The sequence below is a fragment of the Mesorhizobium mediterraneum genome, from assembly GCF_002284565.1.
Classification (GTDB): Bacteria; Pseudomonadota; Alphaproteobacteria; order Rhizobiales; family Rhizobiaceae; genus Mesorhizobium; species Mesorhizobium mediterraneum.
On the sequence record NZ_NPKI01000012.1, the window covers coordinates 228,452 to 269,395 of the forward strand.

General features: G+C 63.3%; 40 protein-coding genes (1 of these 40 running past the window's edge). 22 read left to right on the forward strand and 18 right to left on the reverse strand.

Features of this window, described 5'->3' with window-relative positions; translation table 11 throughout:
• Positions 1-318: the start of a hypothetical protein gene (locus CIT25_RS09030; protein WP_095484195.1), read on the reverse strand. It extends 828 nt beyond the left edge of the window; 318 of the gene's 1,146 nt are visible here — the first part of the coding sequence; its start codon is at positions 316-318; its stop codon lies off the left edge, out of view.
• A 35-nt stretch (positions 319-353) separates the two neighbouring features.
• Positions 354-1,442, reverse strand: a complete 1,089-nt coding sequence (locus tag CIT25_RS09035; RefSeq protein ID WP_095484196.1) for a hypothetical protein — start codon at positions 1,440-1,442, stop codon at positions 354-356.
• A gap of 263 nt (positions 1,443-1,705) precedes the next feature.
• On the opposite strand from CIT25_RS09035, the gene CIT25_RS09040 reads away from it, so the two are divergent.
• Complete coding sequence (locus CIT25_RS09040) at positions 1,706-3,016, forward strand: Mur ligase family protein (protein ID WP_126105240.1); 1,311 nt, start codon at positions 1,706-1,708, stop codon at positions 3,014-3,016.
• On the opposite strand, the gene CIT25_RS09045 is transcribed toward CIT25_RS09040, so the two are convergent.
• From CIT25_RS09045 to CIT25_RS09060, 4 genes are all read right to left on the reverse strand, one after another.
• On the reverse strand, positions 2,985-4,352 hold the full coding sequence (locus CIT25_RS09045; protein ID WP_095484260.1) for a Mur ligase family protein: 1,368 nt from the start codon (positions 4,350-4,352) through the stop codon (positions 2,985-2,987). The two genes, CIT25_RS09040 and CIT25_RS09045, sit on opposite strands and share 32 nt — an antisense overlap.
• A gap of 188 nt (positions 4,353-4,540) precedes the next feature.
• On the reverse strand, positions 4,541-5,731 hold the full coding sequence (locus CIT25_RS09050) for a glycosyltransferase family 4 protein (RefSeq protein ID WP_095484198.1): 1,191 nt from the start codon (positions 5,729-5,731) through the stop codon (positions 4,541-4,543).
• Positions 5,732-5,822: 91 nt separating this feature from the next.
• Positions 5,823-6,428: a thymidine kinase gene (locus tag CIT25_RS09055; protein ID WP_095484199.1), complete on the reverse strand. Its 606-nt coding sequence runs from the start codon at positions 6,426-6,428 to the stop codon at positions 5,823-5,825.
• Positions 6,429-6,474: 46 nt separating this feature from the next.
• Entirely contained in the window at positions 6,475-6,672 is a 198-nt protein-coding gene (locus CIT25_RS09060) for a hypothetical protein (RefSeq protein WP_095484200.1), read from the reverse strand.
• Positions 6,673-6,695: 23 nt separating this feature from the next.
• On the opposite strand from CIT25_RS09060, the gene CIT25_RS09065 reads away from it, so the two are divergent.
• The 3 genes from CIT25_RS09065 (at position 6,696) to choV (ending at position 9,787) form a co-directional block, all read left to right on the forward strand.
• Complete coding sequence (locus tag CIT25_RS09065) at positions 6,696-7,631, forward strand: choline ABC transporter substrate-binding protein (protein ID WP_095484201.1); 936 nt, start codon at positions 6,696-6,698, stop codon at positions 7,629-7,631.
• Between the two features lie 123 nt (positions 7,632-7,754).
• Positions 7,755-8,609 (forward strand): choline ABC transporter permease subunit, encoded by an 855-nt coding sequence (gene choW, locus CIT25_RS09070; RefSeq protein ID WP_095484202.1) that lies wholly within the window; start codon positions 7,755-7,757, stop codon positions 8,607-8,609.
• Positions 8,606-9,787 (forward strand): choline ABC transporter ATP-binding protein, encoded by a 1,182-nt coding sequence (gene choV, locus CIT25_RS09075; RefSeq protein WP_095484203.1) that lies wholly within the window; start codon positions 8,606-8,608, stop codon positions 9,785-9,787. The genes choW and choV overlap by 4 nt, the downstream gene beginning before the upstream one ends.
• 213 nt (positions 9,788-10,000) lie before the next feature.
• Here choV and CIT25_RS09080 read toward each other — a convergent pair whose 3' ends face one another.
• Positions 10,001-11,407, reverse strand: a complete 1,407-nt coding sequence (locus CIT25_RS09080) for an ATP-binding protein (RefSeq protein WP_095484204.1) — start codon at positions 11,405-11,407, stop codon at positions 10,001-10,003.
• Positions 11,404-12,120 (reverse strand): response regulator, encoded by a 717-nt coding sequence (locus CIT25_RS09085; protein ID WP_095484205.1) that lies wholly within the window; start codon positions 12,118-12,120, stop codon positions 11,404-11,406. Before CIT25_RS09085 ends, CIT25_RS09080 begins: the two co-directional genes overlap by 4 nt.
• Before the next feature lie 237 nt (positions 12,121-12,357).
• Between CIT25_RS09085 and CIT25_RS09090 the strand changes: the two genes are divergently transcribed.
• From CIT25_RS09090 to clpS, 3 genes are all read left to right on the forward strand, one after another.
• Positions 12,358-12,687 carry a hypothetical protein gene (locus CIT25_RS09090; RefSeq protein ID WP_095484206.1) on the forward strand — a complete coding sequence of 110 codons (330 nt, stop codon included), beginning with the start codon at positions 12,358-12,360 and terminating at the stop codon, positions 12,685-12,687.
• Positions 12,688-12,723: 36 nt separating this feature from the next.
• Entirely contained in the window at positions 12,724-12,939 is a 216-nt protein-coding gene (locus tag CIT25_RS09095) for a hypothetical protein (RefSeq protein WP_095484207.1), read from the forward strand.
• Between the two features lie 289 nt (positions 12,940-13,228).
• A complete protein-coding gene (gene clpS, locus CIT25_RS09100) occupies positions 13,229-13,534 on the forward strand; it encodes an ATP-dependent Clp protease adapter ClpS (RefSeq protein ID WP_095484208.1) in 306 nt (101 codons plus the stop codon).
• A 175-nt stretch (positions 13,535-13,709) separates the two neighbouring features.
• On the opposite strand, the gene CIT25_RS09105 is transcribed toward clpS, so the two are convergent.
• From CIT25_RS09105 to CIT25_RS09120, 4 genes are read right to left on the reverse strand one after another with little or no spacing between them, the layout of a single operon-like run.
• Complete coding sequence (locus CIT25_RS09105; RefSeq protein ID WP_095484209.1) at positions 13,710-15,809, reverse strand: hypothetical protein; 2,100 nt, start codon at positions 15,807-15,809, stop codon at positions 13,710-13,712.
• 3 nt (positions 15,810-15,812) lie between these two features.
• Positions 15,813-18,638 (reverse strand): DUF4159 domain-containing protein, encoded by a 2,826-nt coding sequence (locus CIT25_RS09110; RefSeq protein WP_095484210.1) that lies wholly within the window; start codon positions 18,636-18,638, stop codon positions 15,813-15,815.
• Positions 18,635-19,549 carry a DUF58 domain-containing protein gene (locus tag CIT25_RS09115; protein ID WP_095484211.1) on the reverse strand — a complete coding sequence of 305 codons (915 nt, stop codon included), beginning with the start codon at positions 19,547-19,549 and terminating at the stop codon, positions 18,635-18,637. The genes CIT25_RS09110 and CIT25_RS09115 overlap by 4 nt, the downstream gene beginning before the upstream one ends.
• Positions 19,549-20,553 (reverse strand): AAA family ATPase, encoded by a 1,005-nt coding sequence (locus CIT25_RS09120; RefSeq protein ID WP_095484212.1) that lies wholly within the window; start codon positions 20,551-20,553, stop codon positions 19,549-19,551. Before CIT25_RS09120 ends, CIT25_RS09115 begins: the two co-directional genes overlap by 1 nt.
• A gap of 146 nt (positions 20,554-20,699) precedes the next feature.
• Between CIT25_RS09120 and CIT25_RS09125 the strand changes: the two genes are divergently transcribed.
• From CIT25_RS09125 to CIT25_RS09135, 3 genes are read left to right on the forward strand one after another with little or no spacing between them, the layout of a single operon-like run.
• Positions 20,700-21,329, forward strand: coding sequence for a DUF1285 domain-containing protein (locus CIT25_RS09125; protein WP_095484213.1), 630 nt, complete (start codon positions 20,700-20,702; stop codon positions 21,327-21,329).
• 14 nt (positions 21,330-21,343) lie between these two features.
• Entirely contained in the window at positions 21,344-21,976 is a 633-nt protein-coding gene (locus CIT25_RS09130; protein ID WP_095484261.1) for a CoA pyrophosphatase, read from the forward strand.
• 8 nt (positions 21,977-21,984) lie between these two features.
• Positions 21,985-23,241, forward strand: coding sequence for a CCA tRNA nucleotidyltransferase (locus CIT25_RS09135; protein WP_095484262.1), 1,257 nt, complete (start codon positions 21,985-21,987; stop codon positions 23,239-23,241).
• A 151-nt stretch (positions 23,242-23,392) separates the two neighbouring features.
• On the opposite strand, the gene CIT25_RS09140 is transcribed toward CIT25_RS09135, so the two are convergent.
• From CIT25_RS09140 to hemF, 3 genes are all read right to left on the reverse strand, one after another.
• Positions 23,393-23,578 carry a DUF1059 domain-containing protein gene (locus tag CIT25_RS09140; RefSeq protein ID WP_023799945.1) on the reverse strand — a complete coding sequence of 62 codons (186 nt, stop codon included), beginning with the start codon at positions 23,576-23,578 and terminating at the stop codon, positions 23,393-23,395.
• Between the two features lie 377 nt (positions 23,579-23,955).
• The gene (locus CIT25_RS09145; protein WP_095484214.1) at positions 23,956-24,216 is read right to left on the reverse strand and encodes a DUF1344 domain-containing protein; all 261 of its coding nucleotides are present in this window, start codon (positions 24,214-24,216) and stop codon (positions 23,956-23,958) included.
• Positions 24,217-24,465: 249 nt separating this feature from the next.
• Positions 24,466-25,380, reverse strand: a complete 915-nt coding sequence (gene hemF, locus CIT25_RS09150) for an oxygen-dependent coproporphyrinogen oxidase (protein WP_095484215.1) — start codon at positions 25,378-25,380, stop codon at positions 24,466-24,468.
• A gap of 106 nt (positions 25,381-25,486) precedes the next feature.
• On the opposite strand from hemF, the gene CIT25_RS09155 reads away from it, so the two are divergent.
• On the forward strand, positions 25,487-25,744 hold the full coding sequence (locus tag CIT25_RS09155) for a hypothetical protein (RefSeq protein ID WP_006202578.1): 258 nt from the start codon (positions 25,487-25,489) through the stop codon (positions 25,742-25,744).
• Between the two features lie 140 nt (positions 25,745-25,884).
• Here the strand turns inward: CIT25_RS09155 and soxR are convergent, their stop codons facing one another.
• Together soxR and CIT25_RS09165 are read right to left on the reverse strand one after the other, a co-directional pair.
• Positions 25,885-26,331 (reverse strand): redox-sensitive transcriptional activator SoxR, encoded by a 447-nt coding sequence (soxR, locus tag CIT25_RS09160; protein WP_095484216.1) that lies wholly within the window; start codon positions 26,329-26,331, stop codon positions 25,885-25,887.
• A 168-nt stretch (positions 26,332-26,499) separates the two neighbouring features.
• The gene (locus CIT25_RS09165; RefSeq protein WP_095484217.1) at positions 26,500-26,958 is read right to left on the reverse strand and encodes a tRNA (cytidine(34)-2'-O)-methyltransferase; all 459 of its coding nucleotides are present in this window, start codon (positions 26,956-26,958) and stop codon (positions 26,500-26,502) included.
• Between the two features lie 859 nt (positions 26,959-27,817).
• On the opposite strand from CIT25_RS09165, the gene CIT25_RS09175 reads away from it, so the two are divergent.
• From CIT25_RS09175 to CIT25_RS09205, 7 genes are all read left to right on the forward strand, one after another.
• A complete protein-coding gene (locus tag CIT25_RS09175) occupies positions 27,818-29,692 on the forward strand; it encodes an ABC transporter ATP-binding protein (RefSeq protein WP_095484218.1) in 1,875 nt (624 codons plus the stop codon).
• 10 nt (positions 29,693-29,702) lie between these two features.
• Positions 29,703-31,586 carry an ABC transporter ATP-binding protein gene (locus CIT25_RS09180; RefSeq protein WP_095484219.1) on the forward strand — a complete coding sequence of 628 codons (1,884 nt, stop codon included), beginning with the start codon at positions 29,703-29,705 and terminating at the stop codon, positions 31,584-31,586.
• A 33-nt stretch (positions 31,587-31,619) separates the two neighbouring features.
• Entirely contained in the window at positions 31,620-31,934 is a 315-nt protein-coding gene (locus CIT25_RS09185; RefSeq protein WP_095484264.1) for a DUF6665 family protein, read from the forward strand.
• A 409-nt stretch (positions 31,935-32,343) separates the two neighbouring features.
• Positions 32,344-34,071 (forward strand): adenylate/guanylate cyclase domain-containing protein, encoded by a 1,728-nt coding sequence (locus CIT25_RS09190; protein WP_095484220.1) that lies wholly within the window; start codon positions 32,344-32,346, stop codon positions 34,069-34,071.
• Between the two features lie 115 nt (positions 34,072-34,186).
• Positions 34,187-34,606: a GNAT family N-acetyltransferase gene (locus CIT25_RS09195; protein WP_245329798.1), complete on the forward strand. Its 420-nt coding sequence runs from the start codon at positions 34,187-34,189 to the stop codon at positions 34,604-34,606.
• 5 nt (positions 34,607-34,611) lie between these two features.
• A complete protein-coding gene (locus tag CIT25_RS09200) occupies positions 34,612-35,043 on the forward strand; it encodes a VOC family protein (protein ID WP_245329799.1) in 432 nt (143 codons plus the stop codon).
• A gap of 335 nt (positions 35,044-35,378) precedes the next feature.
• The gene (locus CIT25_RS09205) at positions 35,379-36,191 is read left to right on the forward strand and encodes a methyltransferase domain-containing protein (protein WP_095484222.1); all 813 of its coding nucleotides are present in this window, start codon (positions 35,379-35,381) and stop codon (positions 36,189-36,191) included.
• Between the two features lie 287 nt (positions 36,192-36,478).
• Here CIT25_RS09205 and CIT25_RS09210 read toward each other — a convergent pair whose 3' ends face one another.
• The gene (locus CIT25_RS09210; protein ID WP_095484265.1) at positions 36,479-36,835 is read right to left on the reverse strand and encodes a cupin domain-containing protein; all 357 of its coding nucleotides are present in this window, start codon (positions 36,833-36,835) and stop codon (positions 36,479-36,481) included.
• Positions 36,836-37,136: 301 nt separating this feature from the next.
• Here CIT25_RS09210 and petA point away from each other — a divergent pair, with 301 nt between their 5' ends.
• The 4 genes from petA (at position 37,137) to CIT25_RS09230 (ending at position 40,836) form a co-directional block, all read left to right on the forward strand.
• The gene (gene petA, locus CIT25_RS09215; RefSeq protein WP_095484223.1) at positions 37,137-37,697 is read left to right on the forward strand and encodes a ubiquinol-cytochrome c reductase iron-sulfur subunit; all 561 of its coding nucleotides are present in this window, start codon (positions 37,137-37,139) and stop codon (positions 37,695-37,697) included.
• 17 nt (positions 37,698-37,714) lie between these two features.
• The gene (locus CIT25_RS09220) at positions 37,715-39,019 is read left to right on the forward strand and encodes a cytochrome b (protein ID WP_095484224.1); all 1,305 of its coding nucleotides are present in this window, start codon (positions 37,715-37,717) and stop codon (positions 39,017-39,019) included.
• An 89-nt stretch (positions 39,020-39,108) separates the two neighbouring features.
• Positions 39,109-39,981, forward strand: coding sequence for a cytochrome c1 (locus tag CIT25_RS09225; protein WP_095484225.1), 873 nt, complete (start codon positions 39,109-39,111; stop codon positions 39,979-39,981).
• A 309-nt stretch (positions 39,982-40,290) separates the two neighbouring features.
• Positions 40,291-40,836 (forward strand): adenine phosphoribosyltransferase, encoded by a 546-nt coding sequence (locus tag CIT25_RS09230; protein ID WP_095484226.1) that lies wholly within the window; start codon positions 40,291-40,293, stop codon positions 40,834-40,836.
• The last annotated feature ends 108 nt before the right edge of the window (positions 40,837-40,944 follow it).

Genomic DNA, 40,944 nt, shown 5'->3' on the forward strand with positions numbered 1-40,944 from the left:
GCGCAACTCGTCGGCCAGCGGTATGTTGGCGAGACGCGTATCGGCCTGGCGGCGGTCGTTCTCCAGTTCGAGCAGGTTCTGGAAAACCGGAAAGCCGCTTTCGGCGCGCGAAATGCGGAACGTCTCCATGAAACCCAGCCGGTTGCGCCAGCAGGCAAAGGAGTTGTCGAGCCGCGCAATATATTCGGCGACGATCTTGGCGACGATGCCGTGCCGGTAGAGCGGCGAGCGATCGTCGCGCATGAACACTTCGAGGCCGCTGAGCGCTGCCGTGATCGCCGAGAAATAACGCGTTGCCGCTTCGTTTTCGGGGGTCATGCAGCCAGCCCTTGGGAGGTATGCGAGCGCAGCAATTACGACTGCACGTAGTTTGCCGCATTGTGCTTCTTCAGCACGTCGTCGAAGCGGCGGGCAAAGGCATCGTCGGCCAGCTTCTTGCGGCGCTGGATGTCGGCGGTCGCCACCATGTTCTTCTCGTGCATTTCGAGGAGATCGCCAATGTGCTTCTGCGAGGCAGCACCAATGCCGGCCATGGTCTCTTCGGCGGTGTTGTCGACCTGACTGCCCAGCGTGTTGATCTTGTGGGCGACGTCCTGCTGGGCGGCGGTCTTCAGCGAGTCTTCCAGCGCCTTGTAGAGCACGATGCGCTGCTCGGTATCGATGGTCAGCTTGTTGATCAGCGTCGACTGTGCCGCGATCTGGTTGTTGAGCGAATCGACGAAGGTCTGGAACATCGAGGTGTAGCGTTCCAGCGTCTGGCTTTCGGCCAGCAGCTCCTGCTCCTTGGCCTGCTTTTCGTTGTATTCCGTGGCCAGTTTCGAACGCTCGCCTTCAAGCTGCGTGCGCTCCTTCTGGCTGGTCGAGGCGGCGATCTTGTTCTCGATGTCGAGCAGCATCGGGTTGAGCTCTTCGATGCGCTTCTGCACGGTCTCGAGATTGGACATGGTTGTCTTGCGGCGTTCGATCACCTGCGACAGGCTGGCCTCGGAGGTCTTGTAGCGCTGGTCGAGAACCTGCTTCTGCGCCTTGAGGATGCCGACGATGGTATCGGATTTCGCCAGCAGCTCCTGCAGATTGCCGGCCAGCGACATGTTGCGGACACGGTCGGTGCGCATGCGCTGCTTGCTCTGACTGGAAAATATGCCGAGGAAGCTTTCCCAGCCGGTGTAGTTCTTCATGCTCTCGAATTCGGCACCGAAGACGTTGGTGGCGTCCTCCAGCCCGATGATCAGGTCGGCGATGTTGCCTTCCATCACCTTCTGCTGCTTCAGCACATCCTCGATGCGGGCGTTCTCGAGGTCGAAATTGGCGTCGCCGATCTTCTTGTCGGTCTTGGCGAGCGTGTCGAGCACCGTGCCGGACTGCTCGATTTTCGTGCGCATGTCCTGCACGACCTGCTTTGTCTTGGCAATTTCGGCATCGAAATTCTGCAATGTCGCCATAGGGGCCTCCCGCTTCGGCATCTGTTTCGTGTCGCGAACCGCCGCGAATATATGTGTGGCATGGGGGGAAGGGAAGGTGGAAGATTAGCAGGCCGATAAAGGATGGCGCCGAAGCCTGAAACAAAAAACCCGCCTCGCGGCGGGTGGTTGGCGCAATCAGCACCATGCCCAAATCAATAGCATATCTGCCGTCACAAAGCAACCAATCGCGTTTCTTCACGGTCGACAGGCTGCCACTGGACATTTGGTCAGCCGACGCGACAATGGCGCATGGAATCTGGCTGGGCGGCGCCTTGAACTTCGGCAATGGACTGAAACAATTCCGGCGGCGGCTGCGCGCGCAAGTGCGTGGCCTGATGCGGTCAAGGATGCCGGTCGCCATGATCACCGGTTCCGTCGGCAAGAGCACGACGAGCCGGATGCTGGCACGTATTCTCGAATGTCAGGGGCATGTCGTCGGCCTGACGACGACCGACGGCATTTATGTCGGCAGACAGATGATCCAGAGTGGCGACCGCGCTGGCTACAGCGGCGCGCGCACTGTGCTCGCCAGGCCCGACGTGACCGCCGCGGTTCTGGAGACGGCGCGCGGCGGCCTTAACCGGCGAGGGCTTTATCTCGGACGCTGCGACGTGGCGGCACTGCTCAACGTGCAGGACGAGCAGATCGGCATGGACGGCATCGAAACCGTTGCCGATATGGCCAGGCTGAAACGCAAGGTGACAGACGCCGCTCGGCGCGTCGTGCTTGGTGCTGATGACCCGTCGTGCCGTTTGCTGGCGGAGCAATATCGCCCGGGCCGGGTCACGCTGTTCGGCTTCGAGACACAAGACGATCTGGTCAGGCGTCACATTGCTGGAGGTCACGTCGCTTTCGTGGTCGAACATGAAGCGGGCCGCGAATGGATCGTTCGCCGCCAGGGCGACGCACGCCATTTGGTCGTCGACGCCTGGCAACTGCCTTCCTCGATGAACGGAGCCCTGCGCCACAACATAGCCAACGCAATGGCTGCGGCCGCACTTGCCGACGCCCTCGGCGTCCCTTTGGCCGTCATTGCCGAGGCGCTGCTTTCGCTATCGAATTCGGCAGAAGATTTGCCCAGCCGGTTCAACATTTTTGACCAGTATCCGTTCCGGATCGTGGTTGACCGGGCCAACAGTCCGCCCGCCACGCGGGCTTTGGTTGCGGCAGTGGCCCGAATCCCGGTTTCGGGCCGGCGTCTTTGCATGGTCAGCTGCTGGGGCAATCGCCCAGGGTTCAACTACGAACGGGTCGCCGCTGCGATCACGCCGGGATTCGACATTTTCATATGCTACGAAGAGCCGATCTTCCGGCGCGGACGGCCGCCAGCCAAGATTGTCGAGTTGCTCAAGGCAGGTCTGATGAACTGCGGCGTGGCGGAAACCCGGATCCACAACGCCGGCAGTTACGAGGAAGGGCTGCGGCTGGCGGCCAGCCTCGCCACGGCGGACGATCTCCTGCTGGTGCTCGGCGCGCATGTCGGCGACATCAAGCCGGTCATGGACGACGTCTTCGGCCCAGTCAGGTTGAAGGACGACGCGGGAAGGGCGTGAAGCGCCGCCAGAGGCTCGCGCGTTTTCGTACCGCGCGCAGTTCATCTTTCTCGGCTGCGCGTATCTCCCGATGTTGCTCGAATGGAATCAGGTATTTCCCGCACTCCAGACAGCTTCTGGGATATCCGCAAACCGGCTCCCAGCAGCGAACATCGTGGTCTGCGGCAAGGGCTATGCGTTCGAGATGCAGATTGCGTGAGCCTTTGACCAGAATGACTTCGTCCGGCCGTTGCGTGGCCCTGACGTGCTCGGCGACTTGGCGGACCGAGCGCATTTCGAGGAAGCGGCCACTGTCGCGATCCTCTTGTGCCGCACCGGAGCGATGGGCATGCTCGCCGACGAAGACAATCTGGTCGCAAACGGCGCGCGCGCCGCGATAGGCGCTGCCATAGGCCTTTGCCGGCTTGCCGGCATAGTCGGCGATCTGACCAAGCACCACGCGCTTGTAGCCGGCATCGGCACGGCCAAGCATGTCGAAAGCCAGCCCGAGCGAATGAAATGGCGTCTTCGCCGTGTCGACGAAGAACGTCGGCCCGCCACGCACTTGCCATACGCCGCACCGGGTCGGCATCGGCTCGAAGGTAGAGACCCTTTCGGCGATAATCCTGGCATCGACCCCGAGCTCAAGCGCCGCCGCAGCCGCTGCCGCCACGGCAAGCCAGAAATGTTCGGCGATGAGGCGTGTCCTGAGCGCAAGTGCGCCGCCTGGCCAGTGTATCGTCATGCTCAGTCGCTGGGGATAGGCGGCATGAATGTCGCATGCGCGGTATCGGGCGCGCTCCGAGCGGCCGAAGGTCACGGACGGCGCAACGGTGTTCAGTGCCATCGCCGCGATAAGATCATCGTCGACGTTCAGGATGGCGAGGCCGTCCGGTGCCAGCGACTCGACCAGCGCCTGTTTCTCTGCGGCGACAGCAGCTCTGCCGCCGAATGCCGAGTGGTGCTCGTCGGCAATCAGCGTCATGATGGCGATGTCGGGTTTCAGAACCGAAGCCATCCGCGCCATGTCCCCCTTGGCCATGACCCCTAGTTCCATCACCGCATAGGCTGAATTTCGCGGCAAGCGCCAAAGCTTTTCGATCAGCCGGTTGAATGTGTTGCTCACCGTCAATTTGTGGACGGAACCGCTGCCTTCAAGGATATGAGCCAGAAGCTCCGCCGTCGTGGTCTTGGCCGAACTGCCGGTGATGCCGATCACGGTGGCTTTCGTTCGTCGACGGCGCAAGCGCGCCATCGCTACGCGATATTTGCCCTTCAGTCGCCGCAAATTGGATCGCAAAGGTCCGGCGCGGTCGAGACCGAGCAGGCGTTTTGCTCGTGCGGAAAGTTGCTCCATCTTGTCGACGCTTCCCCCCTGCGGCCCGGCGGGACGACCGGACAGGCGTTCATCTTCTACCTTGTCCACAGCCCGTTGCAACGTTGCGCCAGAGGGAGTCTGCACCGGCGTTGCCAATGTGAGGTTATGGCTTGGCGGCCGGCCTTCACAAACGCCGCATGATGGCGGGATTGCGGAAGGGCCGATGCTCAATCCGGCAGCCGCGCCGACAGGTCGTCGACGGCCTGCAGAATCGTCCGTTCGATCGCCGCGAAGGAATGCCTGTCGCGCGCGAACGCCCGCCCCGCGTCGGCGATCTTAGCGGCCGTTTGCGGCTCTGCGGCGAAGGTCACGATTTTCGCGGCAAGCTCGCCGGCATCGCTGCCGGACAGAAAGTGCGTGCCTGCTTCCAGGCCGAGCCCCTCGACAGCCTTTTTCGTGGCGCAGACGACCAGTCCGGCGGCCATCGCCTCCAGCACCTTGATGCGGGTTCCGCCGCCGAACCTGAGCGGGATCGGCGCATAGCCGGCGGCGGCCAGCAGGTCCGGCAGACGCGGCGGGTTTTCGACGAGATTGAGCCCGTGCGTTGCGCAGTAGTGGCGCACGATTTCGCGCGGGTTCTTGCCGGCGACGGTGATCGACCAGTCGCGGCCGGACGCCGCAAGGCGCGGCACCATCTTGCGGCCGATCTGCTTGACCGCGTCGATGTTGGGGAAGTAGCCGAGGTGGCCGATGAAACAGAGGCGGATTTCCTGGTATCGCCGGGCGGCAATCGGCAGGGAAAGCACGGCCTCGTCGGGGATGGGATTGGCGATCACCTTGACGAAGTCAGGGGCAGGGGCCGGTCCCAGTGCCAGCGTCGCCCGGTCCGCTTCGGAGCAGACCCAGACCTGGTCGGCCGTCTTCGCGGCCAGGATATCGGCTTCGCGTGCCTGGGCAATCTTGGCCCGATGCTCGCGAAAACGCCGCAGACGCTGCCACAAGGACAGCGCGCCGATGCGGTCCGCCAGCGTGCGCGAATCGATGTTGTGCAGGTCGACGACGGTCCGACCGCCATGCTCCGGGGCCAACGCCAGCAATTGCGAAAGTGCGATGTCTTCGACCACGACGAGGTCGGGCGCAAAATTTTTCCAGATCGCGGCCGCTTCGGCCAGTTCGTCGGCCGGGATCAAATGCACGGTCGGATGCGCGCTGCGCTTCTGCCAGGGGCCGCGACCGCGGGCCGCCTCGATGATCCGGTGCCGGATGTTGGGCGGCGGGGACGGCGCCGGCCCGCCAGTGAAGCTCACGGTCAGAACTTCGCCGAGCGCGGTGAGCGCCCGCGCATTGGCGGCGTTCCTGATTTCGGCGCCCGAAACCGGTGGATACGGACAGTCGACCGTGAATTGCAGAATTTTCATTTTGGCCCCCGCCTGGATCGTAGCTGGGCACCGATGAAAGCGAAATAGCGCTGGTCAGGCTCAATGCATGTCGCACAAAAGCATGTGCGCTTTAGGTGAAGCCGATGAAATCGTCGGGCGAGGCGCGGCCCATTTCCTCTTCCCAATGGCGGCGGCAGAGCGAGACATAGACATCCTTGCCGATCGCCACCTGTTCGCCCTGTCTCGCCACCTTGCCGTCGGCGCCAAGGCGCACGACCATCGTCGCCTTGCGGCCGCAGCGGCAGATGGTGCGCACCTCGCGCAATTCGTCTGATATCGCCAGAAGCGCACGCGAGCCGGAAAACAGCTTGCCCTGGAAATCCGTGCGCAGGCCGTAGCACATCACCGGGATGTCCAGCCGGTCGGCGATGCGGGCGAGCTGCCATGCTTGCTCCTCCTCGAGGAACTGTGCCTCGTCGACGAAGACGCAATGCACCGTCGTATGGTCGTGATGCTCGGCGACCCGGGCGAACAAATCGTCGCCGTCGCGGAACATCTCGGCTTCCGTCTCAAGGCCGATGCGCGACGAGATCAGCCCGGTATCGCCCTTGCGGTAGTGGCCGGCGACGAACAGCATCGTCGTCATGCCGCGCTCGCGGTAATTGTAGGAAGCCTGCAGCAGCATCGTCGTCTTGCCGGCATTCATCGTCGCATAGTGGAAGTACAGCTTGGCCATGCCGCCCTTTTAAGCCGAGTTCGCATGGCGCGGGGAGGGGGCGTCCTCACATTCCACCGGAAAGGCGCATTTCATCGGAAAAGCGGCTGGCCAGCAGAAAAGCGGCTGGAGCAGCAGGCAGCGTGTCGCTGATCGGCCAGTCCGCGCCGTTGATCGCGATTGCCTTATTGCTTGAAACCGCACCAGAATGGTGTTTGGCTGACGAAACAAAGCGGAGATAAAAACCGTAACTTCGCTTCGCCAAAGAATCGAAATGGGAGAATTTTTATGTCGCGTCTCAATTCCTTCGTCGCCGGCCTCGGCCTGGCGGCTTTCCTGTCCACCAGTGCAGCTTTCGCCGCCGATCCGGAAAGCTGTAAGACGGTGCGTCTCTCCGATGTCGGCTGGACCGATATCCAGGCGACGACCGGCGTCGCCTCGGTGCTGCTCACCGCGCTCGGCTACGAGCCGGAAGTGATCCAGCTTTCGGTGCCGGTGACCTACGCGTCGCTGAAGAACAAGGACCTCGACGTCTTCCTCGGCAACTGGATGCCGTCGATGACCGCCGACATCAAGGAGTACACCGCCGACGGCTCGGTCGAGACCGTCAGCGAAAACCTCAGCGGCGCCGGTTACGGCATCGTCGTGCCGACCTATGTGGCGGACGCCGGCGTCAAGACGCTGACCGACCTCGGCAAGTTCAAGGACAAGTTCGACGGCAAGATCTATGGCATCGAGGCCGGCAATGACGGCAACCGCATCATCCTCGACATGATCAAGGACCCGGCGACCAATCTCGAAGGTTTCGAACTGGTCGAATCCTCCGAGGCCGGCATGCTCACCCAGGCCGAGCAGTCGATGAAGAACAACGAATGGATCGCCTTCCTCGGCTGGACGCCGCATCCGGTGATGGGCGCCATGAAACTCGCCTATCTCGACGGCATGGGCGACAGCGGCTTCGGCGCCGCCACCGTGCATACCAACGTGCGCAAGGGCTACATGACCGAATGCCCGAATGTCGGCAAGTTCATCGCCAATCTGAAGTTCAATCTGGACATGGAAGGCGAGATGATGGACGCGATCCTGAAGGGCGGCGACGCCAATACGGTCGCGACCGACTGGCTGAAGAAGCACCCGGATGCGGTCACCCCCTGGCTTGCCGGCGTGACCACTTTCGACGGCGGCGATGCGGCGGCGGCGGTCAAGACCGCGCTCGGAAGCTGAGCCGATAACCTTGAATTCGGGATAATTGGAACGAGGGCAGCCACGTAGAAAAGGCTGCCCTTTTTCATATCCTGTGACAAGATGACCGTCCGGCAAGGACGGCGCCGACAGAAGAGGGGCTAGATGGATCCGATCTCCAAATTCCTGGTCAGCTACAAGATTCCGATAGGCGCTTGGGGAAAGGCCTTTTTCACCTTCCTCACCGACAATTTCAACACCGTCCTCAGGGCCTTTTCCAACGGTCTCAATTTCCTGCTCGATGGGATGGTCGACGGACTTCTTCTGTTGCCGCCCGTCCTGCTCATCGCCTTGATCGCTTTGCTCGCCTATGTCCTGCAGCGCTCGAAGGGCCTGGCGCTCGCCGTCTTCATCGGATTGCTGTTCATCCTCAACCAGAACCTCTGGAAGCAGACGGTGGAGACGCTGGTGCTGGTGGTTGCCGCCGCCGCCGCCTCGATGGCAATCGGCGTGCCGCTCGGCATCTGGGCCGCGCACAAGCCGAAGGTCTACCGCATCATGCTGCCGGTGCTCGACCTGATGCAGACGCTGCCGACCTTCGTCTACCTGATCCCGGTGCTGACCTTGTTCGGGCTCGGCAACGCGCCCGGCCTGATCGTCACCATCATCTTCGTCATCCCGACCTCGGTCCGTCTCACCCATCTCGGTGTCGTCTCGGTGCCGAAATCGATCATCGAGGCCGGCGAGGCCTTCGGCGCCACCAGGCGCCAACTGCTCTGGAAGGTCGAGCTGCCTTCGGCCCTGCCCACCATCATGGCCGGCTTGACCCAGTCGATCATGCTGTCGCTGTCGATGGTGGTGTTCGCGGCCCTTATCGGCGCCGGCGGCCTCGGCACCGAGATCAACCGGGCGCTCGGCTCGCGAAGGATCGACCTCGGGCTCGAGGCCGGCCTCGCCATCGTCGTGCTGGCCATCGTGCTCGACCGGATGACCCGCATTGGCGTTGGAGGCAAGAAATGACCGTCGCCGTCGATTTCAGGAATGTCGATATCGTCTTCGGCAGCGACCAGGCCGGCTCGCTGGCGCTCATCGACAGCGGCGCCACCCGCGCCGAGATCCTCGAAAAGACCGGCAATGTGCTGGGCTGCGCCGGGGCAAGCCTCACCGTGCATGAAGGCGAGATTTCCGTGCTCATGGGCCTGTCCGGCTCCGGCAAGTCGACGCTGCTGCGCGCCGTCAATCGGCTGAACGTCGTTTCGCGCGGCCAGGTTCTGGTCAAGGACGGCGACAAGACGGTCGATGTCGTCACCTGCGACGAGGCTACCCTGCGGCGGCTGCGACAGAAGCAGGTGGCGATGGTGTTCCAGCAGTTCGGCTTGCTGCCGTGGCGCACGGTGGAGGAGAATGTCGGCCTCGGCCTCGAGCTCGCCGGCGTGCCCGAAGCCGAGCGCAAGGAGCGCGTGCATCGCCAGCTCAAACTGGTCAATCTCGACCAGTGGTCGAAGAAATACGCGCATGAGCTTTCCGGCGGCATGCAGCAGCGGGTTGGCCTCGCGCGCGCGTTCGCCACCGAAGCGCCGATCCTGTTGATGGACGAGCCGTTCTCGGCACTCGACCCGCTGATCCGGACCAAGTTGCAGGACGAGTTGCTGCAGCTTCAGGCCGAGCTGAAGAAGACCATCATCTTCGTCAGCCACGACCTCGAGGAGGCGCTGAAGATCGGCAGCCACATCACCATCATGGAAGGCGGGCGCATCGTGCAGACGGGCGCGCCGGAAGACATCGTGCTGCGCCCCGCCAACGACTATGTCCGCGACTTCATCGCCAATGTGAATCCGCTCTCGGTGCTGACCGCCTGGAACGTGATGCGCGACCGCCGCGACCTCGACCACGGCGAGGACGGCTGGGTGTGGCTCGACCGCCGCAAGACGACGCGTTTCAAGATCGACGAGCACGGGCTGGTGGCGGCGGCCGAGCGCGACGGCAAGCCGGCGTTCTGGGTGTCCTGCGCCGATGTCGAGGCGCAGCCGGAGGAGACGGCGCAGGTGTTCTGGGCCAATCCCGGCACCTCGCTGAAAACCGTGATGCTGGCCATGCACCGCTCGCAGACCGCGCCCGTGGCGCTGTTCGACGATCAGTCGCGCTTCGTCGGCGCCATCGGCATCAGGGATGTGTTGAGCGCGGTGTTGCGGCGGTAGAAAAGTCAAACGCCGAGCTTGGGCGCCCCCCTCTGTCCTGCCGGACATCTCCCCCACTTGGGGGGAGATCGGCAGTTTCGCAGACGGCTCTCACACTCCAAACGTTGGTAGTTGGCGAAATCGGCGATGACAGCCAATCTCCCCACCTGTGGGGGAGATGTCCGGCAGGACAGAGGGGCGCGAAGGAATGCTGCCTTGGCCCGATACAGCAAGCTACGTTGCCAGCGGCAAGCTCAGCTCCGTCAGCAAGCCGCCGCCGGGGTGATTGGACAGGCTTACCTCGCCGCCGGCGCTGCGGGCGATGTTGCGGGCGATCGTCAGGCCAAGGCCGAGGCCGCCGGTCTGGCGGTTGCGGGACTGTTCCAAGGGCACGAACGAGCCGAACACCGCGTCGAGCTCGGCCTGCGGTATGCCTGGCCCCTCGTCGCGTATGGCTAGCGTGATGGTCTTTCCCGATCGATGCAGGCTGAGATGGGCCGTCCTGCCGTAGGTCACGGCGTTTTGGACGAGATTGGTGACGCAGCGCCTGAGCGCGACCGGCCGCGCAAGGCAGATGAGGCCGCGCGACCGCGTGTCGTCATTGTCGAACGAAACCTCTTCGTAGCCGTCGGCGACCGATTCCACGAGCGACCAGAAATCGATCCGCTCGCTCTTCTCCTCGGTCACCTCGAAGGTGGCGAAGTCGATAACCGAGCTGGCAATCGCCTCGATGTCGGCGAGATCGTGCGCCAGTGCGGCGCGAACCGCCGATTTCCGCAGCAGTTCGAGACGCAGCCGCATTCTTGTCAGCGGCGTTCGCAGGTCGTGCGCGAGCGCTGCCGCAAGATGTTCGCGATCCTCGACATAGTCGCGCAGCCTTGCCTGCATGGCATTGACCGCTTTTGCCGCGGTGCGGATCTCGCGACTGCCGGTCTCGATGATCGGCGGGCTCTTCAGGTCGTTGCCGATCCGTTTCACTGCGGTTTCCATCATCCGGTAGGGCGCGGTCAGCCGGCGCAGCGACCATATCGACATGGCCACCACCAGCCCGGCGATCAAGGCATAGAGCGGCAGGCTGTCGAAGCTCAATATCGGCCCCATCGGAGTGTTCGGCTCGGTGAAATTCAGCCATTGGCCGTCGGCGAAGCGGAGCGACGCTGTCAGCTTGTCGCTCTGGGCGAAATCGGCGGCCAGCACCAGGAGGTCTCGCTCGACCTCGCCGACATCGCGACCCTCGATCGCGCCCCCGTCGTCGGCTTCCCGTGTCGCCGGATCGCGCCGAACCCGCGCATCGGTAATGCCGAATTTCGACAGCCGCCCGACCAGTATGTCCTCCAGTTCGGCCAGTTCGTCGTCGCCCGCTATCGACAAGGCGACGGCGGGCGTGTCCGAAACGGTAAGCGCGTAGGTCGCGTTGGACAGGCCGGATGCGGTGGCCTTGCGTGCTTCGGGCGAGGCGGCATGCATCAGCTGCACCAGCGAGAAGGCGCGATCATTGAGCCTGTAGAGATCGACCACGCCGTTGGCGGCGGCACGGTCGCGCGAGACGATGTAAAGCGTCGTGATCTGGCTGATCAGCAGGCCGGCGATGACGATGAGCAGCACCCAGACGGGCAGGGTCTGCGGCAGGACGCGTCTCATTCGGAGGTCGTTTCGGGCAGGAACTGATAGCCGCCGCTGCGCACGGTCAGGATCAGTTTCGGCGTTTTCGGGTCGTCCTCCATCTTGCGCCGCAGCCGGCTGACCAGAATGTCGACGCTGCGATCGAAGCTGTAGCCGCTGTCGCCGCCTGACAGTTCGATGAGCTGGTCGCGGCTCAGCACGCGCTGGGCGCTCTTGACGAAAGTCTGCAGCAGGTTGAACTCCGCCATGGTTAGCTCGACCCTGACATCGCCCGGCGCCATCAGCCGGCGGCGCGAACAGTCCATCGTCCAGCCGGCGAAATGGTAGATCTGCCGCGAGGTGGGCCGCCGCGGCTCGGCGGCGCCGTTGCGCCTAAGCACGGCTCGGATGCGCGCCAGCAGCTCGCGCGGATCGAAAGGTTTCGGCACGTAATCGTCGGCGCCCATTTCCAGCCCGACGACGCGGTCGGTCGTCTCGGTGACGGCGGTCAGCATGATGATCGGTGTCGCATGGTTGGCGCGAAGATCGCGGCAAAGCTCCAGCCCGCTCTTTCCGGGCAGCATGACGTCCAGAACGATAAGGTCCACCTGCGCGCGGCGCAGGACGGCTTCCATCTCGGTACCGTCGGCGGCGACCGACGTGTGCAGCCCTCGTTTCTGGAAGAACTCCTGAAGCAGGTCGCGAATGCCCTTGTCGTCGTCGACGATCAGTATGTGCGCGTCGGATTTCACTGAGAGCCCTGCTGTCACTGATGGCTGAAACCGCCGTTCGATAATCACCCACACGATAGAATTCAGGCCATATGTTGGCCGGTGACGACAAGCTACCCCGAACAGGTTGCTCAGAAACAATCCAGAAACAAAATTCTACAGTTCGGAAAAACTCCCGAAAAAAATCAAAGGCATAAGTGGTGCCGTGGCGGTCAGGTCATCGGCTGCGGCACGCGTTACGGGATTACGGACAAACCAATGCAAAGGTTCTCGATCAGCTTGATGGGTGTGTTGCTCGGCATCTCGCTTATCACCGCCGCGGTCGAACAATCCTATGCAAAGGTGGCCGATGCAAAGGTGGCCGATACAAAGGCGGCGATCACCCGGAGCGAGCGTTGCAGCGATCTGAGCCGTCAATTCGACGAAGCCCTCGAAACCCATGCCGCGGCAACGCAGGTCACCGCGGCGAAGGCACTTCAAAGGAAGGGAAACCGGTTCTGCGCCAACAAGAAACAGGCACAGGGAATCCGGATGCTCGCCAACGCTTTGAAGCTGCTTGGAGTGACACCGATCGACCCCGTTCAGTGACCCTCAATCCGATCTGCACAACAAGGAAACGAAGCCATGAAAAAGTCCCTCCTCTCCGCTCTCGGTCTCGCCATCGCGCTTGCCTTCTCGATGCCGGTTCTCGGCGCCAGCAGCGCCAACGCCGCCACCACGACCGCGGCTGCGACGACCGCGACGACCGCTGCGCCGGCCAAGATGGTGAAGAAGGTCGCCGCCAAGAAGACCGTCAAGAAGCACAAGAAGCACGCAGTCAAGGCAGCTCCGAAGGCCTGATCCAGCGACATCTCTTGTCCGCTAAGAAGACCGCTCCAGTTGCGATGCGCCTGGAGCGGTCTTCTTTTTTCGTTCCAGATGGGCGGCGTCTGTCGCGGAGCCAATCGAAATTCCCGCCGGGCTTCGCTGCACCAAGCCGTTGAATGGCAACCGGCAGTTCCCACATAGGCACGGACTTGTGAACGGCCGCACCCGCTTGGAAGGCGGTTTGCGCGCGGCTCAAAATGGACGATCGCTTTCGTTCATGTCAGAATAAAAGCGAAATTCTTGCGCGCAACTGCCGGTTCCGATGCCTGAAATCACGACAAAACCCCGCACCAAGACGCAGCCGAAGATCGAACGGCCGAAGCTCTACAAGGTCATCCTCCTCAATGACGACTTCACGCCGCGCGAGTTCGTGGTGACGGTGCTCAAGGGGGAATTCAAGCTGAGCGAAGACCAGGCGCGGCGGGTGATGATCACCGCGCATCAGCGCGGCGTCTGCGTCGTCGCCGTCTTCACCAGGGACGTCGCCGAGACCAAGGCGACGCGGGGGACCGATGCCGGCAAGGCCAAGGGCTATCCGCTGATGTTCACGACGGAGCCGGAGGAGTAGTGCGGTTCGCGTTCTTCCTTCTCCCCTTGTGGGAGAAGGTGGCCGAGCGAAGCTCGGTCGGATGAGGGGTGCTCCAGCTTGGCACTGCCGACACTCCGTCCAACACCCCTCAACCGTCTTGGCGCTACGCGCCAATCCACCTTCTCCCACAAGGGGAGAAGGATAAAACGCTGCGCTACCGCCCTTCGCGGTACCACATCGAGCCTAATGCCAGAAGCAGCAGGCCGAGGCCGAGGAATCCGCCGAACAGCGGCACGCGCGAGACCGCCTTCAGCACGCTGTCGTCGGTGGTGCGCAGGCCGATCCAGTCGTTGCCGCTCGCGGCGCCCGAAGCGCGGACCGGGACGACCGAGGGCAGCGTCACGCCGCCTGTGAGGTTGCCGACGGTCGACCCAAGCGCCGATGATGGCGCCAGCCGGCGCACGCTGCCGCCGGTGGCCTCGGCCGGCGCTTTCAGCCGGCCCTCGGTGGAGACGACGTCGGTGAATTCAGGCGCATTGACCGGGCCGACATGGGCAAGCGCCTTCAGGTCGCCATTGCCGACCTGGTAGAGGCCGATCTCATTGGTCTCGATGCTGCCCAGGAAGACGCCGGGCTCGGCCCTCTCGAGCTTGACGGTCAGCGCCTTGCCGGACGGGGTGATGATTTGCGCCGGGCCGGGGTCGTCGCTCATTGTCTGGCGGCGGATTTCCAGCATCATGCCGCGGCCGTCGGCGGTCAGCCGCTCTTCCTCGAGCTCGGGCTCCTTCATCAGCCAATGGGCGATGCGGCGATAGAGCTGGACATGCGGGCCGCCGCCCTCGAAGCCGCGCGCCCACAGCCAGCCCTGGTCGGACAGAAACATGCCGACGCGGCCTTCGCCCTTGCGGTCGAGCAGGAGCAGCGGACGGTTGTCCGCGCCCTTCATCACCGCCTCGCCCTCGGGGTTCTCGACGCCGATGGTGCGGAACCAGCGGCTCCAGTGCGGCGGCTCGGTGGCGGAGCCGTCGAGTCCGCGCGTCACCGGATGGCGCTGGCCGAGCTCGGTGAGGCGTGGATAGAACGCCTTGTCGACAACTTCGCCGGTCGGCATCGCCGGCAGCGCCGACATCAAAGGCGTGCGGGCGATCGAGCTTTCACCGGCATATTCGGGCCCTGCCGCGATCAGCAGCGCGCCGCCTTTCTCGACATATTCGGCGATGTAGTCGTAATAGAGGATCGGCAGCACGTCGCGGTGCTGGTAGCGGTCGAAGATGATCAGGTCGAAATCCTTGATCTTCTCGACGAACAGCTCGCGCGTCGGAAACGCGATCAGCGACAATTCGTTGATCGGCGTGCCGTCCTGCTTCTCCGGCGGCCGCAGAATGGTGAAGTGGACCAGATCGACCGAGGCGTCGGACTTCAGCAAATTGCGCCAGGTGCGCTCGCCGGCATGCGGCTCGCCGGAGACCAGCAGCACGCGCAAATTCTCGCGGATGCCGTCGATCAGCGCGATGGCGCGGTTGTTGGTGTCGGTGAGTTCGCCGGGCTCGGGATCGATGGCGAGTTCGACGATGTTGCGGCCGGCGCCGGGAATGGTCACCTGCAGCGGCATGGCCTGGCCGATGGTGGCGCGCTCGACCGAAACCTGCTCGCCATTGACCGACACGCGCACATCGACCGAGCCGGCCTCATTGTTGGTGCCGATGACGCGATAGGTCATTTCGAGCGGCTTGCCGACCAGACCGAAGCGCGGCGCATTCTCGAAGCGGATGCGGCGATCCTTTTCCTGGTCGTTGCCGGTGATCAGGGCGTGCAGCGGGGCGTGGAAGTCGGGTGTGCCGGCGGGGGCGTCATGCACCTCGCCATCGGTGATCATGATGGCGCCGCCGATGCGCGAAGGCGGCACGTCGCGGAAAGCGCTTTCAAGCGCACCGAAAAGCCGCGTTTCAGTGCGCTCCTCGGCGGCTTCCGACTTGCCGGCCTCAACAACGCGGACGTCGAACTGCTTGAAGCGGCCGAGGCGCTGCTGAAGCCCGGCCAGCGCCTCGTCGGTCTGCTTGGTGCGTTCGCCAATGTCCTGGCTCTGGCTGCGGTCGACGACGACGACGACGACGCTTTTCAGCGCCTCGCGCTCTTCGTCGAGGGCCACAGGGTTGAGCAGGGCCGCACCCAGCGCGAGCAGGGCGGCGAAACGGAAGACCGCGCCGCGCTGGCGAAACCACAGGCCGACCAGTGCCAGCAGCAACAGCGGCGCCAGCACCAAGCCAAGCAGCGGCCAGGAAATGAGCGGTTCGAAGGCGAGCGACCAATTCATGGCCTACTGCCCCAGCCGTTCGAGCAGCACCGGCACATGCACCTGATCGGATTTGTAATTGCCGGTCAGCATGTACATCATGATGTTGACCCCGGCGCGCAGCGCGTAAATGCGCTGCATCGGGTCCGACGGCACGGTCGGCAAAAGCGGGTCGCCATTCTCGTCAACCGCCCAGGCGCCGGCGAAATCATTGGCGGTGATCATGATCGGCGAGACGCCGTCGCCGGTGCGCACCGGGCGGTTCTCGGTGTTGCTGGCTTCGAGCGACGCCGCGACCCAGAGCGGGCTGCCGGCGAAGCGTCCGGGAAACTCAGGCAGGATGTAGAAGGATTTGGTCAGCACATGGTCCGACGGCACCGGTTCCAGCGGCGGCACGTTGAGGTTGCCGAGGATGTCGCGCAGCCGCTCCGTCGCCGGGCTGGCCGAATCCGCGCCGATGCCGGTGGCGAACTGGTCGCGCGTGTCGAACAGCACCGTGCCGCCCTGCTGCATATAGGCGTCGACGCGGGCGATCGCGGCCTGGCTCGGCATCGGCGCGGCAGGGTCGATCGGCCAGTAGATCAGCGGATAGAAGGACAGCTGGTCCTTCGAGATATCGACGCTGGCCGGCGCGCCCGGCTCGAGCGCGGTCTTCTCGATCAGGAAGCGGGTCAGGCCCTCCAGCCCGGCCCGGCTGATCGAATCGACGCTCTGTTCGCCGGTCTGCACATAGGCGATCCGGGTCTTCGAAATGTCCTCGATCGCCCGGTCATCGCCCGGTTTGGCATCGTCGGCGCGGGCGATGTCGGTGTGGCCGCCCAGGGCGCCGAGCGCAATCAGCAGGGCGGCGGTGGTTGCGGCAGCAGTGCCGGCGCGGCGCGGCCGGCGCGAGAACAGGCCGCCCATCCAGAACACGGCCAGCGTGTCGAGCACCATCAGCAACAGCGCCGCCGCCACCAGTGGGCCTTTCAAATTGTGCGATTCGTCGAAAGCGTACTGGATGGTGGTGACCGGCACGGTGATCTGAGGACGGACCAGCGGCGCGAAGCTGCTTTCGGCATTGAGCAGATTGTGGGCGAAGACGCCGGTTTCGGAGCCGTACAGGCCGGGCGGGTTCTCGAACGTCACCGGCAGCGGGCCGGCACCCGGCACCAGCGGCCTTGCATCCGGCGTCGGCGGCACCAGCGTGCCGTCGGCCGATATCATGCGGTAGGGCGCCAGCGAAGTGGCGGCGGCCTCGGCATTGGCGACCGCCGCACCCTGGTTGCGCGACAGTTGCACGATGCGGCGCAGCATCTCGACGAAGCTGCCGGAGATCGGCAGGTTCGACCAGGTCGCCTCCGGCGTGACATGGAACAGGACGAGCGTGCCCTTGCCCTTCTTCATTCCGGTCACCAGCGGCGTGCCGTCGGCAAGCGTGGCCCAGGTGCGCTCGACGATATCGGGCGTCGGCTCAGCCAGAACCTGCCTGGTGACGGTGACCTCGGCGGGCGGAGCGAGGTCGGCGAAGGGACCGGTCTTCGGAAAATCGGTGACCGCCTGCGGCGTCGTCCACGACAGCGCGCCGCCGAGCGAGCGCTCGCCGGTGCGCAGCCTGACCGGCAGCAGATCGTCGTCATTGCCGCCGGCGACCAGCCGCGAGCCGGCGAACCGCACCAGCGTGCCGCCATTGTCGACCCAGTCGACCAGCCTTTGCCGCACCTGCTCCGGAATGGTGCCGACATCGGCCATGACGATCATCGCCGGCTTCTGGTCGAGAAGCTGCGGGATGGCGTCGGCGAGATCGGCGCTCGACGGCTCAGCCAAATCGGCGAAGGGCTGCAGCGCGCGTCTGATATAGTAGAGCGGCGACAGAAGCGGCTGCGCCTGGTCGGCCTCGGCCTGCGACAGCAGCCCGACGCGGCGGCGCTTGGAATTCTCGTCGAGCACGCGTACGGCGCCGGCCTGCCGCTGGCCGTCGAGCGCGATCGAGGCGAAATCGTTGCGCAGCTCGAACGGCACCGCCATCGTGCCGGTGGCGGTGGATTCGCCCGGCGAGAAGGTCAGCGTGGCGTCGGCGATGCGGCGGCCCTTATCGTCGAAGGCGCCGGCGGTCACCTGAGCCGGCGCCGGATCGCCCGGCGCGCGGATGGCGGTCAGCTCGAAGCCGTCCACCTGGTTGTCGGCGCCGGTCAGGCCGATCAAGGTAGGCCTGTCGGAAACGGCCCAGACGACACGGGCGGCGTTCTTCGACAAAAGCGTGTTGAAGGCGGCCTCGTCACCTTCCGCCGCCAGACCGTCAGCGAGCACGGCGACGCTGGCGCCCGGCAAGCTCTCCAGGGTTGCCGCGACGCGGGCGTAGACGGCAGGGCGGTCGGTCGGGATCGGCCTCGGCTTTGCCGCGCGCAGCCGGTCGAGCGCGGCGGCGGCGTCGAAGGGGCCGATCTCGGCATTCGGCTTTTCGGCGGTGAAGGCGATAATGACAGGCACCTCGTTGGAGCTGGCATCGGCGATCAGCCGTTCGGCCGTGGCGACGCGCTGGCCCCAGTCGGCGGCACTTGCCCAGTCATTGTCGATGACCAGCGCAAGGGCGGCGCCTTCGGCCGGCAGTTTTTCACGCGGGTTGAAGACGGGTTCGGCCAGCGCCGCAACGATAAGGGCGGCCATCAGCAGCCTGAGCAGCGTCAGCCACCACGGGCTCTGTTGCGGCGTCTCCTCGCGCTTCAGCACCCGGGCCAGGATCTTCAGCGGTGGGAATATCTCGGTTTGCGGCTTGGGCGGGGTGAACCGCAAAAGCCACCAGATCACCGGCAGCGCCAGAAGGCCCCACAGCACCATCGGCGCCCCGAAGGAGAGCGGCAGCCAGCTCATGCGCGGATCCTCCCGGCTGAGCTGCCATCGACGGTCATCGCCATATGGACACGCACCAGCGCATCGGAGGCGAGGCGATCGGTGTGGTTGACCGTGAAGCTCCAGCCGAGCCGCTTGCACCAGTCGGTCAGCTCCTGGCGGCGGGCGATGTAGAGCAGGCGGTATTCATCGCCCAGCGTTTCGGCGCGGCCGGCGGTCAGCTTGTCGCCGGTCTCGGGATCGGTGAATTCGGTGCGACCGGCATAAGGAAATCTCTCCTCGGCCGGGTCGGCGACCTCGATCAGATGGGCACGCACGCCGTGGCGGGCGAGCACGTCGAGCCAGGCGATGGTGTCCTCGACCGGATCGAGGAAATCGCTGACGATGACGATGTCGCAGAAGCGGCGAATGCCGGACAGGTCGGGCTTTGCCGGCAATTCGCCGGCATGGGTGAGTTGCGCCGCGATACGCTCGGCGCCGTTGCGGGCGGTGAACGGATCGGTCAGCCCGGGCCAGGCGATACGCTCGCCGCTGCGCGACAGAAGCTCGGCCATGGCCAGCGCCAGCACCAGCGCGCGGGATTCCTTCGAGACGGTGGCTCCGGTCGATTTGTAGAGCATTGAGGGCGAGGGATCTGCCCACAGCCACACCGTATGGGCCGCTTCCCATTCGCGGTCGCGCACATAGATGTGATCGTCCCGGGCCGAGCGGCGCCAGTCGATACGTGAGGAATCGCCTTCGACATAGGGCCGGAACTGCCAGAAATTCTCGCCGATGCCGCGCTTGCGGCGGCCGTGCCAGCCGGCGATCACCGTGTTGACGATGCGGCGCGCCTCGACCAGCAGGTCAGGGACCAGCGACGCCCGCAACCGGCCGCGGGCGAGAGCGTCACGCGTCGCTGCCGGTGCCTGGGCCTCGCCTATACGCGCCATCAGATGCCTTTTGCCAGTTTCGCCACCACGTCGCGCACGGTCGTGCCCTCGGCACGGGCGGCAAAGGTCAGCGCCATGCGGTGCTGCAGCACCGGCTCGGCCAGCGCTCTGATGTCGTCGACCGACGGCGCCAGCCGTCCGTCGTAAAGGGCGCGGGCGCGGGCGCACAGCGTCAGCGCCTGGCTGGCGCGTGGGCCCGGGCCCCAGGCGACGTGTTTATCGGTCTCGGCATTGCCCTGGCCGGGGCGCGCCGAGCGCACCAGCTGGAGGATCGCCTCGACGACGCTTTCCGGCACCGGCATGCGGCGGATCAAGGTCTGGATCTCCTTCAGCCGCGACGGCTGCAGCACGTTCTGCGCCTTAGCATCCTCGATGCCGGTGGTTTCCAGCAGGATGCGGCGCTCCGCCTCGATTTCGGGATAGAGGATGTCGACCTGCATCAGGAAGCGGTCGAGCTGCGCCTCGGGCAGCGGATACGTGCCTTCCTGCTCTAGCGGGTTCTGCGTTGCCAGCACGTGGAACGGCGCCGGCAGGTCATGGCGGACACCGGCAATGGTGACGTGATATTCCTGCATCGACTGCAGCAGCGCCGACTGGGTGCGCGGCGAGGCGCGGTTGATCTCGTCGGCCATCAGCAGCTGCGCGAAGATCGGCCCGGAGATAAAGCGGAAAGAACGCTTGCCGAATTCGTCCTGCTCCATCACCTCGGAGCCGAGAATGTCGGACGGCATCAGGTCGGGCGTGAACTGGATGCGGCGGGAATCGAGGCCGAGCACGATGCCCAGCGTCTCGACCAGCTTGGTCTTGGCGAGGCCGGGCACGCCGACCAGCAGCGCATGGCCGCCGGCCAGCAGCGCCACCAGCGTGCGTTCGACAACGCTTTCCTGGCCGAAGATGACACGGCCGACGCCATCGCGAACCCTGGAAATGTCGGCCAGCGCCGTCTCGGCCTGGTCGATCATATCCTTTTCGCTGATCGGGCTTTCCTTGATCATCACGCTCATGCAGCATCGATCCTTCTCGTTGGAAATACCGGCTTGCACCTTCGACGCCGCAGAATGCCGCGATTCGGCCTCGCATGGCGCCTGTCTTTGAACTTAAATCACAGACTTAGGCTGACAAGCGGAACAACAGTGACTATTTCGTGACCATGATAGAACGCGCCGAGGATCGTGAAGAGAGTTTGACGGCCGTCGCTGAGGCGCGCGGACTGGAGGCGCTGATCTCGCGTGCCGCCCGCGCGGGTAAGGGGCCGGCGCCGGTGGAGCGCTGGAATCCGGCCTTTTGCGGCGATCTCGACATGGAGATCAGACAGGACGGCACTTGGTTCTACCTGGGCACACTGATCGGCCGCATGCCGCTGGTGCAGCTGTTTTCCTCCGTGCTGCGCAAGGACGAAGACGGCAAGACTTATCTGGTGACGCCGGTGGAAAGGGTCGGCATCCGCGTCGCCGATGCGCCTTTCATCGCCGTCGAGATGGACGTTTGCGGCACCGGCGATGGCCAAGCCATCACCTTCCGCACCAATGTCGGCGATGTGGTCGAGGCCGGGCCGGACCATCCGCTGCGCTTCGTCGACGAGGATGCGACCGGTGGCCTGAAACCCTATGTGCTGGTGCGCGGACGGCTGGAGGCGCTGGTGGCGCGGCCGGTCATGTACGAACTGGTCGAGCATGGCGAAGAGATCGAGGTCGGCGGCAGGAGGATGTTTGCCGTTCGCTCGAAGGGCGCCGTCTATCCGATCATGCCGGCGGAAAAACTGCAGCGGCTGAGCGCGTGATGGGGCAGCGTATGATGGATCAGGTGACGCCGGTGCCGTTTTCCGCCGAGGATTTTCGCGCCCGTGTCGCGGCACAGCCGCTAGCGCATGCCGCAGACGATTACGGCGACCATCGCTTCAATCCCGGCCATCCGCGTTTAAAGCTCGCGAAGGCCCTGCGCGATGCCGCGGTGCTCATCCCGGTGGTCGATCACGGACGCGACGCCACGGTTCTGCTGACCAAACGGGCGGAAAACCTGCGCAACCATTCGGGGCAGGTGGCTTTTCCAGGCGGCACGATCGACCCGACCGACGCGAGCCCGGAGGCGGCGGCATTGCGCGAGACGTTCGAGGAGATCGGTCTTGGCCAGGACCGGATCGAGATCATCGGCCGCATGCCCGATTATGTCTCCGGCAGCGGCTATCGCATCGCCCCGGTGCTGGGGATCGTGCAGCCGGGTTTTTCACTGACGCTGAATTCCGAGGAGGTCGACGCCGTCTTCGAGGTGCCGCTGCGCTTCCTGATGGACCCGGCCAACCACGGCCGCGACAGCCGCATGTGGAACGACCTCGAATGGGTCTTCTATGAGATGCCCTATGGCGGCCAGCGCATCTGGGGCGTCACCGCCGGCATCATTCGCACGCTCTATGAAAGGCTCTATACGTGAGCGGCCGGATGTCGCTCGCGGGCAAAGCCGACTGGCTCGGCGAAAAGCACCTGCAGCGCCTGCTGGCGGCGCTGGCGGATGGCGGCGAGGAGGCGCGTGTCGCCGGCGGCGCGGTGCGCAATGCGCTTCTCGGCCAGCCGGTCGCCGACGTCGATATCGCCACCACTTGCCTGCCTGATGAAACCATCCGGCGCGCCGAGGCGGCGGGCTTCAAGGCCGTGCCGACCGGCATCGAGCACGGCACCATCACGATTGTCGCCGGCGGCAAACCGTTCGAGGTGACCACGCTGCGCGCCGACATCGAGACCGACGGACGGAGAGCCAAGGTGTCGTTCGGGCGCGACTGGAAGGCCGACGCGCAACGGCGCGATTTCACCATCAACGCACTCTATGCCGAGGCCGACGGCACGGTCGTCGACCTGGTCGGCGGCATCGCCGATATCGAGGCGCGCCGGCTGCGCTTCATCGGCGATCCGGAGGCACGCATCCGCGAGGACTATCTGCGCATCCTGCGCTTTTTCCGCTTCTTCGCCTGGTATGGCGACGGCCGGCCCGATGCCGAAGGACTGAAGGCTTGCGCCCGGCTCAAGGAGGGGCTCAGCCAACTCTCGGTCGAGCGCGTCTGGTCCGAGCTGAAAAAGCTGCTGGCAGCGCCCGATCCATCGCGCGCCTTGCTGTGGATGCGCCAAGCCAGCGTGCTCACAAGCGTTCTGCCGGAGAGCGAGAAATGGGGCATCGATGCGATCCACGCGCTGACCAGGACCGAGAAGGATCTGGGCTGGACGCCGGACCCGCTGCTCAGGCTGGAAGCGATCGTGCCGCCGGATGTCGCGCGGATGAAGACGCTGGCTGAGCGGCTGAGATTCTCCGTCAGCGAAGCCGTCCGTCTCAGGCAGTGGACGCTGACAGCGCCTGTCGCGCCTAAGACGACCGAAGTGGAACTCGCAAAACGGCTCTATCGTGGTGATCGTCAGGGCTTTGTCGATCGCTTGCGGCTGTCGCTTGCTTCGGCTCGAGCCCGTGCGGTCGAGGACAATGACGCGTTGCTCGAAGCCGGCGGCTTCTCGCGCCTGCTGGCCTTCGCCGGAAAATGGAAAAAACCTGACTTTCCGCTCAAGGGCGCCGATCTGACGACGCTTGGCGCGTCGCCCGGGCCGAAACTCGGCGCAACCTTGAAAAACCTCGAAAACGAGTGGATCGAGTCCGGCTTTGCGCTGGATCGCGGCGCGCTCCTCAATCGCGCCGCAGAAGCACTCGAAAGTTAGAGACCGTTTGGAAACTCTACTCTGGCGGCCATCTGGTGGCGTTTTCTGCGCTTCCGGTGCTCACGGACCCAAATGTCCGCTGCGCTCCGGTTCTCGAAACCACCACCATATGACTCGCCAGAGCGAATTTCGAAACAGTCTCTTAGGTAAATCAGGCCGCGTCGCGGGCCTTTTCGATGCGTGAACGGATCGCTTCGATCATCGTCTCGCGGATGATCGTCTCGCCATGCGTCTCACGCATGTGCTCGACCGCGCGACGCATGATCTCGGCTTCCTCGTCGGCGCGCGTATGCCAGTCACAACCCGGAACGAGCGAGCCGCAGTGGAATTCCTTCATCGGATTTTCTCCCTTTTCCTCCTCGGAGCTCCGCGCATTTGCTTGGGCACGGAAGCTCCAGCACCTTTGATCGACGCATGATCCCTGTCGAAAGCCGGTATCGGTACTCGGGTCATGCGCTGGCCGAGCAAGCATAACACGATCGACTGGTTTTGGTTGCGTTAGAGCGCCGCGCGTCCGGAGGACGCGCAAAAGACGCTCTAACATTATTTGTTATCTGCGCATGATCCTTTCCGAAAACCGATTCGGTTTTCGGGGTCATGCGCGAAAGACCGAAAAGGCGGAGCAGCGCTGCTCCGCCCTCTTACGCTACCCCAGAGACAAGACTGTGTCTTGCTCTCGGAGCAAGACGTCATCTTGCTCCAGCGGGCAGGCCGTCACTTCACGATCCTGACTGCCTCGGCAATTTTGTTGTTGCCGCTCATGTCCCACGAAACGCGGACCCTTTCGCCGGCCTTCAGGCCAGGATCCTTGAAGGCCTTGGGCAGCGTAAAGATAGATCCGTCATCCAGAACAAGGCTCATGGCCGTTCCATCATAGGTGTTGACCGTGCCCGTGGTGTGCTTGACCGCCGCGAAGGCAGCGCCACCAGAGGCAAGAACGGCAGCAGCCGCAGCCGACATAATAAGCTTGCGCATGGCATGCTCTCCTGGAAAATGAGGGCACCTGATTGGGGAGGTGCCCCACTCAATTATGGGCCGTCCGGTCGCGTCGGGTCGCGGTTCTAGAGGAGGCGAGAACCGCCGGCGTTTCCCGGCCCGGAAACGAAGAATAGTCCTGTTTTTTCAAAGGGATATTAGACGAAAAAGATATCCTGTGCGCCACATTCACCGCCAAAATCAGGCGATTTGGACCTGATTGCGGCTCACGTCCAGCTCACCGAGATTTTAGGGCCATTTCACCTCTGGCGGCAGACTGGACAGGATCGAGGCGACGTTGCCGCCTGTCTTCAGCCCGAAGATGGTGCCGCGATCGTGAAGCAAGTTGAATTCGACGTAGCGGCCACGGCGGATCAGCTGTTCGTCGCGGTCGCCGTCGGTCCAGTTGTCGTTGAAATTGGCCCGCACCAGATGTCCGTAAACGACGAGAAAAGCGCGCCCGACATCCTGGACGAAGTTGAAATCGGCGTTCCAGCCGCCTCTGTCCTCGTCCGAATGCAGCCAGTCGAAGAAGATGCCGCCGGTGCCGCGCGGTTCGTTGCGGTGCGGGAGATAGAAGTACTCGTCGCACCAAGCCCTGAATTTCGCGTGGTCGGCCACCGCCGGATGCTTCTCGCAGGCGAACTGCATGGCACGATGGAAGGCAACCGTGTCCGGGTCTTCCTGTGTGCGGCGACGGTCGAGCACCGGCGTCAGGTCGGCGCCGCCGCCGAACCACTGGCGCGAGGTGACGACCATGCGCGTGTTCATATGCACGGCCGGCACGTTGGGGTTCCACGGGTGCGCGATCAGCGAAATGCCGCTCGCCCAGAAGCGCGGGTCCTCCTCGGCGCCCGGCATCTGCTTCCTGAACTCCGGCGAGAACTCGCCATAGACGGTGGAGGTGTGGACCCCGACCTTCTCGAAGACGCGGCCACGCATCATCGACATGATGCCGCCGCCGCCCTTGCCGGCATCACGCTCCCACTGCGTCTTTTCGAAGCGACCGGGCGACCATGAGGTCTGCGGTCCCTGCAGGTCCTGCTCGATCTGCTCGAATGCGGCGCAGATGCGCTCGCGCAACGTCTCGAACCACAGCCGCGCCTTCATCTTCTTCTGCTCGATGTCGGCCGGCAGCCCCGCCGGTATTTCGGGTCGTTGCAAATGCCGTCTCCGGTTGCGGGGGCGCACCCCGACAAATGACTCGTCTTTTCCGGCCGCGATCCCTAATCTGTTGGGTGCAAGGGTCAAGTGTGAATGGAGTTCTTTCGTGCGCACTCCGGCAAGACCGCCGCTGGATGGCCTGAAGAAGAGGCTCGACCGTTCGCGCGCCGAGCGCGAGCGCATGCCGCGCGACGGGTTCCTGCGCGAGACCTTCGTGCTGCCACGCTCCGATGCGCGGCTCAAGGCGAAGGAGTGGTTCGAGCGCTTTCCCAAGCAGGCCTACTGGACCGAGATCGAAAGCTGGTTCGAGCGGCCGGGCGACGTCATCGAATTCACCATCAGGCGATTGCCGGCGGCGGACTAGGGTGTGTTGATATTCAGGTGATGCCGGCCTGCAAACGGCGGGTTCCTGCGCTTCCGGTGCTCACGCACCAAAAGTACGCTCCGCTCCGGTTCTCGGAAACCACCGTTTTCGACTCGGCCTGACCTGAATCTCAATACACCCTAGCGCGCGACCAACAACCGCCTTGCGCCCGGCCCTTGGGCGCTCAATCGGTCTTCCTTGTTCCTCAGCGGGCACTTGTCGATCGACATGCAGCCGCAGCCGATACAGTCGGTCAGCCCGTCACGCAGCTTTTTCAGCTGGGCAATCTTCTGATCGAGCTGGTCGCGCCAGGCCGTTGAAAGCAAGTTCCAGTCCTCGCGCGTCGGTGTGCGGCCTTCAGGCAGCGATTCAAGTGCAGCACCAATCTCGGCCAGCGATATGCCGACCTCCTGCGCGATCCTGATGATCGCCACACGTCTCAGCACGTCGCGGCCGTAGCGCCGCTGGTTGCCTGATGTGCGGTGGCTGCGGATCAGTCCGCGCGCCTCATAGAAATGCAGCGCCGATACCGCCACCCCGCTTCGCGTCGCCACCTGGCCGACCGTCAATTCCGTCACCGCAGCCATTCGAATTTTCCGCTTGACCTCAAGTTAAGTTGAGCTTGTAACGAAGAAACCCTTGATATGCAAACGCAGGAGAAGGCGATGTGCGCCTGGGTGAGAATGACAAGAGAGGGTGTGGTCGTCGGCCAGAAAGCGGCGATAAACGTTGCGCCCACTGAGGATATTCAAATCCTATCCGAGTTGCCGGATCGCCTCGCCGGTCACCATGGCGACGGAGAGCGCGACGTTGATGCTGCGCGCGGCGCCTTGCATCGGTATGATCAGTCGCGCGTCCGCCGCCTCGTGAACAGAATCCGGCACGCCTGCGGATTCGCGGCCGAACAGAAGGACGTCATCGTCGGCGAAGACGAAATCCGTATAGGCGGTCGCAGCCTTGGTCGACAGCAGCACCAGCCGCCGCGCTTCGCCTTTGCGCCAGTTCTCGAAGGCGTGCCAGTCGACATGCCGGGTCAGCGCCGCCATTTCGAGATAGTCCATGCCGGCTCGTTTCAGCGCCCGGTCGGAGAGCGGGAAGCCGGCCGGTTCGATGATGTCGACGACGAGACCGAGGCAAGCCGCGAAGCGCAGGATTGTCCCGGTGTTGCCGGCGATATCCGGCTGGTAGAGCGCGATGCGGAGACGGTCGTTCATTTCCGCGCCCTTTTTATCCGTGGCAGATCGGCCACAGGGGGCTCGCGGTTTTGGAAATTGCTGGACTGGCGGGTGGTCATTTTCTGCGAAGTCGGTTATACGCCGGGCATTGTCAACCCGAACCGATGGAGGGGTAATTCATGATGATCATGCACATCCAGCGCCCCTCTTGTGGGCTTACCAGCCTGCCGGCGGTTTCGGTACGACGATTCTCCTGACCTTTTAGACTTCGATCGCACCGATTCTTAGCCGAAACCTTTTTTCGGTCTTCGAAGGAATCCTGCGATGTTTTTCAAGCTGTCGAAGGGGCTGAACGCCCCACCTGAACACGCCTCTGGGCAATCCCTGCCTTTCGCTGGCCATTCGCCCGCGAGCAGGCCGGATTCACCCTTTTATCCGTATTTTCACATGGAGGACGGACCGATGTTCGATCCCTGCAAAATTCCCGGTTCAAGAAGCCTGCACGAGCGCAGGATGGCGACCTGGGCACTTTTGATCGGCGAAACCTATTCGTCGGCGGTTCACGCCGAGACCCGTCGGCGTCCGCATCGCGGTATGCTGCCGGACGTCGATTTCTCGCGCGCGGTCCCCGACCGCAGTCGGCCGTCGCTGGTGCGCCGGATTATGAGGCTGATCCGCCCTGGCGCAAAAACAGGCGCGAAACTCCGGGTTGTCGACAGGGCGCTGTCAGGATCGTCAAACGAGCCTGTCGGCGAAAGGCCCGCAACACCTTATACTGCGCGAAGCAGGACCGGCGGCCCGGGTGATTCCGGGACGCCGGTCTTTGTCGCCACGCGATCCCATGACGCTACGCGCTCTCGCGCCGCGTGAGCGAAAACGAGCATGTGAGACCAAGACAATGTTCCGTTGGTTTGAAAGAAGGCTCGATCCGTTCCCCGCCGAGGAGCCAGTCGAGCCGCCGAAGACGCTGATCGCCTTCTGCGTGCACTATACGCGCGGCGCCTGGCCCTACATCGCTCTCGATGCGGTGCTGGTGACGGCTATCGCCGTCGCCGAGGTTTGGATGTTCGGCTTCATGGGCCGGATCGTCGACTGGCTGTCGGTGCAGAATCGCGAGACGTTCCTGCAGACCGAGGGCTGGAAACTCGCCGGAATGGCCTTCATCGTGGTGTTCGTGCTGCCGGCGACGGTCTGGTTCCATTCGCTCCTCAACCAGCAGACGCTGATGGGCAATTATCCGATGCGTATCCGCTGGCAGGTGCATCGCTACCTGCTCAAGCAGTCGATGAGCTTCTATCAGGACGAGTTCGCCGGACGCATCGCGACCAAGCTGATGCAGACCGCGCTCGCGGTGCGTGAGTGCGTCATCAAGCTCATCGACGTGCTCAATTATATCGTCGTCTATTTCCTCGGCATGCTGTTCATCGTCGGCTCGGCCGACTTGCGGCTGGCGGCACCGCTCGCCGTCTGGCTTGCCGGCTATATCTTGCTCTTGCGCTACTTCATCCCGCGATTGGGCAAGGTCGGCGAGGAGCAGGCCAATGCGCGCTCGACCATGACCGGCCGCGTCGTCGACAGCTACTCCAACATCCAGACGGTCAAGCTGTTCTCGCATGCCCGGCGCGAGGCGTCCTTCGCCAGGGAAGGCATGGCCGGCTTTCTCGATACGGTCTACCGGTCGATGCGGCTGGTGACGCAGCTCTATGGCCTGCTCTACGTCCTCAACTCGCTGCTGTTGTTTTCGGTCACCGCGATCTCGCTGTGGCTGTGGCTCGGCCAGGCGGTGACGATCGGCGCCGTAGCCCTGGTCATCGGCCTCGTGCTTCGGCTGTGGGGCATGTCGCAATGGATCATGTGGGAGATGTCCACCCTGTTCGAGAATATTGGCACGGTGCAGGACGGCATCAGCTCGATCTCGCTGCCGCGCCTCGTCGAAGACAGGCCCGGGGCCAGGGACATTGCCGTCACCAAGGGCGAGATCCGTTTCGAGGACATCCGCTTCCACTACGGCAAGCAGAAGGGCATCATCGAGAGCCTGTCGCTGACGGTGAAGCCGGGTGAAAAGGTCGGCATCGTCGGCCGCTCGGGCGCCGGCAAGTCGACGCTGGTCAACCTTCTCTTGCGCTTCTACGACCTCGAAACTGGCCGGATCCTGATCGACGGCCAGGAAATCGCGGCGGTGACGCAGGATTCGCTGCGCGCCCAGATCGGCATGGTCACCCAGGACACCTCGCTGCTGCATCGTTCGGTGCGCGAGAACATCCTGTATGGCCGGCCGGACGCCAGCAACGAGATGCTGATCGAAGCGGCACGCCGCGCCGAAGCGCTTGATTTCATATCAAGGCTTTCGGACGCCAGTGGCCGCACGGGTTTCGACGCGCATGTCGGCGATCGCGGCGTCAAATTGTCCGGCGGCCAGCGGCAACGCATCGCCATTGCCCGCGTTATGCTGAAGGACGCGCCGATCCTCATTCTCGACGAGGCAACGTCTGCGCTTGATTCCGAGGTCGAGGCGGCCATCCAGGAGAACCTCTACAGGCTCATGCAAGGCAAGACCGTCATCGCCATCGCGCACCGGCTCTCGACCATCGCGGCGATGGACCGGCTCGTCGTCATGGACAAGGGCCGCGTCATCGAAGAAGGTTCGCATGAGGAACTCGTCGCCAGCGGCGGGCTCTATGCGCAGCTTTGGCAGCGCCAATCGGGCGGCTTCCTGCTCGACGACGGTGCCGCCGCCAACGATGCCATGATCAAGGGTCAAGCAGCAGAATGATAGCCGCCGAATGATGACTGCCGTCTATCGCTGGTTCGAGAACTGGGTCTATCCATTCAGGGAGCCCGCGGTCCTTCGGCCACCGGTCAGCGTCAGGGGGTTCCTCTGGCACTATGTCGGCCAGGCGAAATTCGCCTTCTTCGCCATGCTTGTCATCGGCGGCATCGCGCCGCTGGTCGAGGCCGGACTGTTCTACTTCGTCGGGCGGCTGGTCGACATTCTCGACCAGCTCCCCGGCGAGCGTAGTTGGGACGCGCTGTGGACTGCCGCCGGTCCCGAACTTGTCTTCATGGCCGCCGTGGTGCTGGTCATCCGTACCATCGTCGTCGGCCTGGCGGCGTTGGTCGACGAGCAGACGATCACGCCCGGCTTCTACAATCTGGTGCGCTGGCAGGCTCACCGCCATGTCTCGCGCCAGTCCTACGCCTTCTTCCAGAACGATTTCGCCGGGCGTATCGCGACAAAAGTCTGGCAGGCGGGGCAGGCGACCGGCGATCTGATGCAAAGCTTCATCGAGGTCGTCTGGTTCATGGTCGTCTATACGGTGACGACGCTGGTGCTGGTCGCCGGCCTCGATCTCAGGCTGGCAGTGCTGGTGGTGATCTGGATCACCGCCTTCGGCTGGCTGGCCAAGCGCTATCTGCCGGCGATCCGCAAGCATGCCGAGGCAACCGCCGAGGCCGGTTCGATGATCAACGGCCGCATCGTCGATTCTTATTCGAACGTGCAGACGCTGAAGCTGTTCTCTGCCGACGGCGACGACCGCTACATCAGGAGCGGTTTCGATATCTATCTCGACGCGCTGCGCCCGTTCACCCGCCGGCTGACCGGCGTGCGCATGGCGCTGACGACACTTTCGGGGATCATGATCACGGCGATCGCCTGTTTTGCCGTCTATCTCTGGGTCGAAGGCTCGATCACCGTCGGCGCCGTCGCCTTCACGCTGTCGCTGGTGCTGCGGCTCAACATGCTGCTCGGCCGGCTGATGATGCAGCTCAACAGCATCCTGCGCAATCTCGGCGTTCTGGAAAACTCCAAGGCGCTGATCTCGCAGCCGCTCGGCCTGACCGACGCACCCGACGCCAGGGAGCTTGTGGTAGGCGGCGGCCGGATCGACGTGAAGAAGGTCGAGTTCCACTACGGCAAGGGGTTCGGCGTGCTCAACGGCATCGACCTCGTGGTGCGGCCGGGCGAGAAGGTCGGGTTGGTCGGGCCGTCCGGCGCCGGCAAGACGACGCTGGCCAATCTGATCCTGCGCCTCTACGACCTCGAGGCCGGCAAGATCACGATCGACGGCCAGGACGTTTCAAAGGTGACGCAGAACTCGCTGCGCGCCAACATCGGCGTCGTCAGCCAGGATACCGCACTGTTCCATCGCTCGCTTCGCGACAACATCAAGCTCGGCATGCCGGACGCCACCGACGCCGAGGTGATCGCGGCCGCGAAGAAGGCCGAGGCGCACGACTTCATCCTCGACTTGCGCGACAATCGCGATCGCCAGGGCTACGAGGCCTTTGTCGGCGAGCGCGGCGTGAAATTGTCGGGCGGCCAGCGCCAGCGCGTGGCGATCGCCCGCGTCTTCCTCAAGGACGCGCCGATCCTGATACTCGACGAGGCGACGTCGGCGCTCGATTCCGACATCGAGGCGGCCATCCAGGAGAACCTGGCGAGGCTGATGGAGAACAAGACGGTCATCGCCATCGCGCACCGGCTGTCGACCATCGCGGCACTCGATCGCCTGGTGGTGCTCGACGGCGGCCGCATCGTCGAACAAGGCACGCATGACGAACTGGTCGCGCTCGACGGGCTTTATGCGCGGCTGTGGAAGCGGCAATCCGGCGGCTTCCTGTTCAACGAGGAGAGCGTGCTGGAGGAGACGCGGCCGGCGGAATAGGGCGGGATTTTCGGCAAAAAACCGGAGTTGATCATGTCGATGCGAATGCCATCGAATTTCGGACGGTCCGGCGCGCAGGAGTCGGCGCTCGACCTGCTCGGCCACGAGATCCTCGGCGAAAAGGCGGCGGCGCTCGGCCGCGCCGGCCGGCGCGTGGATGAAACGCTGGCGAGGTTGCGTGAACATGGCGACGATGGCGAACATCGTGCCCGGCTGCTCAAGGACGCGGCGGAGGCGGTCCACGGCTATTTCATCCAGCGCGAATTGTGCGGCTTGCGCAAGCACGACGCGGTGATCCGGGAATACAACATTCCCAAGGCCGTGCTGGCCAGGCTCGGCGCGAAATAGACAATAGTGTTGAAAATCTGACCGAAGACGAAATACCGATTTCGACCCTTTGCGGACCATCCCTGATGGGAGTTCAAGGGAACGTCGTGACCCTTTCGAGACTCTCCGAGGCCGATTTTCCTTCCCGGAACCGGACGTTAAGCGCAACCAGTCTGATGACCCTTCTCGGACCTTCCCGAACTCATTTTGGTGCCGGATAGCGGACGTTCGGCTGAACCAGCCGCTCTGACCCCTTGCTGACCTTCTTGAGCCGGTGCTCTTGGCAGAAAGCAGACATTGGCCGCGACCAGTGCTCATGATCCGTTCCTGAACTTTCCTACGAGGTAGGCTCCGGGGTTGGACTGATAGACTCGTTCACGAAGCGTCGGTACACTGCCGGACTGCTTTCAGATGAGAGCAATCGCCGCACATGACCGACGAACGCATCCAGCGTCGACTCGCCGCCGTAATGGCGGCCGATGTCGTTGGCTACAGCCGCCTCATGGAAACGGATGAGGCCGGCACGCTGGCCGCGCTCAAGTCCCGACGCAAGCAAGTGCTGCAGCCGTTGGTCGCCAGGCACCATGGCCGGGTCTTTAAGGTGACTGGCGACGGCGTGATGGTGGAGTTCGCCAGCGCCGTCAATGCTTTGCAATGCGCCATAGACGTGCAGCATGCGATGGCTGCCGCCAATGCCGCTCTGCCGGAGAAGCTCCGTATCGTGCTGCGCATTGGCGTCAATTTAGGTGATGTGATGGTCGAGGGCAGTGACCTTTATGGCGATGGCGTCAACATCGCTGCGCGACTGGAAACCACCGCCGAGCCAGGCGGCATCCTCATTTCCGGAACGATCTACGACCACGTCCGAAACAAGATCGAGGTTGGTTTCGAGGATCTCGGGGCCCAGACCGTGAAAAACATTGCCCTGCCAGTTCGCATCTACCGCGTTTCCGGCACGCCGCCTGTTGTGATTTCCACATCCAAGGCCATCACCGACAAGCCTTCGATTGCCGTTCTGCCGTTCACGAACATGAGCAGCGATCCCGAGCAGGAGTACTTCGCTGACGGTCTGGCGGAAGACCTGATCACTGACTTGTCGAAAGTGCCTGGTCTGTTGGTGATCGCACGCAACTCCACATTCGCTTACAAGGGGAGGTCAGTCGATGTCCGCTCAGTCGCCAGGGAGCTGACGGTGCGTTATGTGCTTGAAGGAAGTGTGCGCAGGGAGAAGGCTAGGGTGCGGATCAATGCCCAGCTAATCGACGCCACGGACAGCAGTCATCTCTGGGCTGATCGCTTCGACCGCGATTTGGCGGACGTCTTCCTGTTGCAGGACGAGGTCGTCCATACGATTGTAAGTGCCCTGTCCGGCGTGTTGCCGACCGCTGTGACCTCCAGCACACGTAGGACAGCAAGTCTCGAAGCGTATGACCTCTTCGTCCGCGGCCGCGTGCTGGTGGTTCAGTCGCCCGAAAGCAACAGGGCGGCTCCCGCGCTCTTGGAAAGGACCATCGAACTCGATCCCGGCTTCGCCGATGCTCATGCTTGGCTTGCGATGAGCCACCATTTTGCCTGGGCGTATTGGCTGGATGCTCCAGAGCGCCATCATTCGCTGGCTCTGGCGGCAGCCTGGCGCGCCGTATCGCTTGATCCGGAAAATGCCGTGGCCCATGCAATCCTCGGCGACGTGCTGATCTACGATGGCAAGCCGGATGAAGGCGCGGCGGAGCTGGCCACTGCCCTTCGGGTCAACCCCAATCATGCCGATGCCTGGGCATTCCTGGGGCAACTGAAGGCATTCGAGGGAAAGGCTATCGAGGGCATCGGACATTTGCGCCACGCCATTCGCCTCAATCCGCACCCGCCGGGGTGGTACTATTGGCTTCTCGGGCTCGCCCAATACGCAGCGGGTCAATACGCCGATGCCGTCGAAACACTCCGGCGTGAGGCCACGCACCGGCTCGGCTCGCAACGTATCTTGGCTGCAAGTCTGGCGCGGCTCGGGCATATGGAAGAGGCCAAGGAGGAAGCAAGGCAATTCCTCGCCTCGAATCGAGATTTCTCGATACAGCACTGGGCAAGCACACAACCGTTCCGGCACGAGGCTGATCGACAGCATTTCATCGATGGCTATGAAGACGCCGGCCTGCCACAGTAGGGCCGGACGTGGCCACAATCCCAACCGTGCAAATTTGGATATCTAGCCTTGCTGACCATTCGCACAGGCCACACTTGCCGACGCAGACGCCATTTGGAGCATACTCGAGCCCATCTTGCGGGCAGGCGAAACCTACGCGCTGCCGCCTGACTGGAGCCGATCCGACGCGCTGTCATACTGGTTTTCCCCGGATCACGAGGTGTTCGTCGCAGGAACGGACGAACTGGTGATGGGAACTTATTATCTGCACGCGAACCAACGGGGCGGCGGTGCCCACGTCGCCAACTGCGGTTATATAACCGCGCCGGACTCGGTCGGCCGGGGTGTTGCAACGGCGATGTGCCAGCACTCTCTGGGTCACGCGGCTGCGCGAGGCTTCCGGGCCATGCAGTTCAACTGTGTGGTCAGTACCAACGAACGCGCGGTCAAGCTTTGGCGTCATCTTGGATTCGACGTTGTCGGAACGATTCCGCAAGGTTTCGAGCATCCGGTTCTGGGGTTCGTGGACACGCTGGTAATGCACCGATCGCTCTGACTGCCTTGCGCAGGCGCATAGCTGCCCTAATACGTTACGAAGAGATCTTCGACGCGGATACGACGTTCGATCTTTCTGAGCCCGGTCCGGGTGGCGGCACTCTTCGTCACTCGCTTGTCGACCTTGGAGGCGGCTTTGCCCTTCATCCGTTCCAAATGCCAGAACCGACGGGGTATGAGGGTGGCTCGATGCAGATGGGGAAGAGAGGTCACATAGATCATCTCGCACTGAAGGTAGACTATGAAGAGCGCTTGCAGGAAGTCAGGCGACGTCTAGTGAAGGCCGGCGCTTCGGATGGGACCATTACGGATTTCGGCGCTATCCGTCTTGTCAGCTTCAAGGACCCGGATGGAATGGAAGGTGAGGTCGCACGGTGGACCGATAGCAAACGCGTGCTCGGCTTTCATGAACGCAAGCAGGAGACTTGGCAAGATTAACAATGGTCAGAACTTCCGGCGGAAAATCGCGAAGGTCCGCATCGGGCTGACCCTGCCTCATGCCAGTTCTGCCGTCATCGACTGCAACGGTTCGAATCCTGCGGTTGAGCGAAGGTCGGCAATGGGGAATCCCGCCGAATGACCGGATCTGGCGCGACGGAGCCGGCCGAAGGATTCGGCTCTGCCACACGGCCACCGAGCTCTCGACGTCGCGGTTGGGTGGAAGGCGCGGTCATCGAGCATAGCGGCACCAACGACCCGGAATGTGTCATTAGCAGACAGTCCACGCAGCGTGATAAGCTCAAAGCAGGCACCGGAGCGTGGAGGGTATCTGGATGATAACGTCGTTTCGGGAGGCAGAACTCGCCGGCTGGTCCACCCGCTCAGCAAGCTACGATCAGCACCTATCTCCGATTACCAACCAGGTCATCGCGCCCATCATTGCAGCCTTGGGACCGCTGGACGGAAGGAGGGTGTTGGACGTGTGTTGCGGACCGGGCCATCTCGCTGGATCGCTTGCAGCCGAGGGGGCTGCCGTTGAGGGCGTTGATTTTGCAGCCTCCATGATAGCGAAAGCGGGAGAGAACTATCCAAGACTCACCTTCCAGGTGGGTGACGCCGAAGCGTTGCCCCACGCGAGCGACACATTCGATCATGTCGTATGCGCATTCGGGGTGATGCACCTCAGGCGCCCCGAGTCGGCCATTGCAGAAGCTTTTCGCGTGCTCCGCCCCAAGGGCCGATTTGTGTTTACGCAGTGGGGCAAGGACGATGAGGTGCTGAATATCGTACTATCGGCGATCGCCGACCACGGAACGCCGATCTCAGATCTGCCGGATGCACCTCCGCCATTACGATTCAGTGATCCGCGCGAATGCCGTCGGGTGCTTGAAGCCAGCGGCTTTACCGAAGTGCGTGACGATCTCATTGAAACGACATGGACGAACGAGCGACCGAAAGCGCTGCTCGATCTCATTTATGGCGGCGCTGTGCGAGTTGCCATGATGCTGGAAGCACAAGAGCCAGCTCGGCGCGCCCGGATTCATGACGCGATTCTCGGTGCCGCGAAAGCGCATGTCTTCGACGGTACTGTTGTAATCCGAAGGCCCGTGGTGGTGGCTTCCGGTACCAAGCCCTCGAGTGCCTGACGTCTGAAATGGGTGAGAACGCGCCCTTTCTCACACCGGAGAGCCGTCCGCAAAGGGTCGATTCGGGCGGTACAGCGAACGACCAGTTTTGAGACGGGCCATGAATGTCGTGAAATGGCGCTGCCTGTGCGTTCCGATCGGCGATACGGAAGGCAGAAAACCATCCAAAGCGGTTGTCTCACCTCGGGTACCAAGCGTCAGATTTTCACCACTAGTTCGACCATGATCTTTTCCGAAAACCGGTTTCCGGTTTTCGCTGACGCGGACCTTCGGTTCGTGATCATGGCCTACTCCAGCCATTCGGTGATGAAGCTGCCGTTTTCGTGGATGTCGGTGGTCTCCAACGGGCCTGGGCCGAGATTGGTGAACTTGTGCGGCGTGTTCGGCGGCACGATCAATATCTGGCCAGCCGACGCCTCGATCTGCCGGTCACCGACGGTGAACAGCCCGGTGCCGGCGCGGATGATGAAAATCTCGCAATAGGGATGCATGTGCAGCCGCGGGCCGCCGCCGATCTCCGGCAGATAGTTGAAGATCAGGCAGCTTTTGGAGCCGTAGGCGCCGCACTGCAGCTCGCCTTGCCAATGGTCGGGCCAGCGGTCGGTCGCTCCGGCCCATTTGTCGCGGTCGATGACATGCGCCATGGCCGAGGATAGACCGAGGCCGGGCCTCCTGTCGAGGCAAACGCAGGCTCCGATTTTGCCGTTGTTTTCCTGTGGTTTCGCCGTCTTTGTCGTCATGCGGTCCGACGCCGAATTGCGTCCCCGCGACAATCTGCCCTTGTGCCTTCACCCGTCTGGACAAAAACAGGCTTCACGCATAAACCGAAGTCCAAATGCCGGAGGAATTCGCTAGCCTGTTCGCCATGCGCTGTCGGGTTGGCGTGAATGAGCGGGGAATAAGGCTCGGCCACCGGCACGGAAGAGGCGAAAGGATCAGGCACCCGTGAGCGCAACCGACATCCAGGATCCCAACCGTCGTGATTTTCTCTACGTCGCCACCGGCATGGCCGCAGTGGTCGGCGCGGGTGCCGTCGCCTGGCCATTCATCGACCAGATGCGCCCGGATGCCTCGACGCTGGCGCTGGCCTCGGTCGAGGTCGACGTCTCTTCGCTGACGCCGGGAACGTCGCTTGTCGTGAAATGGCGCGGCAAGCCGGTGGTCGTGCGCAATCGCACTGAACAAGAGATGAAGGACGGCGAGGCGGTCAATCTGGCCCAGCTCAAGGATCCGCTCGCCCGCAACGCCAATTTGCCGGCCGATGCGCCGGCGACGGACGCCAACCGCACCATGCCGGGCAAGGAGGCCTGGATGGTGATGGTCCAGGTCTGCACCCATCTCGGCTGCATTCCGCTCGGCCAGGAAGGCGAGTTCGGCGGCTGGTTCTGCCCGTGCCACGGTTCGGTATACGACACCGCCGGCCGCGTCCGCGGGGGGCCGGCGCCGGAGAACATGTCGGTGCCGGTGTTCCAGTTCATTTCCGACACCAAGATCCGTATCGGCTGAGGCTAGGGGACATTTCGATGAGCGAGGGACACTCGACCTATACGCCCAAGACCGGTATCGGACGCTGGTTCGACGCCCGCATGCCGCTGCCGCGGCTGGTCTATGACAGCTTCGTCGCCTATCCGGTGCCGCGCAACCTCAACTATGCGTGGACCTTCGGCGGCATCCTGGCGATCATGCTGACGGCGCAGATGCTGACCGGCATCGTGCTGGCCATGCATTATGCGGCGGACAGCACTCTCGCCTTCGATTCGGTCGAGAAGATCATGCGCGACGTGAATTCGGGCTGGCTGTTGCGCTACATGCATTCGAACGGCGCGTCGTTCTTCTTCGTCGCCGTCTACATCCACATCTTCCGCGGGCTCTACTACGGTTCGTACAAGGCGCCGCGCGAGCTTCTATGGATCCTCGGCTGCATCATCTACCTGCTGATGATGGCGACGGGCTTCATGGGCTATGTGCTGCCCTGGGGGCAGATGAGCTTCTGGGGCGCGACCGTCATCACCGGCTTCTTCAGCGCCATCCCGTTGGTCGGCGACTGGATTCAGCAGCTTTTGCTCGGCGGCTTCGCTGTCGACAACCCGACGCTTAACCGCTTCTTTTCACTGCATTATCTTCTGCCGTTCATGATCGCCGGCGTCGTCGTGCTGCATATATGGGCGCTGCATGTGGTCGGCCAGTCGAACCCGACCGGCATCGAGGTCAAGTCGAAGACCGATACCGTCGCCTTCACGCCTTACGCGACCATCAAGGACGCGTTCGGCATGCTCGTGTTCCTGTTCATCTTCGCCTATTTCGTCTTCTACCTGCCGAACTTTCTCGGTCACCCCGACAACTACGTAGTCGCCGACCCGCTGAAGACGCCTGCCCATATCGTGCCGGAATGGTACTTCCTGCCGTTCTACGCGATCCTGCGTGCCATCACCTTCAATATCGGGCCGATCAACTCCAAGCTCGGTGGCGTGCTCGCGATGTTCGGCTCCATCGCCATGTTGTTCCTGGTGCCGTGGCTCGACACCTCGAAGGTGCGCTCGGCGGTCTACCGGCCCTGGTACAAGCTGTTCTTCTGGCTGTTCGTGATCGATGCCGTCCTGCTTGGCTGGCTGGGCTCGCAGCCAGCCGAAGGCAGCTATGTCTTCATGGCGCAGATGGCGACATTGTTCTACTTCGCCTTCTTCCTGGTCGTGCTGCCGGTGCTCGGCCTGATCGAGACGCCGCGGCGATTGCCGAATTCGATCACCGAGGCGGTGCTCGAAAAGAACAAGGGCAGTGGTGGCGGACATCCGGCTCGCGCGACAGCCGCACCGGAAACCAAGGGCTGAGCATGATCCCGAAAAGTGGAGACCGGTTTCCGGAAAAGATCATGCTTGAGACGACGACAGCGCGGCAGAGAATCTCAAGGGGATTTGGCATGAAGACGATTCTCACCTCGCTGGCGCTGCTCGGCCTTGTTTTGGCGGGTACCGCGGCCGCGCCCACTGGGGCGATCGCCCAGGAGGAGGCGCACAGCGAAGCCCAGCCGACGCATTTCCCGATACACGAGCCCAAGGAGATGGACTGGAGCTTCGCCGGGCCGTTCGGCACCTACGACAAGGCGCAGTTGCAGCGCGGGCTGAAGGTCTACAAGGAAGTCTGCGCGGCCTGCCATTCGATGAAGTTGGTGGCGTTCCGCACGCTGGAAGATCTTGGCTATTCGGAAGGGCAGATCAAGGCTCTGGCGGCCGAGTACACGATCAATGATGGTCCCAACGATGCCGGCGACATGTTCGATCGTCCCGGCATACCGTCCGACCATTTCCCGGCGCCGTTCCCCAACGATCAGGCCGCAGCGGCCGCCAATGGCGGGGCTGCCCCGCCCGACATGTCGCTGCTGGCCAAGGCGCGCGGCGTCGAACGCGGCTTTCCGCGCTTCGTCTTCGACATCTTCACGCAGTATGCCCAAGGCGGTCCCGACTATATCCACTCGCTGCTGACCGGCTATGACGAGCAGCCGCCGGCGGGCATGGAGATACCGGAAGGCACGCACTACAATCCGTACTTCATAGCCGGCGTGTCGCTGAAGATGCCTAACCCGCTTTCCGACGATCAAGTGACCTATGACGACGGCTCGCCGCAGACGGTCGACCAGTATTCCCGCGACGTGTCGGCCTTCCTGATGTGGGCAGCCGAGCCGCATCTGGAAGCCCGCAAGAAGACCGGCTTTCGCGTGCTGGTCTTCCTGCTGCTGTTCGGCGCGCTAGTCTATCTGACCAAGCGCAAGGTGTGGGCCGGCGTGGCGCACTGAGCTACAGAAGAGCCACGAGATCGAAAGGGCGTCGAAAGGCGCCCTTTTTGCATTTCCCTACCGCATTGGCCCGAAAATCGGGAATCGATTTTCGGAAAATATGATGCGTAGATTCAAAGTGTTAGAGCGTACTTTGTGCGTCCAAGTGGACGCACGTCGCTCTAGACCGTCGGCTAAGTCCTTTGCCGGACAATTTTCTTCCAGGCGCCACATCGCGGTAGCCGTCGCCGGCCGCCCCGGGTTACGATCGGCCCGAGTTCCTTTCACGTCTTCAAGTCGAATCGGACGAATATTTCGGAGAGCCGCCCCATGAAACCTTCGCTCGAAGACACGCTGCTTGCCGCGATCCGCACCATTCCGGACTATCCCAGGCCTGGCATCCTGTTTCGCGACATCACCACGCTGCTCGGCAATGCGCGCGCCTTTCGCCGCGCCATTGATGAACTGGTGCATCCCTACGCCGGCCAGAAGATCGACAAGATCGCCGGCATCGAGGCGCGCGGCTTCATCCTTGGCGGCGCCATCGCGCACCAGCTGTCGGCCGGCTTCGTGCCGATCCGCAAGAAGGGCAAGCTGCCTTACGAGACGGTGCGCGTCGCCTACAGCCTCGAATATGGGCTGGACGAGATGGAGATGCACAAGGATGGCGTGTCGCCGGGCGAGAAGGTCATCCTCGTCGACGACCTGATCGCCACCGGCGGCACGGCGGAGGCAGCGGTCAAGCTGTTGCGGCAGATCGGCGCCGACATCCTCGCCGCCTGCTTCGTCATCGACCTGCCGGACCTCGGCGGCCGCGAGAAGCTCGAAGCGCTCGGCGTGCCAGTCAGGACGCTGATCGGGTTCGAAGGGCATTGAGAGGCGTGCTTCTTACCCTTCTCCCCCTGTGAGGGCTTTGCACGGGGAGCGAAGTGGATTTCGGTGGTCAGTGAGGGCCTTTTTGAAGGCCGGCAGAGCGGTTTTCCG

Bases quoted from the DNA above. Each gene is read 5' to 3' on its own strand.
- CIT25_RS09035 (WP_095484196.1), bottom strand. From the start codon at position 1,442: ATGGCGACATTGCAGAATTTCGATGCCGAAATTGCCAAGACAAAGCAG.
- CIT25_RS09040 (WP_126105240.1), top strand. From the start codon at position 1,706: ATGGCGCATGGAATCTGGCTGGGCGGCGCCTTGAACTTCGGCAATGGA.
- CIT25_RS09045 (WP_095484260.1), bottom strand. From the start codon at position 4,352: ATGGAGCAACTTTCCGCACGAGCAAAACGCCTGCTCGGTCTCGACCGC.
- CIT25_RS09050 (WP_095484198.1), bottom strand. From the start codon at position 5,731: ATGAAAATTCTGCAATTCACGGTCGACTGTCCGTATCCACCGGTTTCG.
- CIT25_RS09055 (WP_095484199.1), bottom strand. From the start codon at position 6,428: ATGGCCAAGCTGTACTTCCACTATGCGACGATGAATGCCGGCAAGACG.
- CIT25_RS09065 (WP_095484201.1), top strand. From the start codon at position 6,696: ATGTCGCGTCTCAATTCCTTCGTCGCCGGCCTCGGCCTGGCGGCTTTC.
- choW (WP_095484202.1), top strand. From the start codon at position 7,755: ATGGATCCGATCTCCAAATTCCTGGTCAGCTACAAGATTCCGATAGGC.
- choV (WP_095484203.1), top strand. From the start codon at position 8,606: ATGACCGTCGCCGTCGATTTCAGGAATGTCGATATCGTCTTCGGCAGC.
- CIT25_RS09080 (WP_095484204.1), bottom strand. From the start codon at position 11,407: ATGAGACGCGTCCTGCCGCAGACCCTGCCCGTCTGGGTGCTGCTCATC.
- CIT25_RS09090 (WP_095484206.1), top strand. From the start codon at position 12,358: ATGCAAAGGTTCTCGATCAGCTTGATGGGTGTGTTGCTCGGCATCTCG.
- CIT25_RS09095 (WP_095484207.1), top strand. From the start codon at position 12,724: ATGAAAAAGTCCCTCCTCTCCGCTCTCGGTCTCGCCATCGCGCTTGCC.
- clpS (WP_095484208.1), top strand. From the start codon at position 13,229: ATGCCTGAAATCACGACAAAACCCCGCACCAAGACGCAGCCGAAGATC.
- CIT25_RS09105 (WP_095484209.1), bottom strand. From the start codon at position 15,809: ATGAATTGGTCGCTCGCCTTCGAACCGCTCATTTCCTGGCCGCTGCTT.
- CIT25_RS09110 (WP_095484210.1), bottom strand. From the start codon at position 18,638: ATGAGCTGGCTGCCGCTCTCCTTCGGGGCGCCGATGGTGCTGTGGGGC.
- CIT25_RS09115 (WP_095484211.1), bottom strand. From the start codon at position 19,549: ATGGCGCGTATAGGCGAGGCCCAGGCACCGGCAGCGACGCGTGACGCT.
- CIT25_RS09120 (WP_095484212.1), bottom strand. From the start codon at position 20,553: ATGAGCGTGATGATCAAGGAAAGCCCGATCAGCGAAAAGGATATGATC.
- CIT25_RS09125 (WP_095484213.1), top strand. From the start codon at position 20,700: ATGATAGAACGCGCCGAGGATCGTGAAGAGAGTTTGACGGCCGTCGCT.
- CIT25_RS09130 (WP_095484261.1), top strand. From the start codon at position 21,344: ATGGATCAGGTGACGCCGGTGCCGTTTTCCGCCGAGGATTTTCGCGCC.
- CIT25_RS09135 (WP_095484262.1), top strand. From the start codon at position 21,985: ATGTCGCTCGCGGGCAAAGCCGACTGGCTCGGCGAAAAGCACCTGCAG.
- CIT25_RS09140 (WP_023799945.1), bottom strand. From the start codon at position 23,578: ATGAAGGAATTCCACTGCGGCTCGCTCGTTCCGGGTTGTGACTGGCAT.
- CIT25_RS09145 (WP_095484214.1), bottom strand. From the start codon at position 24,216: ATGCGCAAGCTTATTATGTCGGCTGCGGCTGCTGCCGTTCTTGCCTCT.
- soxR (WP_095484216.1), bottom strand. From the start codon at position 26,331: ATGGCTGCGGTGACGGAATTGACGGTCGGCCAGGTGGCGACGCGAAGC.
- CIT25_RS09165 (WP_095484217.1), bottom strand. From the start codon at position 26,958: ATGAACGACCGTCTCCGCATCGCGCTCTACCAGCCGGATATCGCCGGC.
- CIT25_RS09175 (WP_095484218.1), top strand. From the start codon at position 27,818: ATGTTCCGTTGGTTTGAAAGAAGGCTCGATCCGTTCCCCGCCGAGGAG.
- CIT25_RS09180 (WP_095484219.1), top strand. From the start codon at position 29,703: ATGATGACTGCCGTCTATCGCTGGTTCGAGAACTGGGTCTATCCATTC.
- CIT25_RS09185 (WP_095484264.1), top strand. From the start codon at position 31,620: ATGTCGATGCGAATGCCATCGAATTTCGGACGGTCCGGCGCGCAGGAG.
- CIT25_RS09190 (WP_095484220.1), top strand. From the start codon at position 32,344: ATGACCGACGAACGCATCCAGCGTCGACTCGCCGCCGTAATGGCGGCC.
- CIT25_RS09205 (WP_095484222.1), top strand. From the start codon at position 35,379: ATGATAACGTCGTTTCGGGAGGCAGAACTCGCCGGCTGGTCCACCCGC.
- CIT25_RS09210 (WP_095484265.1), bottom strand. From the start codon at position 36,835: ATGGCGCATGTCATCGACCGCGACAAATGGGCCGGAGCGACCGACCGC.
- CIT25_RS09220 (WP_095484224.1), top strand. From the start codon at position 37,715: ATGAGCGAGGGACACTCGACCTATACGCCCAAGACCGGTATCGGACGC.
- CIT25_RS09225 (WP_095484225.1), top strand. From the start codon at position 39,109: ATGAAGACGATTCTCACCTCGCTGGCGCTGCTCGGCCTTGTTTTGGCG.
- CIT25_RS09230 (WP_095484226.1), top strand. From the start codon at position 40,291: ATGAAACCTTCGCTCGAAGACACGCTGCTTGCCGCGATCCGCACCATT.